The sequence below is a fragment of the Actinoallomurus sp. NPDC050550 genome (genome assembly GCF_040655075.1).
Lineage (GTDB): Bacteria > Actinomycetota > Actinomycetes > Streptosporangiales > Streptosporangiaceae > Actinoallomurus.
This window is the reverse complement of record NZ_JBFAJC010000052.1, coordinates 1-56,182: the sequence shown is the minus strand read 5'-3', so window position 1 is coordinate 56,182 and position 56,182 is coordinate 1. Positions and strand designations below refer to the sequence as shown.

The window sequence follows — 56,182 nt, the reverse complement described above, 5'->3', positions numbered from 1 at the left end:
CGGAGTAACCTGTTATCGACGATCAGAAGAGTTAACACCGTTTATTCGTTAACGCTGTTTACCGAAGCACACATCGTTAACAACTGTCAAGGGAGCAGCGTGACGACCCGCCGCGAACGCATGCGCGAGGCCACCGTGCGCGAGATCCAGGAGGCGGCGCGCCGGCACCTGCGGGCCCACGGCCCGTCGGGCATCTCCGTGCGGGCCATCGCCCGCGACATGGGCATGACCGCGCCCGCCCTCTACCGCTACTACGCGAGCCTGGACGACCTCATCGCGGCCATGATCGAGGGCTACAAGGGCGAGATCCGCGAGACGGTCGAGGCGGCCCGGGACACCGTGCCGGCCGAGGATCTCATCGGCCGACTCGCCGAGGCGTCGCGGGCCTTCCGGCGCTGGGCGCTCGACCACCGGCCGGAGTTCACGATGATCTTCGGGGCTCCGCCCCCGGGGTACGCGCCGCCGGCGAAGGACGCCGGCCCCTCCCCCATAGGCTTCGGCGCCGTCTTCTTCACCATGATGGCCGATCTGTGGGAACGCGAGCGGTTCCCCGTGCCCGCCGACGAGGACATCCCGCCCGCGCTGCGCGACCAGCTCCTGCACTTCGCCAAGTCGTGCGGCCTCGACCGGGCCGGTGTCCCGCTCGGCCTGATCCGCCTCTACGCCGGAGCCTGGGTGCGGCTGTACGGCCTCGTCGCGATGGAGGCGTTCGGGCACGTGAAGTTCATGCTGGACGACGGGGCGCCCCTGTTCGAGGCCGAACTCGCCGACATGTTCACGTCCCTCGGCCTCGAATCACCCGCCCCGGCGGGTCACAGGCCCTCGGCGAGCGCCGCCCAGAACGCCGACTCGTAGGCGTGCAGCATGCGGGCGGCGCGCAGCGCCTCCCGCGGGTCCTCCCCGGCCGCCAGCCCCTGCTCGATGACCGCCGTCGCCTGCTCGGCGAAGCCGGGCGGCGGCGCGGCGAAGTAGCGGAAGAAGGCGACGCCCTCCTCGGCGAGGTCGTACCGGGAGGCGAGGACGTCGGCCGTCCGGCCGCAGTACGTCCCCCACTCCTCGAGGTTGGCCAGCATCGCGAGCGCGAGGCCGCTGCGGGTGCCCGACAGGGCGCTCCACGCGAGGTACGCCGGATAGGCCTGCGCGAGCGGACGCGGCTCGTACGCTCGCAGGTCGTCCTCCGTCAGCCCGAGGGCGGCGGCGAAGCCGGCCAGCAGGCCCAGCGCGGTGCCCTCGCCCCCGGCCAGGGCGAGGAAGAGGTCACCTGCCGGCGGGTCCGGGAAGCGTGCGGCGAAGAGGGCGAAACTGCGGCGGTCGCTGCGCACGATGTGCCACTGCTCCCCCGCGAGCCAGGTCAGCCGCTCCCGTGGCACGGCCGAGGCCTCCAGCAGGTCGAGGAAGCGGTTGCCTCCCGGCGGGTTCTCCGCGCGGGCACGGCGGACGAGGTCCTCGGCGGCGGTCATGGTCTCAGCCGAACATCCGGGTGCCGCCCGCGTCAATCGGGACGCGCGGAGTCGTCCTCTTCGAGAGGCCGGACGGGATGGTGCCCGTCGAGGCCCAGTCGCTCGCGGATATCCCGCTGCACCGTCTCCGGGTCGTGCTGCGCGTCGACCCCGAAGACGAACTCCTTGCGCCGGAACAGCTCCAGCACCGGGTTCGTCTTCTCGTGGTAGTCGCGCAGGCGGGCCGCGAGCGCCTCGGGAGTGTCGTCCTCCCGGGTGACCAGTTCGCCGCCGCAGACGTCGCAGCGACCGGGCCGTTTCGGCCGGTCCTCGATGAGGTTGTAGTCCATGCCGCACACGGAGCAGAGCCGGCGGGCGAGGACCCGGCGGCGGACCTCGGAGTCCGGCAGGTCGAGGTAGATCACGCCGTCGATGTCGTAGCTCTCCAGGAAGAACTCGGCCTGACGGCGGTTGCGCGGGAACCCATCGATGATGAAGCCGTAGTTCCAGTCGTGCTGGTCGAGGCGGTCACGGACGATCCGCTCGACGAGGTCGTCACCGACCAGCTGCCCGTCCGCCATGATCCGGCGCACCTGAGCGCCGATCTTGGTGTGGTTCTTCACATGCCATCGGAAGACGTCGCCGACGCTGATCTGCACGAGGTCGTACTCGCGCGCCAGCATGGCGCCCTGGGTGCTCTTGCCGCTTCCCGGTACTCCCATGACCACGTACTTGCGCACCGTCCGCAGGATGGCACAACGCATGCTCCGCTGTCAGCCGACCGGGGACTTGACACGCCGACCCGGAGGAGCGTAGTAACAGTGTTATTGGCCAATAACGCTGTTTTTGAAGGGATCGTCGATGGACGCAACCCCTTATGCGCGGGCCCAGGTGCGCGGACAGTCCGCCCTGCGTACGACCCTGCTCGACATCGCCGGCGAACTCCTGGCGACCGAGGGGCCCGAGGCGCTGTCCATGCGGCGCATCGCGTCGGCCGCGGGCTGCTCGACGACGGTCCTGTACACCCTCTTCGGCGGGAAGGACGGGCTGGTCGAGGCGCTGTACGTCGAGGGGTTCTCCCGCTTCAGCCGGCGCTTCGAGGCCGTCCGGGAGGACGACCCGCTCTACCGCCTGTACGCGCTCGGCCACGCCTACCGCGCCACCGCGCTCGCCGCACGCAACTACTACGACCTCATGTTCGGCCGGCCGATCTCCGGATGGGAGCCGAGTCCCGAGGCGATGGACGTCGCTCAGGAGACCTTCGGCCACCTCGAGCGCGCCGTCGCCGCCTGCCTGGAGCAGGGCCGCATCCCCTCGGGCGATCCGAAGGTGATCGCCGAGTCGCTCTGGTCGGTGGCCCACGGCGTCGTGAGCCTGGAGCTCGCCGGCCACCTGTCCGATCCGGACGCCGTGTTCACGGCGGCCATCACCGCCATCGGATTCGGCTTCGCGCCAACAGAGGAGGAGGACCAGTGACCACGCGATTCCTGACCGGTGCGTTCGCGCCGGCCACCGACGAGGTGACCGCCTTCGACCTGCCCGTCACCGGGCGAATTCCCGTCGAACTGAACGGCCGCTACCTGCGCAACGGCCCCAACCCGCTCGGCCTGGAGGACCCGGAGGCCTACCACCTCTTCGTCGGTGAGGGCATGGTGCACGGCGTCCGGCTGCGCGACGGCCGCGCCGAGTGGTACCGCAACCGGTGGGTCCGGTCGCGCGAGGTCGCAAGCCGGCTCGGCGAGGAATGGCCCGGCGAGGAATGGCCGGGCGGCCCCGACGACGAGGACTTCGACTTCGCGGCCAACACACACGTCCTCGCCCACGCGGGCCGCACGCTCGCACTGGTCGAGGCGGGCCCGCGCCCGTACGAGCTGTCCTATGAGCTGGACACGGTCGGCCCGTTCGACTTCGGCGGCACGCTGCCGGGGGCCTACACCGCGCACACGAAGCACGACCCGCGCACCGGCGAGCTGCACGCCGTCGCGTACCACTTCGGCTGGGAGTACATCCAGTACCTCGTCGTGGACGCCCAGGGCGCCGTCACCCGGACGGTGAACGTCCCGGTGCAGGACGGCCCGATGATGCACGACTTCGCGCTCACCGAACGCCACGTGATCCTCTACGACCTGCCGGTGACCTTCAGCATGGACCTCGCGGCCGACGGCGCGCGGCTGCCCTACGCCTGGAACCCCGCGCATCCGGCACGCGTGGGGATCATGCCTCGTGACGGCGACGGCTCCTCCGTGCGCTGGATCGACATCGATCCCTGCTTCGTGTTCCACACCCTCAACGCGTACGAGGACGGGGACCGGCTCGTCGTCGACGTGGCGCGGTATCCGAAGATGCTGGTGAGCGGCCGGCTGGAGGAGACCCCCGCGCCCGCCCTGGACCGCTGGACGATCGACCCCGCGGCCGGGAGGCTCTCGTCCCAGCGCATCGACGACCGGCCACAGGAGTTCCCCCGGGTCGACGAGCGTCTCGTCTCCGAGCCGCACCGCTACGGCTACACGGTGAGCGCGGCGGAGCTGCTGCGCACGAAGGCCGGCGAGGCGCTGCTCAAGCACGACTACCTGACGGGCGTCGCCGAGGTCCGGGAATTCGCGGCGGGCGCCGCCGTCGGGGAGGCGGTCTTCGCCCCGCGCTCGCCCGACGCCGCCGAGGACGACGGCTACGTCATGGCCCTGGCGTTCGATCCCGAGCGTGGCGCCACCGACCTCATCATCCTCGCCGCACAGGATTTCACCGGCGAGCCGGTCGCCCGGATACACCTGCCGACCCGAGTTCCGGCTGGCTTTCATGGCAGTTGGGTGCCTGACCAAAACTGAGCGCTAATCCCGGAGAATCGTATGCGAGCGGCAATTCTCCAGGGTTTTGCCCTGCCTTGTGGTTTCCCACACTGACGCCTCACCAGCCCACCGGTAGAAATGGAGGCCGAACGGAGCCGAGAAGTTTGGGGGGACGTCATGGCCCGTTCCACACCGACATTCGATCCGAGGGGCCTCACCATCGAGCAATGCTGGGGTGAGGCGTGCGTGATCTGCCACAAGAGGTGGCCCCGACCCCGTGTACACGTCGGCCGGCTGCCGGACGACTCTCGCGTGTTCGCCTGCGATGACTGCGCCCCCGCGCTGCGCATTCCGGTCCAGCAGACCCGAGGCCGGCGCGCGAAGATCAGAGCCTAACCGGAAAAGGAGCGTCCTGGGTCCGGGGGGAGCCCAGGACGCCCGATGAGAGACGCGCGCTCGGCGGGGGCGGCCGAGCGCGCGTCTCCTCTTTTCGGTCATCCGATCCGGACGCGGCTAGGGCGTGTCCGGTGGATCTCGTTCGCGGCGAGCTCGCACTCTGGACGCCGCGCAGTAGGACAGCGGGACTTCGAGACAGGCCCTAGTGGCGTGCGGTCTGCCAGGCGCGGGTCCAGGCGGCGTAGTCGGCGCAGTCCTCGCCCGGTCCGCCGCAGTCCTTCGCGGGCGTACGGGCAAAGATGATCTTGTTGAGGTACGACCGGTCGCCGACGTGGTAGGCACTGCAGAACTGCGCGCGCAGCCGGTCGCGCCCACAGGCCTCCGGATTGGCCGGGGCGACGCCGTCCCACTCCGCCACCTGCTGCTGGACCTCCGGAGAACTCACCCAGTTGAGCCACTGGTACATGCAGTTGGGATGGCTCCCACGGGCCCCGACCATCCAGGCGTCCATCCAGCCGGTGACGCCCTCGCGCGGGGTCACCCCGGCGACGGACCGGCCGCTCCGGCTGAGCACGTCCACCTGGTAGGGCCAGACCTGGCCCAGGGCGGCCTGCCCGTCGGCGAACGGCGCGATGGCGTCGGACGGGTTGAGCCAGTACGTGCTGACGTACGGGTGCTGCTTGGCGATGACCGACTGCGCCGCGGCGAGCTGCTTGCCGGTCAGCGCGAACGGGTTCTTGATCTTCAGCTTCGGATCGTGCGCCTTGAGGTAGAGGGCGACGTCGCCGAACGTCAGCGGGCTGTCGCGGACCACGAGACGGCCGGCGTACTTCTTGGCCTCCGCCGGATCGAACAGCGCGCCCCAGCTGTCCGGGGCCGTGCGCACGACCTTCTGGTCGTACATCAGGAGGTTCGCCCCCCAGGTGAAGGGCACTCCGTAGGGCTTGCCGGCCTTGGTGAGCTGCGCGCGGAGGGCCGGTTCGAGGTCCTTGTACCCGTCGATCAGGTCGGGGTTGACCGGCACGACCTGCCGGTCTGCCACGAGCTGCCCGGCGATCTCCGGTGGCGCGGCGACGCCGTCGTAGCGGAGATTCGGCTTCGACATCAGCTGGAGCATCTCCTGCGCGTTGGCCGCGTATTTGACGTCCACCCGGCACCGGGTCTTCTTCTGGAACGGCGTGACCCAGTCGACCCGGGGGTCGTTGGAGCCGTCCTCGGCGTAGCCGCTCCACGTCAGGAGGGCGACCGAGCCCTCACCCGGTCCCATGGTGTCGGCCGCCCGGACCTCTCGCACGCGGTGGCCGCCGTCTCCGCTTCCACCGCCACCGCTGCAGCCGGCCAGGCCGAGCACGGCGGCCAGCACGGCCGACACGGCTGCCGTGCGCCGTCGTGAACCCCTCATCCCGCTCCCGTCTCATCGAACACGTCTCTCGCGAGCGTAACGACATGTGCGGGCGAGTGCGGACCGGACCCACGATCAGGAGAAGTGGAGGTCCGGGCAACCGTGCCGGGGGCTACACGGTTGCCCGGACTCCTGCGGCCTCAGGAGAGCGCCCCTCTGCGGTCACGCCTGTCACGGAGGTGTTGGAGGGGGAGGCGGCGTGACCGACAAATGCTCGCCTGAGACCGCGGCTTGGGTGCGGCCGTCTCGGGTCGCGTACAGCGGCGGGTCATCGGAACGACCCACCGGGTCGGGAGGCGGCGGGAAGCCTGCCTGGCGCAGTGCCCGGCGATGGGGCACCGGTCTGATAGGGGATTCGGGGACGCGCTTTGAGCGCCTCGATGGACTCGACGAGCTCCTTCACGGTCGGAGCCTCGATGAACTCGCCGGGCCCCCGGTCGTTGGGAGGGAGTGCCCACCAGTGGCCGGTGGCCTCGCCGAACCAGATCGTCCACTCCGGGTAGCGCGCCGCCAACACGGCGAGCAGTGAGAACGGCGTCTGGTCGGGCGAGTCGTCGGCAGACATGGGGTGCTCCCTGGCAACCGGGGAACTTCTGAAGTTTGCGCCAACAGCTATCGACAAACGCAGTGTGTCGTATGCCACAGAGCAGGTCAAGAGCTCCGGCTAGTATTTGTAGTTTTGGCTGTCAAGCTGCCAGGTGAGGGCAAACCAATACTCGCGAAAGCTGAGAGATTTTCAAGATGATCGGATGCTCGCGACGGACACGCGAAGATGATCTTGCTCAACCCCCTGTGGACGGGCCCCTCGCTCCATCGTGGACCAGCCCGCCGCCCGAGACCACCCTCCGCCACCCCGCTTTGACCTCCAGGTGACAATCACCCGATTTAACGCCGTCCGGAAATGCCTCGGAACGTGAATTGAAAACAGGCCGCCGATATCTAAATTCAGCGACCTGCGCAATGAAACGGGCATCAGGGCTCTTTAATGCCGAATGACGGCACGCGGGACGAGCGGCTTGGAACGCACCATGCCGCCCTTTCGCCGCCGGGGCCGGCGGGAAGCGCACCGCTCCCCCGCTCGGCCCGGACACCTGACCGCACCCGCCGCCTGATCACACGGGCCGGCCCGGACGTGCGTGATCGCACCCGCCGGCGCGGGTGCGATCACGCCGACGCCGGTCAGCCGTTCGTGGGGAACCCCAGGTTGACGCCGCCGTGGGACGGGTCGAGCCACCGGGAGGTGACGACCTTCCCACGCGTGTAGAAGTGCACGCCCTCGGTGCCGTGCACGTGGGTGTCGCCGAACAGCGAGGCCTTCCAGCCGCCGAAGGAGTAGTAGGCCATCGGCACCGGGATCGGAACGTTCACGCCGACCATCCCGACCTCGACCTCGTTGGTGAACCGCCGGGCGGCGCCCCCGTCGTTGGTGAAGACGGCGGTGCCGTTGCCGTACGGGTTGGCGGCGATCAGCTCCATGCCGGTCTCGTACGACGATGTCCGTACGACCGACAGGACGGGACCGAAGATCTCGTCCTGGTAGCAGGCCATCTCCGGCGTCACGTGGTCGAGGACCGTCGGGCCGAGCCAGAAGCCGTCACCGCCCGGCAGGGCGTGCTCACGCCCGTCCACGGCCAGCGTGGCGCCCTGGGCGACGCCGCCGTCGAGGTAGGACGTGACCTTGTCCCGGTGCGCCCCGGTGACCAGCGGGCCCATCTCGGAGCTGTCGCGGTCGCCGGGTCCGACGGTCAGCTTCGCGACCCGCTCCTTGATCTTGGCGATCAGCTCGTCGCCGACCGGGTCGACGGCGACGACCGCGGAGATCGCCATGCAGCGCTCCCCCGCCGAGCCGAACCCGGCGGAGACGGCCGCGTCGGCGGCCAGGTCCAGGTCGGCGTCGGGCAGCACCAGCATGTGGTTCTTCGCGCCGCCGAGGGCCTGCACCCGCTTGCCGTGCGCGGTGCCGGTCTCGTACACATAGCGTGCGATCGGCGTCGAGCCGACGAAGCTCACCGCGCTCACGTCCGGGTGCGTGAGCAGCCCGTCGACGGCCGCCTTGTCCCCGTGCACGACGTTGAAGACGCCTTCGGGGAGCCCGGCCTCCTTCCACAGCTCGGCGATGAGGACCGAGGCCGACGGGTCCTTCTCCGAGGGCTTGAGCACGAAGGTGTTCCCGCAGGCGATGGCCAGCGGGAACATCCACATCGGCACCATGGCCGGGAAGTTGAACGGCGTGATCCCGGCGACCACGCCCAGCGGCTGGCGGATGGAGTAGGAGTCGACGCGCGTGGAGACGTTCTCGGAGAAGCCGCCCTTGAGCAGGTGCGGGATCCCGCAGGCGAACTCCACCACCTCCAGGCCGCGGGCGACCTCGCCAGCCGCGTCGGCCCGTACCTTGCCGTGCTCGGACGTGATCGCGGCGGCGAGCTCGTCGCGGTGCCGGTTGATCAGCTCACGGAACGCGAACAGCACGTTCGCGCGCTTGGCGAGGGACGCGTCCCGCCAGGCGGGGAACGCCTCGCGCGCCGCCGCCACGGCGGCGTTCACCTCGTCGGCCGAGGCGAAGTCCACCCGCCCCGCGACCTGCCCGGTCGCCGGGTCGTACACGTCGCCCTGACGCTCGGCGGTCCCGGTCCAGGGCTTGCCACCGATCCAGTGCGTGATCTGCTTCATGACGAGATCGCCTCCAGCGCGTCGATGAGGATGCCGAGGCCCTCCCTGCCCTCGTCCTCGGTGAGCGTGAGCGGCGGGGCCATCCGGATGGTGTTGCCGTACAGGCCGCCCTTGCCGATGAGCAGCCCGCGGGCCTTGGTCTCCTCCAGCATCCGTACGGCGAGCGCCGGCTCGGTCAGCTCGATCGCGAACATCAGGCCCTTGCCGCGCACTTCGGTGACGATCGGCAGCCGGTCGCCGGCCTCCCGCAGGCCGTCGATGATCTGCTCGCCGACCTTGGCGGCGTTGGCCTGCAGGTCGTGGTCGAGGATGTAGTCGAGCGTCGCGTTGGCCGCAGCAGTGGAGATCGGGTTGCCGCCGAACGTCGACAGGCCGGTCGCGTGCAGCGAGTCCATCAGCTCGCCGCGGGCGACGAGGCCGCCGATGGCGAAGCCGTTCCCGAGCCCCTTGGCGAACGTCATCATGTCGGGCGTCACGCCGTGGTTCTGGATGCCCCAGAAGTTCTGGCCGGTCCGGCCCCAGCCCGTCTGCACCTCGTCGGCGATGAACAGGATGCCCTGCTCGGCGAGAACCTCCTGGTACGCCGCGTACAGCCCGTCCGGCGGAACGGTGTAGCCGCCGACGCCCTGGATCGGCTCGGCGATGATCGCGGCCACGTCGCCGGCCGTGACGGTGGCGAGGTTGTGCCGCAGGTCCGCCACGCAGACCTCGATGAAGTCGGCGTCCGAGAGCCCGCGGAACTGCGGCAGATGCCGGTCACCGCCGTGCAGGAAGTTCACGGTCAGCGGCGACAGCGCGTTGTTCTTCCAGGTGCGGTTGCTGGTGATCGCGGTCGCGCCGAAGGAGCGGCCGTGGTAGCTCTGCCGCATGGCGAAGACCTGGTTGCTCTTGCGCGCGTACGTCGCGAGCAGCAGGGCCGTCTCGTTCGCCTCGGTCCCGGAGTTGGTGAAGAACACCTTGGCGTCGTCGATGCCGGAGAGGCGGGCGATCTTCTCGGCGAGCTCGACCTGGCCGCGCATGAGATAGAGCGTCGAGGTGTGCACGACCCCGGTACGGAGCTGGCGCTCGACGGCCTCGCGCACCTCGGCAAGGTCGTAACCGAGCGTGTTCGTGACGATCCCGGCGAAGAAGTCGAGGTACGACCGGCCGTCCGCGTCGGTGACGCGGTTGCCCTTCCCGCTGACGATCTCGATGGGCTCGTCGTAGTAGAGGGCCATCCAGTTCGGCATGACCGCGCGATGACGTGCAAGCAAGTCCGACATAACACGAGTCTTCCCGCTGAACACCCCAAAGCGCCACCCGACAGACTGTCAATGTCCATACGCCGCATCTGTCAATGTGTCGGGCGCGAGCCCATGGCTCGCTCCTGCTCCTCACTCGCTTCGCGTCCGCTCGCCGCGTCGCGTTCGCCGCCGGCCATCAGAGTTCGTTGAGGCGGCGGGCGAGGCGGAAGTCGTACTCCGTCAGGCCTCCGGCGACGTGCGTGCTCTGCGTCAGGGTGACCTTGTTCCACCGGATCGCGATGTCCGGGTGGTGGTTCTGCTCCTCGGCGACCTCCGCCACCCGGTTGACGAACGCCATCGCCTCCTTGAAGTCCTTGAACGTCACGGTCTTGACGATCGCGTCCTCGGCGAGCTCCCAGCCCGGGGTCGTCGCCAGCTCGCGGTCGATGGCGTCGCTGTCCAGCCGGTCCATCTGGCTCCTCCTCGCTCCGGTTACATAGCATCACAGATGTGCTGCCCACTCTGGCCGACGTCTTGCGGCTCGACGCGGTCCGGCGGGGCGAGCCCCGGATCATCGCCGGCGCGGACCACCTCGACGCCCGCGTCCGCTGGGTGCACTCCGCCGAGGTCACCGACATCGCCCACCTGCTACGCGGCGGCGAGCTCGTGCTCACCACCGGCATCGCGCTGCCGGACGATCCCGCCCGCCTTCGCACGTACGTCGCCGAACTGGCCGACGTGGGCGTCAGCGGCCTCATCGTCGAGCTGGGCCGCAAGTACGCGCGCGAGCTGCCCGACGCGTTCGTCGCGGCGGCCGAGGAGCACGGCCTCCCGCTCATCGCCTGGGCACGGGAGACACCCTTCGTCGACGTCACCGAGGCCGTGCACGCCCAGATCATCGACGCCCAGCTCGCCGAGCTGCGCGCCTCGGAGAAGCTGCATGAGGTGTTCACCCAGCTGTCCGTCGACGGCGCACCGCCGGCCGAGGTGGTCCGCCAGGTGGCCGGCCTCGCGGGGCACCCCGTCGTGCTGGAGAACCTCGCCCACCAGGTGCTCGCCGCCGAGATGGCCGGCTCCGACCCCGCCGAGCTGCTGACCGGCTGGGAGATCCGCTCGCGCGCCGTGAGTCCCGAGGAGCGCACGGCGTACGACGAGTCCTCGCGCTGGCTGATCACGGTCGTCGGCGCGCGCGGCGAGGACTGGGGGCGGCTCATCATCACCTCGATGGATCCGCCGTCGCCCCGCGACGTCGTCCTCGTCGAACGCGCGGCGACCACCCTCGCCCTCGGCCGACTGCTCGACCGGCACGCCGAGAGCCTCGAACGCCAAGCCCACGGCTCGATCATCAACGGCATCCTCGCCCACGCGTACGCCGACCCGCAGGAGGCGGCCGCCCGCGCCCGCGCACTCGGCGTGCCGCTCACCGGACGCCGCCTGCTCGGAATCGTGGTCCTCCCCCGGGCCTCTGCCCGGCCCAGCCCTCCCCCGGCACTCGGCCTGAAGGACGACGACGCCACGTCGTCCACCGACTCGATCGCCGACCTGGCCGAGGCGACCGCAGCGGCCTGCCGGGAGGCGAACCTGCCCGCGCTCGTCGGCACCCTCGACGAGAGCTCCCCGCAGGCCCGGGTCGGCGTGCTCGCCTCACTCCCCTCCCGCGCCGTCGAGGACGACGTCCTGTGCGAGGTGGCGCGCCGCCTCCGCGCCCACCACTGCGGGACGGCCGCAGGCGGCCGCGCGACGGATCCCGGAGGCCGGACCGCACGCCCGCGCGGCGGCGCGGAGGCGTTCGTCATGGCCGTAGGCTCGACCGTGGAGTCCGTACGCGACGTCCGCCGGTCGTTCCTGGAGGCCGAACAGGTCGCCGACGTCGCCGCCGAACGCACCGACGGCCGGCTGTTCTACCGCCTGCCCGATCTACGGCTGCGCGGCCTGCTCCACCTGCTCCGCGACGACGCGCGCCTGCAGACGTTCACCGAGCGCGAGCTGAGCCCGCTGCTGACGTACGACGCCCAGCGCGGCAGCGACCTCGTCCACGTGCTCGACCTCTACCTCGGGAGCGGGCGCAACAAGGTCCTCACCGCCCAACGCGCCCACCTGTCCCGCCCGGCCCTGTACGAGCGGCTCCGCCGCATCGAACGCGTACTCGCCGTAGACCTGGAGGACGTCGAGTCCTGCGCCTCCCTCCACGTCGCCCTACTCGCCCTCGACGCCGTCCGCAAGGACCACACCTGAGCCGAGCGGTGAGGCGGAACCGACGCCGCACGCCGTGACGGCGCGTCGGCTCCGCCCCCTCGAACACGTCACTCGGACGGTCGGGCAGCCGCCTCCAAACCGGCCGGGAACGCTCCATCGATCCAGGTGACTTCAACGCAGCCACTCGAGGCGTTGCTCCGGATTGATTTGCGCCAAGGGGGGATGGACTTACCGGTCATCGCGACCTTCCTTATGTCTCTCCTGCCGCCAGTCGGCGGAGGAACGCGGCTGACTCGCCGATACCGAGCGCATCGGCGACAAGATGGTTGAAGACGAGTGAGTAGGCATGGACGTGCGCGTCATCCTCTACATAGAGGGCGGCGTTGAGCGCCTCTATGTAGCCGACGTCCGGCATGAAGCGCTCCGGGAACTCCAGGATTGAGAAGGTGCCCTCCACACCCGGATGCGCACCCATGTCGTGCGGGAGTACCTGGATGGTGACGTTGGAACGCTCGGCCAGCTCGGCGAGGTGGGTGTACTGCGCCCGCATCACGTCCGTGCCACCGATCATGCGGCGCAGGGTGTTCTCGTCGATCACACACCAGAGCTCCAACGGAGGGTCGCGGTCGGTGACCAGCGCCTGACGGTTGAGGCGCACTTCGACCCGCCGCTCGACCTCAGAGTCGGAGGCCAGTTGCATGAGTCCGGCCCGTATCACCTCCCGTGCGTAGTCCTCGGTCTGCAGCAGGCCGTGGACGACCAACGCGTCGTAGCACCGCAGTGAGCGGGCCTCGGTTTCCAGTGCGATGTAGGTGGCGTACGCGGCGGGCAGGGTGTCGGTGTAGCGATGCCACCAGCCGCGTTCTCGTGCGCCGCGGGCCAGCTCCACGAGGTCGGCGCGGCGCCGGCCGTCCACCTTGTAGGTGTTGAGGAGCCGTTGGAGCTCGACGGGTTTGATCCGTCGGACGGCGGTCTCCATCCGGCCGAGCGTGGCGCGGCTCCACTTGAGCCGCTCCGCCGCCTGGTCGAGGGTGAGACCGGTCTGTTCGCGAAGACGCCGTACCTCGATCGCGATTCGGCGTTCACGGATGGTCGGTGAGGGATCCGGCACGAGCCCAGTGTGGCGACGTCACTCTGAGCGAGCAATCGGTTTCAGATTGTTACCGAACAGTACATCCTGAGAATTCTCAGCGAACCGCTTGCGCGGATGAGCCGCGCGGAGCACTATGCGTAAGAACCCGAACACGCCATGTGATCGAAGGGGTCGCTCGAGTTGGGTACGGCAGGGAATCGCAGGCGCGCCGATACGTCACCGGCCGCTTGAGTCGCCACCGCTCCGGCAGAGCCGGCCCCCGACCCACCCCTCGGGTCCGTGTCGTGCTCGCGGGACCACTGGGAGATCGGCCATCTCCTCTGGCCCTCGGCACTCACCCCATCCGACGGGAGGGCGCACCACCGTGACCGCCACGCTCCACGAGACGACGTCGACCGCCACCACCGCCATGATGTGCTGGCGTCGCACGTTCCCCGGCCGCCCGGACCAGGCTCGGCTCGTCCGCCGGTTCGTGGCCTTCCTCCTCGACGACTGCCGCCGCGCCGACGACGCGGTCCAGGCGGTGGCCGAGCTCGCCGGCAACGCCCTCATCCACACGCGCTCCGGCCGGCCCGGCGGCACGTTCGTCGTCGAGGTGCGCCGCTGGGACGGCGGCCTCGCCGTCTCTGTCACCGATCAGGGCGGGTCGCTCGAGGACAGCGGCCCGCATCGAAGACCGCAGGACGACGACCTCGCCGAGAACGGCCGCGGCCTCCCCATCGTCGCCGACCTCGCCACCCGCGTCACCTGGACCGGAGACCCCGACCACGGCCACACGGTCACGGCCACCTTCGCCTGAGACACCGTCGGCCAGAGCCCTCCCGCGCAGGCGGCCCGCACGAAACGTCGACCAGAGCCCCCCTGTACAGACGGCCCGCACGGAACGTCGACCAGAGCCCTCCCCGTACAGGCAACGCCCGCCCGCCCCTTCAGGTGGCGCCCCGCCGAACCGTCCGTCACCGAGTGTCTCCGTTCACCCGCCCGAAACGATCAGGTCGAGCGGGTGCCGCGCCGTCAGGCCGATGACTCGGCGACGGGGACCAGTTCGGTGTCCGGGGCCAGGAGGCGGTCGGCGGACTTCGGCCGGCGCCGACTCCAGGGCATGGCGAGTACGAGCAACGGGATGATCGCGACCGAGCTCATCGCCCACCAGCTGTGGTTCTCCCACCATCCGGTGTCGTCGAACTGCGTCAGGTAGATGTACCCGATGCCCGCCCAGACGGCACCGACGGTCATGGCGGCCCGGCTCCAGCGGGTCGGCCGCGCACACAGGAACGGCACGAACCACAGCAGGTACTGCGCGCCCATCCGCGGCGTGACGACCATGAAGGCCAGGAGGACCGCAGAGGTCTGGTCGATGCGGTCCGCCCGCCACCACAGCCATATGACGAGGGCGATGGTGGAGTAGAGGATCAGCTGACCGACCTTCGCGGCCATCGGCGCGAGTGTCCAGTTGCCGTGCGTCATCAGGGCGGTCCAGCCCCATTCGCCGACGATGGGGCGTACCTCGCCGAGGTAGCGGGCGACGTTGAGCATGTCGGCCCAGGAGGAGCTGACGACCAGCGGAAGCGTCACCAGGAAGAAGACGGGGACGGCGCCGGCCGCGACCAGCCCGTACAGTCGCTGCCGCCAGTTCGGCAGCATCGCGAGGACCACCGGAAGCAGGATGATCGGCCAGCTCTTCGCCGACAGCGCGAATCCGAACAGGGCGCCCGCCCACGCGCCGTTCGGGCCGACCACGCCGTTCTCCGCGCCGTTCCGCGCAGAGCGCGCGAGCAGATAGGCGGCGACGAGGAAGACCAGAGAGATCGGCTCGACCTGGGCGTGGATGACGGCGATCATCAGGGCGATCGGGTTGCAGGCGTACTGGAACCGCGCCGCAGCCCCGTGCTTCCGCCCGGCGAGGCGACCGACCAGGACGATCAGCACGACGTCCGCGATGATGGTGCAGAGCCGGCCGGCGATCTCCCACGGCAGGCCCGTGGCCAGCGCGAGGGCGTAGAAGTACGGGATCATCGGCAGGAAGTGCCACGATCCCTGGCTCGCCAGGACGGGGTCCTGGTGGTGCAGGATCGCCTGACCGGCCGCCCTGAAGCCCTCGTTGAAGTCGACCGGCTGCCAGGAGTCGGTGGACGCCGAGATCAGCAGGATCAGCCGCAGTCCGATGCCCACCCCGAGGGCGGTGCGCAGCGACGGACGCCAGTCGCGCCACTGCGCCGCCGCGGCCAGAAGCAGGCCCGCGACCAGGACAAATGCTGTGAATTCCGGATGGTCCATTGCCAGCCAAGACTCTCACATACCGACGCCGTTACCACGCTCGGCCCAGGGACTCACAGCGAACTCTCAGGTTCCCTTGACCTTCACGGCCCCGGCCCTGACGCCGATGAGGGAACAGCCGCGTGGCGACGCGGCGCACGGAGGCCGCCTGGAAGGTCGCGCACCCCGACCGCGACAGGCGGTCCGAGGATGCCGACCTCGACCGTCGGCCGCGGGCGAGCGCATCGGACGGCTCGGCCACGGCCGCCTCAACGGTACCGCCGACAACGCGGTCGATGTGCCCGACCGGACGGACTGCGCGGCGCGCGGCTCCCGACGGGGTCCGCCGGAGAGAGAGGCCCGTTTCGCCGTCGCCGCAGCGGGCGGCCGGCCCGGTCCTCCGGCCGTCACGGCAGCGTCGTTGACGAGGGTCTTGACCAGGGTCTTGACTTCGCGGCCCCATCCGCGAACACCCAGCCCGGATACCGAGTAGTATGTGCCTGCTTATGGGGTGACCGATTCCGGACTAACGTTTGACCTTGCGGCCTTTGACTAGGTTTGTGAGGATCTGGCGCAGGCCAGGTAATCGGATCTCGACCCCGCCCGGGCGGTCCCCCGCCGCTCGTGAGCCGAGCGCCATTGCCCTGCCGTCCCTCGGACACGCCACCGGGGCGCGTCCGCCACCCCTGAGGGAGGCTCGTGTGAGATTCACTGCTCCCCGACGTGCTGGACTGATCGCAGCCGCCACCACCCTGATCGGCGGCTCGCTGCTCGCAGCATCGGCCCAGGCGTCCGTCTCGCAGCCGGATCCATCGCACACCGCCACGAAACTCGCCCAGCGGCTCGGTTCCCGCTCGGCGGGCTCGTACCTCGACCAATCCACGAAGAAGCTCGTGGTGACGGTCACCTCGAAGTCGGACGCCTCGGCCGTGCGCGACGCGGGCGCCGTCCCCAAGGTCGTCCCGTACAGCGGAGCCGTGCTCCAGTCGGCGATCAACGTCCTCGACCGTACGGCGAAGGTCCCGGGCACGGCCTGGGGCGTCGACCCCACGACCGACCAGGTCGTGCTCTCCGTCGACAACTCGGTGACCGGGTCCAAACTCGTCCAGGTCACCTCCGCGGCCCAGCAGCTCGGCGGCGCCGTCCGCATGGAGTACGTGCCCGGCGTGTTCAGCACCAAGATCTCCGGTGGTGACGCGATCTACGGTGGTCAGTACCGCTGCTCCCTGGGCTTCAACGTCGTCAGCGGCAGCACGTACTACTTCCTGACCGCCGGCCACTGCGGCAACATCGCGTCCAGCTGGTACAGCAACTCGAGCCACACCTCGCTGATCGGCACGACACGGTCCAGCACCTTCCCCGGCCACGACTACGCGATCGTCACGTACGCCAGCGGCGTCTCGCACCCGGGCCAGGTCGGCAGCCAGGACATCACCTCGGCCGGCAACGCGTACGTCGGCGAGTCGGTGTCCCGCCGGGGCAGCACCACCGGCATCCACAGCGGATCCGTCACCGCGCTCAACCAGACCGTGAACTACTCCGAGGGCACGGTCACCGGCATGATCAAGACGAACGTCTGCGCCGAGGGCGGCGACAGCGGCGGCCCGCTGTACTCCGGCAGCACGGCGGTCGGCCTGACCTCCGGCGGCAGCGGCGACTGCTCGTCGGGTGGGACGACCTTCTTCCAGCCGGTCACCGCAGCGCTCAGCGCGTACGGGGTGAGCGTCTACTGAGCCCCCCTCGCTGAGCCCCGCTCGCGGGCCCCCGGAAGTGCGGCATCTTCCGGGGGCCCGCCCCTTTTCCGGCTCGCCCACCGCTCGCTCCTGCCCGGCTGCTCGACGGCGCGACCGGCGACCGACCCGCCCGCGCCGCGCTCTCGGCGCGTCAGGCCAAGCTATTCATTCAATGAATACATTGAGTGTATAGTCGGCCTCATGTCGACCGGGCACATCCTGCTCGGGCTGCTGACCGAGCGGCCGAAGCACGGATACGAACTCAAACGCGAGCACGACGAGCGGCTTCCGGGCGCCCGGCCGCTCGCGTACGGACAGGTCTACGCGACCCTTCAGCGGCTGGAGCGCGACGGGCGGGTGACCGTCGCCGGGACGGTTCAGGAGGCCGGTCCCGAGCGCACCGTCTACGAGATCACCGAGGAGGGGGCGGCGGAGGTCCGCCGCTGGCTCGCCGAGATCGAGCCACCCGCGCCGTACGTGTCCAGCCCGCTGTTCAGCCGGGTGGTGATGGCGCTGGTCGCCGAGGGCGCGGCCGACTCCTACCTCCTGCAGCAGCGGGCCGCGCACCTGGAACGGATGCGGGAGCTGACGGCCCGCAAGCGCACGGCAGGGGTCTCGGTGGGCGAGCTCCTGGCCGCGGACTACGCCCTGCACCACCTCGACGCCGACCTGCGCTGGATGGAGACGGCCCGGCAGCGCATCGACGACCTCATTCAGGAGATCCGCTCATGACCCTGTTGGAAGCCCGACACATCGAGAAGGCCTTCGGCCGCACGCACGCTCTGCGCGGCGTCTCCCTGACCGTCGAACGCGGGGAGACGGTCGCGATCACGGGCCCCAGCGGCTCGGGCAAGTCGACGCTCCTGCACTGCCTGAGCGGGATCATGTCTCCCGAGGCCGGTGAAGTGCACTACGCCGGGCAGCGGATCGACGATCTCGACGACGCGGCCCGCACCCGGCTCCGGCGAGAGGACTTCGGAATCGTCTTCCAGTTCGACCGGCTCGTTCCCGAGCTGACCGCAGTGGAGAACGTCGCGCTGCCGCTGCTGTTCGCCGGGCGGGGCCGCGCCGAGGCGACGACGGTCGCGCACGGCCGGCTCGAGGAGGCGGGCGCCCTCGACGTCGCCGAGTCCCGTCCGGCGGAGCTGTCCGGGGGCCAGCTCCAGCGAGTGGCGATCGCCAGGGCGCTCGTCACGACACCGAAGGTCATCTTCGCCGACGAGCCGACCGGCGCGCTCGACTCGGTCGCCGGGGAGCGGGTGCTGTCGCTGCTGATGGGCGCCGCGCGGGCGAACGAGGCGACCGTCGTGATCGTGACGCATGACAACCAGGTCGCGGCGCACGCCGACCGGGAGGTCGTGCTGCGCGACGGTGCCCTGGTCAGTGGGGTGATGGCATGAGGGCGCTCCTGACCGTGGCGGGAATGCTCGGCCACGGCGGTTCGCCGCCGGAGCGCGCCCGCGTGCGGCTGATGGCGACCGGGGCGGGGCTGGCCACCTGGTTCCTGTTCGGCGCGGCCAACGTGCTCGCCCTGCACGGGCAGCTCGACGACCACTTCGGCCCGATCGCCAATCCGGGCACGCGGGGCGGCACCGCCTTCGGGATCGCGCTGCTGCTCCTGCCGGTCACGGCGTTCCTTTACCAGTCGGGGCGGCTGGCCGCCGCCGACCGGGAGCGCCGGCTGTCGGCACTGCGGCTGGCGGGAGCGACGCCGCGCGAGGTCCGGATCCTCGGGGCGGTCGAGGTCACCCGCACGGCCGTGCTCGGCACCGTCGTCGGGGCCGCGTCGTACCTCCTGCTCCAGCTGGGCGCCCGCAGCCTGCTGCCGCCGCGATCGCCCGCCGACGTCGACGTCCCGCCCCTGTGGGGGCTGGCCGCCATGGCGATCGTGATCGGCGCGGCGGCGGTCTCCGGCCTGCTCGCCGGCCGTCACGTCATCGCCACGCCGCTCGGCGTGACACGCCGCGCCAACGTGCGCCCGCCCCGCTGGTACGGCCTCCTGCTCCTCCTGCCGCCGTGCACGGTCGCGCTCGCCGTCTGGCTGCTCTACACCTTCGTGGATCCCGGCGGCTCCCCCGACACCGTGCGTACGGTGGACCTCCTGAGCCTGCTCCTCCTGCCGGTCGCGCTGATGTGGTCCGCCGGGTGGGTTGTCTGGTTCGCGGCACGGTGGGTCGGGCGCAGGGCCGGCTCGGCGGAGACCCTGCTGGCGTCACGCGCTCTGGAGGCAGACGCTCGTCCGTGGGGCCGGACACTCGCCGTCGTCGGCCTCACCGTCTCGATCGGAACGGGGGTCGGCCTGTTCGAGGCGGACTTCCTGGCCATGCGGGACCTCGATCCGTTCGCGGTGACGAGTTTCACGCTCCTCAGTCTCGCTCTGCTGGTCGCGATCGTCGTGACCGCCGCCGCCCTCCTCGTGCACCAGGCCGAGTCGCTTCTCGAACGCGGCCCGGTGATGGCCGCGCTCCGCGCGGGCGGCGCGTCCGAACGGGAGCTGCGCCGGGTGCTCACCCGTCAGGGCCTCATCGCCTCCGTGCCCGTCTGCGGCCTCGCCGTGGCCGCCAGCCTGGTGACGATGGCCGTGAACCTGTGGCTCCAGGGCGCCTGGTCCCTGTGGGCGATCGGGCACTCGCTGCTCCTGGGCGGCCTGAGCGTGCTCGCCACCGTCCTGGTCACAAGGGTCTCCCGGCGCCGGCTCCACCGTGTGATCGCGCCCGAGCGTCTCCGCACCGAGTGACTCCGGGGAGGGCCGCTCAGCGGTTCACCGGGTGGGGCGCAGGTCGGGGGTGGCGTCGGGGCGGTTCAGGACGACCCAGCCGTCCCGGCTCAGGACCACCCGGTAGCCGTTGTGCCGCAGGTACCGCACGCGGTCGCGCTGCGCGCCCACCCACGGGAAGGGGAACGTCGTGATGGCCGTGTCCGCCACGACCCAGGGCGCCCAGCGGACCTTGGTGTCCCACAGCAGCACGCGGTCCCTGCCGGACAGCTGGGGCCCGGCCACGTTGGCGGCCTCGACCAGCACGCCACGGGGTACGGCCGCGACCGCCGCGTCGGCGGCCTGCGCGTGCGCGTCGCGCCGGTAGAACGCCGCTTCGAAGAAGTGCTTGAACGAGAAGCGCGGAATGACGAGGGCGGCGGCCAGGAGCGCGGCCACGGGCCAGACGAGGTCCACCCGCAGCCGACCCCCTAGGCCGGGCGGACGGAGCCGGGACAGCCGGCAGGCTCCGTCCACGCCGGCCGCGATGAGCAGGGCGGTCAGCGCGACGTTGTAGTGGAACCTCGGCTCCCACCAGTTCCCGAAGCGGTTCGCGAGCATCCGCTCGGCCAGCAGGGGCAGCACCGCCAGGGTGATCGGTGAGGCCAGCGGGATGAGGAGCAGCGGCAGGATGAGCCAGCCCATCGTCGACGCCTTGACGCTCGGCGTCACGAGCAGCTTCAGCGCGGTCCACGGGTGCGTCAGGGCCCCCAGGGCGGCGTGCGGCAGGTCCTTGCCCAGCGCGTCGTAGGCCCAGTAGTAGTCCGCCGAGCCGCCGAACGCCGGAATCAGCACCCGGGAGGCCAGCCAGGTCCACGCCAGGCCGCCGCCCACGAAGGCGGCGGCGAGACGCCGCTGCCCCGGACGCGTCAGCAGGTAGAGCCCGAAGCCGGCGACGAGCAGGCCCATGTCCTCCTTGACCAGCAGTAGCGCGCCCGCGGCCAGCGCGCACTGCCATCGCCGCCCGGCGTCGTGGCGCTCGAGCATCAGCATGGACAGCACGGGCGTGAACGCCATCTCGTGGAAGTCGAACGCGACCGTCTCGGCCACCGGCCAGGCCAGCGCGTACGCGCCCGCGACGCAGTGCGCCGCCCACGCGCCGAACCGCCGCCGCGTGAACGCCCACAGCGGCACGATCGCCAGCGCCAGGAGCACCGCCTGCGCGACGAGGAGCGTCTGCGGCCCGTCGTGGATCCAGTACAGCGGCGCGAGCACGGCGAGGATCGGCGAGAAGTGGTCGCCGAGCACGCTGAAGTGCGGACCGAAGCCGTTGTGCACGCCCTTGACGATCGCGACCGGCAGATGGAAGCGGCTGTAGGACCGCACCGCCTGATCGAAGATCACCAGGTCGTACGTTGTGGTGCGGAAGGTCCAGTACCGGACCAGGGCGAACGCCGAGTACACCACCGTGGCGGCCACGACGAGGACCCCGACGGTCACGGCTTCGCGTCGGGGGTGCTCCGGCCGTACCTCCGGGCCGGCGGTCTCGGCCGACATCGTGATCATCCGAGCGCACCGCGGAGCCGGTCGGCGTACTCGCGGGCCTCGTCGTCGGAGTCGTACTTGGTCCGGGGCCAGAAGAAGCCGCGCAGGCCGTCCTTACGGTTCCTGGGCACGACGTGGACGTGCAGGTGGGGCACGCTCTGGCTGACCCGGTTGTTCAGCGCGACGAAGGACCCGGTCGCCGCGAGCGCCGTCTCCATGGCGACGGACAGCCGCTGCCCGGCGGCGAACAGCGGCTCGAGGAGGTCGGCCGGCAGGTCCGCGAGGGTCTCGTAGTGGGTTCGCGGCACCAGGAGCGTATGCCCCTTGAACAGCGGGCGGGTGTCCAGGAACGCGACGACGGGACCGTCGTCGAGCACCACGTGAGCGGGCCGCTCCCCCTTCACGATCTCGCAGAACAGGCAGTCCATGATGGGCATTCTTCCGCTTACGGTCGTCTTATTCGGCGCGAATAGGCTCCTGGCCTGTGCGATTCGATCAAGCCGCCTTCCGTTATGGCCGTCGTGCCCCGTGGGTGCTGCACGACGTGACGCTGACCGTACCCCGTGGCCGGATCGTCGAGGTGAACGGCCGCAATGGAGCGGGCAAATCAACGCTTCTCCGGCTCGTCGCCGGGATCGTGCCGCCGGTGCGGGGAAGGGTCACCGGCCGCCCGCCCGCCGTGGGGTACGCGCCGGAGCGGTTCCCGGCCGGTCAGCCGTTCACCGCACGTGCCTATCTCGGGTACATGGCCGCCGTTCGCGGCGTGCCACCGGCACGAATCGGCGACTGGGCGGAGCGGCTGGGCTTCACCGAACTCCTGGACGTCCGCCTGCCCGACCTGTCCAAGGGCAGCGCGCACAAGGCCGGGCTCATCCAGGCGCTGCTCGCCGCGCCCGGGCTGCTCGTCCTCGACGAGCCGTTCGCGGGCCTCGACGCGCGGACGCGCGCGGCGCTGCCGGCCCTGCTGGCCGAGCTCGCCTCCGCGGGCTCGTCCGTCGTGGTCAGTGATCACCAGGGTGACCTCCGGGAGGTGCCCGGCGTGATGCGCTGGCAGGTCGCCGGGCAGACGGTGACCGAGGGAGACCTCGCCGAGGAGCATGCCGTGGTCGAGGTGATCGTGCCCCGTTCCCAGGCCGAGGACCTGGTGACCCGCCTCAAGGCGGACGGCTACGAGGCGCGGTGCCGATGATCGCGGCGATGCGGTTCCAGCTCGAGGGGTACGCGCGGTCGGCGCGGATCCTGCACCCGGTGCTCGCCTTCATGCTGCTGCTGGCGATCGTCTTCTCCTCCCCGCTCGGCGGCACCCCGGCCCAGATACGGTCCGGCGCGCTGACCACGATCGGCGACCTGACCGCGCTGAGCTTCCCGATCTGCGCCTGGGCGGCGCGCGGGCTGCTCGACAACGAACCGGACGCCCAGCGGCACATCGGGGTGATCGCCCTCGGATGGTCGCGGGCGACGGCCTGCGGGCTGATCGCGGCCGCGGGGTTCACGGCCTGCCTGGCGCTGGTCGCCTCGGTGTACCCGCTCGCGGCGGCGGTCTTGTACGGGGTCCGGCCCTCCGTGCTGCTGCCGGCGATCGGGCTGATCCTGCTGTCGGCGCTGGCCGCGACGGCGCTCGGGGCGCTCACCAGCCGGGCGATCCTCCCCTCCCCCGGCTGGTCGGTCCTCGTACTGCTCGGCGTCTACGTGGCCGACCTGCTGCTGGGACTCGGTCCGCTGCGGATCCTCACCGTCCCGATGATCGAGTGGATGGGGGCGGCCGGTCGCGGCGCGTCCGCGTTCACGAGCGGCCTGCCGTGGTTCGCCCTGCGCACGCTCGCCTGGACGGCGCTCGCCACGGCGCTGTACGTCCGGCTCCGGCGCACCCGGGCCTGATGTGCCGTCCAGGGCGTGTCCTAGGCGAGGCGGTCGAGTTCGGCCGCCAGGTGCTCGAGGAAACCGTCGACGTCGGGCTGGCTGTATCCGGGCCGGAGCCGGGTCGTCGCGAAGCGCGCCGCCCGTACGTCCGCCGACCGTGCCGTACGGCCGCGCAACGCGACGAGCATCGTGTCGAGGAAGGCGTCGACCTCCCGCTCGTCGTAGCCCTCGGTCAGCCGGGTCGTGACGAACCGTACGTTGCGCACCAGCCCCGCGAGCCGGTCCGCCTCGGCGGCGGCCAGCCGGCGTCGCCTGACGTTCTCCTTCGCCTCGAACTCGCGCAGGTACTCCTCGAGCCGCTCGTCGACGGCGGTTCCCCGATAGCCGCGCAGGGTGACGGCGAAGCGCACCTGGCCGATCTCGGCGGCGGTGACCGGCGGCGCGAACAGCTGCGCACGGCCCAGAGTCCCCTCGACGCGGGCGATGAACGCGTCGACCTGGTGACGGTGATAACCGCGAAGGGCGGTCGGGAACTCCGGCATAGCCGCATTCTCACTCAAATCACGGTGACTGCGGCACCGCATGCCGGAAAAAGGGGTGTAGGGGCTGGACCTGGGGAAATCTGTCAAGGAGGTCGACACACGGACCAGGGGGACTGAGGATATGACGACGGAGAACGCAGCCGGGCCGCAGAAAGTGGTGCTCGGCGGCTACACGAGACACGAGGCCGCGCAACGCGCGGTGGACGTCCTGGCGGAACGCCACTTCCCGGTGGAGCACGTCTCGATCGTCGGTTCCGGACTGAGGCTCGAGGAGCGGATCCTCGGCCGGTGGACGCTCGGCAAGGCGCTCCTGGCGGGCGCGAGCTCCGGCGCCTGGATCGGCCTGCTCATCGGCGTGATCTTCTGGATCGTCAGCCCATGGGTGGTGGGCGCGGTGATCTCCGCGATCATCCTGGGCGCGATCTTCGGTGCGATCTTCGCCGCGGTGGCGCACATGGTGCGGCGGCAGACGTTCGCGTCGGCCAGCGCCGTGGTGGCCGAGCGGTACGACGTGCTCGTCGACTCGGAGTTCGCCGCCGAGGCCAGGCGTCTGCTGGCCGCCGTACCCACCGACCAGCCCCACTGACCCGGCGGGACGGTCCACTGGGGGCGGTTCGGTCCCGGACAGTGCGGGGTGGGGCGCGGGTCGTCTACTCGGCGGCGGGAAGCGGGCCGTTCCCGGACAGCGGTGGGATCGGGCGGTCCGGCAGGACGGGGAGCACCCGCTCCGGCAGAGCGGCGAGGGGCTGCTCCGGCACGGCGGCGAGGGGCTGCTCCACGCTCTTGGCCGCCAGCTGACCGCACGCTCCGTCGATCTCCTGACCCCGTGTGTCCCGTACGGTGACGGGGACGCCGTGGGCCTCCAGGTGCCGGACGAACTCCGTCTGGTCCGACGGCCGCGACGCGGTCCACTTCGAACCCGGCGTCGGGTTCAACGGGATCAGGTTGACGTGCACCGGGTGGCCCTTGATCAGCCGGCCGAGCAGGTCGGCGCGCCACGCCTGATCGTTGATGTCCCGGATCAGGGCGTACTCGATCGACACCCGGCGCCGGGTGCGGTCGGCGTACGCCCACGCGGCGTCGAGGACCTCCCGGACCTTCCAGCGGGTGTTGATCGGCACGAGCTCGTCGCGCAGCTCGTCGTCGGGCGCGTGCAGGGACACCGCCAGCCGCACCTTGAAGTCGAGGTCGGCGAGCTGGTTGATCTTCGGGACGAGGCCCACCGTGGAGACGGTGATGTTCCGCTGGGAGATGCCGAGCCCCTGCGGGCTCGGGTCGCTGAGCCGATGGATCGCCCGGACGATGGCGGAGAAGTTGGCGAGCGGCTCGCCCATGCCCATGAAGACGATGTTGCTGACCCGGCCCTTGCCGCCGGCGATCTCACCGCGGTCGAGCGCCCGGGCGCCCGCCATCACCTGCTCGACGATCTCGGCGGTCGACAGGTTGCGGGTGAGCCCCGCCTGGCCGGTGGCGCAGAACGGGCAGTTCATGCCGCAGCCGGCCTGGGAGGAGACGCACATCGTGACCCGGTCCGGATAGCGCATGAGGACCGACTCGACGAGCGTGCCGTCGAACGCCTTCCACAGCGTCTTGCGCGTGGCGCCGTTGTCGCAGGTCAGATCACTCACCGAAGTGAGCAGGGACGGCAGCAGCTCGGCGACGAGGCGGTCCCGGACGGCAGCCGGCAGGTCCGTCATGTCCGACGGATCGTCGGCGAGCCTGCCGAAGTAGTGGCGCGACAGCTGGTCGGCGCGGAACGGCTTCTCGCCGAGCGCGCCGACGGCCTCCCGCCGCTCGTCCCAGGACAGGTCGGCGAGGTGACGCGGAGGCTTCGCCCGGCGCGGAGCGGCGAAGGTGAGCTGAGCGGGCATGTCCGTTCCAGTGTGGCAGACGCCGGGGGGAGCTTCGTACGTCCGCGCGTCCGCGAGCGGACCTTACCGGGAGTGCATTTCATCGTGGAGGACGTCAATGCCGCGACGGGGACCGCGCACTCACTACAGTCCCCTCTATGCCGGTATTGCGCAGAACGCCGCAGGAGACGCGTGTCCTGATCAGTGACACCAGCCCCTACGGAAGCCGTGTCCTCGAAGTGGAGTCCGATCACGTCGCGACGGCGGCGTACCTCCGCAGGAGCGACGGGCATACCGTGGCCGCGGCCTGGGTCGCCAACCACCAGGACGCTTCGTCCCACCCCGACCTCGCGCGGCTGAACGCCGGGCTGGTCCCCGCCATGCCGTCGGGCCACACCAAGCACCCCAAGGGACGGTCAGCGCCCGACCCGCGGTCGCTGACGATCGTCTGGTTCGAGGAGGGCGATGGTGCGGCGCTGCTCGAGGACGGGCAGCCTCTGTGCGTGATCCCCGGTTGGTCGGACATGGACCGCGGACTGCCCGGGTACAGCCGGGAGGCCATCGGCCAGAGCCCGTTCGCGTTCGCGCTGGACGACGAGATCGAGGACCTGGGGCCGCGCATCCTGCAGGCGCAGGCGTTCTGGGACTGGCGGAAGGCGGACGGCTCCTGGGAGGGGTTCCAGCAGTCGGTGCTGGGGCATCTGCTGGGCCGGCTCGGGCCCGGTGGGTACTACTGGCATGACGTGGGCCGGCAGTGGCGGGCCCGTGCGGGGAAGGGACCGGGCTCCGGAGGCGAGCAGCCCGTCGTCGGGGTCTCCGAACGCCCCCCGATGGGCGACCGCTCCTACCGCGTGCTCAGCACGGTCGGCATGAGCTGCCAGCGGATGCCCACCGTCGAGCTGTACGAGGACGACGTGGCCGACCACGCCCGCATCGAGCTCGCCGTGGCCACCACCCTGCCCAGCCAGCGCGCCGGCAGCATCTTCCCCTGGCTGGCGCAGTACCCGTGGCGCGCGATCACGTCCTTCGCCCCGGGCGACAACGTCAAGTGGTACCACGAGGCGAAGACCTTCCCGCTCGGCCCGAGCTGGGAGGGCGTACTGCTGCTCGACGACCCCAGCCGGCTCAAAGGGCCGGCCGCGCCGGACATGAGCGGCTTCTCGTTCGGCGGCGACCCGGTGCACTGGCTGTGGCTCGTGCCGATCACCGAGGCGGAGCGGCAGTTCGGCAAGGACGAGGGCCCGGACGCGTTGATCGAACGGCTGTCCCGGAAGGGACGCAGCTGGGTCGTCGGCGAGGAGTGACCCCGCGGTAAGGACCGTGGGCGGCCGGAGCGTCGCGCCGCCCACAGTGCGGCCAGGCACACGGCGGAGCGCCGCCCACAGTGCGACCGAACACGCGGCGGAGCCCGGCCCACAGTGCCGCTACGCGCGCGGCAGAGCCGGCGAGCCCTGGGCCGTCCGCGGTTCGGCTACGCGGGGACGAACGCCTGGAAGAGCAGCCACACGACGGGGACGGTGGCCAGGAGGGAGTCGAGGCGGTCCATCACGCCGCCGTGCTCCGGCAGGAGGGTCCCCATGTCCTTGATGCCGAGATCCCGCTTGATCATCGACTCGATGAGGTCGCCGAGCGTGGCGGAGCACACGGCGGCGGCGCCGACGATGACCCCCTGCCACCAGGTGCCGTGCACCAGCCAGGGCATCAGCACCCCGCCGACCGCCATACCGGTGAGGAGCGATCCGCTGAACCCCTCCCAGGTCTTCTTCGGGCTGATGGCCGGCGCCATCTTGTGCGCGCCCAGGAAGGAGCCCGCGAAGAAGCCACCGGTGTCGCTGGCGACCGTCAACGCGATGAAGACGATGATGCGGTCCGGGCCATCGTCCGCGTGCAGCATGAGGACCACGAACCCGGCGAGGAACGGAACGTACGCCGTGGTGAACACGCTCGCCGTGGCGTCCCGGACGTAGCCCTCCTGGCCTCCGGTCAGCCGCCACAGCAGGGTCGCCAGCACCGTAAGGGCGAACGTCGCCACGAGGCCGGTGGTCCCCCAGACGTACGTGCAGACCAGCATGGCCAGGCCACCGGCCATGATGGGGACCCGTTCGACCCGGATGTCCCGCGTCCCGAACGCCCGGATGAGCTCCCAGACGGCGACGCCGAGGAAGACCACGACGACGCCGAGGAAGATCTCCTTGACGGTGTAGAGGGACACCAGCACGAGGGCGCCGAGCCCTAGGCCGACCCCGACGGCGATGGGGAGATTCCGGCCCGGCCGACGCTTCTTCTTGCCCGTTTCTTCCGCCTGTGCCTCCGGGATCTCCGGTGCGGGCGTAGGGGCCTGCTCGAGTCCCACTAGACCTCGAGCAACTCGGCTTTCTTGTGCTCGAGCAGCTCGTCGATCTTGGCGACGTGCTTGTGCGTGAAGTCGTCCAGCTCCTTCTCCGCGCGGCGCACGTCGTCCTCGCCCGCGTCGCCGCCCTTGGCGAGCTTGTCGAGGCCGTCCTTGGCGTGCCGGCGGATGTTGCGGATCGAGACCCGCGCGTCCTCCGCCTTGTGCCCGGCCACCTTGATGAACTCCTTGCGGCGCTCCTCGGACAGCTCCGGGAACACCACACGGATGATCTTCCCGTCGTTGCCCGGGTTGACACCGAGGTCGCTGTCGCGGATGGCCTTCTCGATCGCGCTCAGGGAGTTCGCGTCGTACGGCTGGACGATGACCATGCGGGGCTCGGGCAGCGTGAACGACGCCAACTGGTTGATCGGCGTCGGCGTGCCGTAGTACTCCGCCGCGATCTTGTTGAACATCGCGGGCGTCACCCGGCCGGTTCGGATGCCGTTGAAGTCATCCTTGGCGACCGTGACGGCCTTCTCCATCTTCTCCTCGGCTTCGAGGAGGATCTCGTCGATCACCTTCGGCTCCTTGTTCAGCTCTCCGCCGGACTTACCAATGTGCCGATCTTCTCACCGCGGACCGCCCGCACGATATTGCCTTGCCCCATCAGGTCGAAGACCACGATGGGCAGGCCGTTGTCCATGCAGAGGCTGATCGCGGTGGCGTCCATGACCTTCAGACCGCGCTGCAGCACCTCGCCGTACTCGAGCCGGTCGAACCGGAAGGCGTCCGGGTTCTTCTTCGGGTCGGCGTCGTACACGCCGTCGACCTGGGTGCCCTTCAGCACGGCGTCGGCGCCGATCTCCAGCGCCCGCTGCGCCGCGGCCGTGTCGGTGGAGAAGAACGGCTGGCCGAGGCCGGCGCCGAAGATCACCACACGGCCCTTCTCGAGGTGGCGGATGGCCCTGCGCGGGATGTACGGCTCGGCGACCTGGCCCATCGTGATCGCCGTCTGCACCCGCGTGTCCAGGCCGAGCTTCTCGAGGAAGTCCTGCAGCGCGAGGCAGTTGATCACGGTGCCGAGCATGCCCATGTAGTCGCTGCGCGAGCGGTCCATGCCCTGCGCGGACATCTGCGCGCCGCGGAACATGTTGCCGCCGCCGCAGACCACCGAGACCTGCACGCCCTCCCGCACCACCTCGGCGATCGCCTCGGCGATGTGCTGGACGACCGCGGGGTCGATGCCGAGCGCCTCGCCACCGGCGAACGCCTCGCCGGAGAGTTTGAGGAGCACCCGCTTCCAGCCATGGTGAGACGACGGAGCCGCCGTCGTGTCGGTCGTCTTACTTTCCTGCACGGCGGCGGCTCCTTCGTTTTACTCTCAGCGGCTGGGCGTCCTCGATGCGGGCCTAGACCTGCCCGACCCGGAACCGGGCGAACTGCTTGACGTTCACCCCGGCGTCCTGGAGGACCTTACCGACGGACTTCTTCGGGTCCTTCACGAAGGGCTGCTCCACGAGGACGAAGTCCTTGAAGTAGGCCCTCACGCGGCCCTCGACGATCTTCGGGATCGCCTGCTCGGGCTTGCCCTCGTCGCGGGTGATCTGCTCGGCGAGCGCCCGCTCCTTGGCGACGACGTCGGAGGGGACGTCGTCGTTGGTGAGGTACTTCGGAGACATCGCGGCGATCTGCTGCGCGATCTCCTTGGCCACCTCGGGCGCCTCGGTGTCGAGCTCGACCAGCACGCCGGTGGCCGGCGGCAGCGACGGGTCGGACTTGTGCAGGTAGCTGGCGACGTACGCGCCCTTGAAGTGGGCGAAGCGGCCGAGCTCGAGCTTCTCCCCGATCTTGGCGCTGTTCTCGTCGATCAGCTGCTGGACGGTCTTACCCGCCTCGATCTCGGCGGCCAGCAGGGCGTCGCGGTCGGCCACGTCGCTCTTCGCGGCGAACTCGACGATCTGATCGGCCAGCGCGATGAAGCCCTCGTTCTTGGCGACGAAGTCGGTCTCGCAGTTGAGCTCGAGGATCGCGCCGTCGCCGGAGCCGTTGAAGAACTCGGCGACCAGGCCGTTGGCGGCGGTGCGCTCGGCGCGCTTGCCGACGTCCTTGGCGCCCTTGAGACGGAGCAGCTCGACCGCCTTGTCGAAGTCGCCCTCGGCCTCCTCGAGGGCCTTCTTACAGGCCATCATCCCGGAGCCGGTGGTGTCCCGGAGCTTCTTGACGTCGGCGGCGGTGAAGTTCGCCATTGTGGTCTTGTCTCTCTCGTCGTCGGTCGTGGGCCGTCAGGAGTCCTGGCCGGTCTGCGGCTGCTCGGCCGGCGCGGCCTCCTCGGCCTCGGCGGCCTCCGTCTGCGGAGCCTCGGCGGCCTGCTCCTGCGGGGCCTCCTCGGCCTGGGCCTGCGGAGCCTCGGCCTGCGGAGCCTCGGCGGCCTGCTCCTGCGGAGTCTCCTCGGCCTGGGCCTGCGGAGCCTCGGCCTGCGGAGCGGCCTCGGCCGTCTCGCCGGACTCGTTCTTGCTCTGCAGGAGCTCGCGCTCCCACTCCGTGAGGGGCTCCTCGGCGCCAACGACGGCGGGCTTCTCGTCACCGGACGGCGCGGCGCCGGCGCGGGCCATCAGGCCGCCGGCCACGGCGTCCGCGACCACGCGGGTCAGCAGGCTGACGCTGCGGATGGCGTCGTCGTTACCCGGGATCGGGTAGTCGACCTCGTCCGGGTCGCAGTTGGTGTCGAGGATCGCCACCACCGGGATGCCCAGCTTGCGGGCCTCGTTGACGGCGATGTGCTCCTTCTTGGTGTCGCAGATCCACACCGCGCTGGGCACGCGCGCCATGTCGCGGATACCGCCGAGGGTGCGCTCGAGCTTGTCCTTCTCACGCTTGCGCATGAGAAGCTCCTTCTTCGTCATACCCGAGCCGGCGACGTCGTCGTAGTCGAGCTCCTCGAGCTCCTTCAGACGGGTGAGGCGCTTGTGCACCGTGGAGAAGTTGGTGAGCATGCCGCCCAGCCAGCGCTGGTTGACGTACGGCATGCCGACGCGCTGCGCCTGATCGGAGATCGACTCCTGCGCCTGCTTCTTCGTACCGACGAACAGGATCGTGCCGCCGTGGGCGACCGTCTCCTTGATGAAGTCGAAGGCGCGGTCGATGTAGGACAGCGACTGCTGCAGGTCGATGATGTAAATGCCGTTGCGCTCGGTGAAGATGAAACGCTTCATCTTCGGGTTCCACCGGCGGGTCTGGTGGCCGAAGTGGACGCCGCTCTCGAGCAGCTGCTTCATGGTGACGACGGGTGCCATGCCCGTGGTTCTCCTGTCCGGCCCGATGTCGGGCCACGTCCCGGTTGTTTGTCTGCGCCCGTGCGCCCCTGCCATGACGAGCGGTCATGGACCGAGAGGGCCGCCCCACCAATGCCCGGTGGCCGGCGGACGCGTGAATTCGGTCATGCGACCGTTGAGGCAAGTGTACCGGCGGCTCACCCCCTCGTGGACTCCACGTCTCCAACGCCGAGGTTTTCCCCAGTTTTCGTCGGGGTCCTGTCGCGGGGCGGCCGGAGGCACGCATGCTCGGTGCCATGGTGTGGTCCGGGATTCTCCTGGTCATGGCGGTTTCCGGCGGGGCGGACGCGGGCTGGCAGTGGCCGTTACGCCCGCCACCGCCGGTTCTGCGCCGTTTCGACCCGCCCGCCCATCCGTGGGAGGCCGGCCATCGGGGGGTCGATCTCGCCGCGCCTCCCGGCCGTCCGGTCTTCGCCGCCGGCGCGGGACGGGTGGCCTTCGCCCACGACCTGGCGGGCCGCGGTGTGGTGACGATCACCCATGGCGCGCTCCGCACGACCTACCTGCCCGTACGCCCCGCCGTGCGCCCCGGGCAGATCGTCGCGGCGGGCGCGCGGATCGGCGTCGTGGAGGGGGTTCTGGGCCACTGCGGGCAGGAGAGCTGCCTGCACTGGGGACTCCTGCGCGGCGGCTCCTACCTCGACCCGCTCTCCCTCCTCGGCCTCGGCCCCGTACGCCTCCTGCCCTGGTGGCACGCCCCTCCCTCGTCCGCCGCTCCCTGGCCGCGATCGTCGCCGCGAGCCAGAGCCGACCCCGGCGGGCGCGGGCCGGTGTCGGCGATCCACTCCCCCGCGACGGCCCGGCCGTCCGCGGCACCCGGGAGGACACGGCCGACCGCTCCTGGGCCGCCGACACGACGGGCGGTCACGGCTCCGGCGACGCGACCGGTCAGCGCCATCACGGGCATCGGCGCGTCGGTCGGTCCGATCGCGGTCTCCGGAGCGGCGGCCATCGCGCTGTCCCGGCTCCTCGCTCGCCGTCGCCGCCGACGCTCACCCGGACGGGACCACTGATCGCACGAGCCCGGGCGAGCGGTCCGCGGTGACACCCGCAGGCGCCGCCAGGGCATGACCCGCCGATTCCATGGAGGCGGATGCGACCGTCGGCCACATACCGAAGGACGGCCGGGAGATCCCGCTATGCCCGGGGGTGGGCCTGCCGGTAGGCCGCCCTGAGCCGCTCCGCAGTGACGTGTGTGTACATCTGGGTCGTCGCCAGGGAGGAGTGCCCGAGGATCTCCTGCACGCTGCGCAGATCCGCGCCCCCTTCCAGGAGATGGGTGGCCGCGCTGTGCCGGAGGCCGTGCGGCCCCATGTCGGGCAGGCCCAGCTCCGCGAGCCGCCGGTGCAGGTCGCGCCGGACGACGGTGGGGTGCAACCGGCCGCCGCGGGTGCCGAGGAACAGCGCGGGTCCGCTGCGGTCACGCACGAGGCCGGGGCGTCCCCGGCGCAGCCACGCGTCGACGGCCCGTGCCGCCGGCGCGCTCATCGGGACCGTACGTTCCTTGTCGCCCTTTCCGATCACCCGGATGGTGCGCCGGGCGAGGTCGACGTCGTCGACGTCCAGCCCGCACAGCTCCCCGATCCGGATGGCGGAGCCGTAGAGCAGTTCGAACACGGCCTGGTCCCGCAGCGCGACGGCGTCCGTGCCGTCGCCCGAAGCGGGCTCTTCGCGACTGTCCGTACGTTGCCCGGAGTCGTTCGTACGATCATCGGCCGCCGCCGTCCGGCCGCGGGACGGTCTGCGGTCGAGTAGTGCGGTGGCCTCGTCCTGGCGCAGCACTCGCGGCAGCGTCCGCCCCTGCTTGGGCGTGCCCAGAAGGACGCCGGGGTCGGTCGGCAGCAGCCCCCGGCGATGCGCGAACGCCGTGAACACGCGCGCCGAGGCGGTCCGGCGGGCGAGCGTGGCACGCGACCGGCCGAGCGCGTGCTGCGCGGCCAGCCACGTCCGCAGCACACGTACGTCCAGACCTGCCACATCGCGCAGTCCCATGCGGTGGGCGTGCGCGAGCAGATCGGTGACGTCTCCCAGGTAGGCGCGGACGGTGTGCGCGGACAGACCGCGTTCGGCGCGCAGGTGCCGTTCGAAATCGGACAGCACCAGGCCGAACGCCTCAGCGGACTCCGCGCCGATCTCCTCGTTCGCCGCCATCTGCTCCCTCGCGGACTCGCCTCCGGCCGGAACCCCGGCGCAGCGTCACGCCGACGCCGTGCATGCCCAACCGTGCGCGACCTTGCCCAGTGAATCAAGCGACCGCACCGGCCCGGCCCGGTTATCCACAGAATGCGATTCGCCTGACACGGATGGTGACCGATCCGGCAGCGTCGACATCGGAGGTGAGCGCATGAACGAGCGAATCATGAGCACAGCGCGCCCGGCCACTCCTCCGACGCCGGGAGGTCGGCCGGGGCGGGTTGGTCGGGCAAGACCGGGAGGTCGGCCGGGGCGGGTTGGTCGGGCGAGACCGGGAGGTCAGCCGGGGTCGGTTGGTCGGGCGAGGCAGGAGGCCGTATGAACGCGAAGGACTCACTCGGACGGCAGGGCGAGCAGGCGGCAGCCGATCACCTGGTCCGGCTCGGCTGGCAGATCCTCGATCGCAACTGGCGATGCGGCGAGGGCGAGCTGGACATCGTGGCCCGCGACGGCGGGGAGCTGGTCGTGTGCGAGGTGAAGACCCGTTCCAGCACCGTCTTCGGCACCCCCGTCGAGGCGATCACGCCGGCCAAGGCGGCGCGATTACGACGCCTCGCGGCCCGTTGGCTCGCCGCCCACGGCGTCGCTCACGCCACCGCACGCATCGATGTCATCGGTCTGCTCGCCGACGGGCCCGGCCGCTTCACCGTCGACCATCTGAAGGGAGTGTGCTGACGATGGCCCTGGCCCGTGCCCGTGCCGTCGCGCTCTTGGGCGTGGACGGCGCTCTCGTCGACGTCGAGGCGGCGATCACCAGCGGCGTTCCGGGCCTGCACCTCGTGGGCCTGCCCGACGCCGCGCTCAGCGAGGCCCGTGACCGCGTCCGCGCCGCGATCCTCAACAGCGGTGAGCAGTGGCCCAACCGGCATGTCACAGTGAGCCTTTTTCCCGCGAGCATGCCGAAGCGGGGCAGCGGCTTCGATTTGAGCATCGCCGTTGCCGTGTTGGGCGCGGAGGACGCGTTCCCGGCCGCGGCGTGTGCGGGCATGGTGCTGATCGGCGAGCTGGGGCTCGACGGCCGGGTCCGTCCCGTGGCCGGGGTGCTGCCCGCCGTGCTCGCGGCGGCCGACGCGGGCGCCGACACGGTGGTCGTGCCGAGGGTCAACCTCGCCGAGGCGTCGCTCGTGCCCGGCGTGCGGGTCATCGGGATCCGGACGCTGCGGGCCCTGGTGGCCCGGCTCCGCGACCTGCCGCCCCCGGATGACGAGGAGGAGGCGGGTGAGAAGGGGGCGCCCCCGCAGCCCAACGGCCTGGCCGCCCGCTCCCGGGCCCGGCGCGGCGATCTCGACCTGGCCGACGTGCGGGGCCAGGCCGACGCGCGCAAGGTGCTGGAGGTCAGCGCCGCGGGCGGCCACCATCTCCTGCTGACCGGCCCGCCCGGCTGCGGGAAGACCCTGCTGGCCGAGCGGCTGCCCACCCTCCTGCCGGAGCTCGACCATGACGCCGCCCTGGAGGTCACCGCCATCCACTCGGTCGCGGGCGGTCTCCCGACCGGCCAACCGCTGATCACCGATCCGCCGTTCTGCGCTCCGCACCACACGGCGTCCCGGGCCGCCCTGGTCGGCGGCGGGAGCAACCGGCTCATCCAGCCCGGAGCGGTGTCGCTGGCGCATCGAGGGGTTCTCTTCCTCGATGAGAGCCCCGAGTTCGCCGGCGGGGTGCTGGACGCCTTACGCCAGCCTCTGGAGGTGGGCGAGGTGGTCATCGCCCGATCGGGGGCCACGGCCCGGTTTCCGGCGCGGTTCACGCTGCTGCTGGCGGCCAACTTCTGCCCGTGCGCGGCGGCGAAGAACCGCGACTGCACCTGCCCGCCCTCCACCCGGCAGCGGTACCTCGCCCGGCTGTCGGGGCCGTTGCTCGACCGGATCGATCTGAAGTCGGAGCTGAAAGAGGTGTCCCGTGCGGACCTGCGGTACGACCTGCACGTCGCCGAGTCCAGCGCGACGGTCGCGGAGCGGGTGCTGGTCGCCCGCGACCGTGCCCGCGAACGCCTGGCGGACCTGCCCTGGCGCACCAATGCGGACGTGCCCGGCCGGGAGCTGCGGCGCCGCTTCGCGCCACCGCACGGGGCGCTGGCGGCACTCGACCAGCCGCTGGCCGACGGACGGCTCAGCGCTCGCGGCCTCGACCGCGTCGTCCGCGTCGCCTGGACCCTCGCCGATCTCGCCGGAAGGGACGCTCCGACCGCCAGTGAGGTCGACGAGGCGTTCGGTCTCTGGCAGGGACACTGACCGGGAGGAGACATGATGATCTCGGCCGAGGAACGCCGTGCCCGCGCGCTCCTGACACGCATCGCAGAGCCCGGCGATGAGCTGTTAGGCCGGATGATCGCGGCGGAGGGAGCGATCGGAGCGCTGGACGTCATCCGCTCGGACGCCGTGCCGGACTCCGGTCCGACGGATTCGGGCAGGGGCGACCCGGGTCGGCGGTTCGCCGCGTGGCGGGCCCGGCTTCCCGATGCCGATCCGGAGCGCCTCCTCGCCGAGTGTGATGCGCTCGGCGGACGACTCGTGTGCCCGGGAGACGCGGAATGGCCGTCCCAGCTCGACGATCTCGGAGGCCGGCGGCCGTACGCGCTGTGGGTGCGCGGCGATGAGGATCTGCGGTTCTCCTGCCTGCGGTCCGTGGCGATCGTGGGATCCCGGTCGGCCACGTCCTACGGCGTCAACGTCGCCGCCGAGATGGGCGCCGAGCTGGCCGACCGCAAATGGACGGTCGTCTCCGGGGGCGCCTTCGGCATCGACGCGGCGGCGCATCGAGGAGTGCTCGCCGCCGACGGCCTGACGGTCGCGGTGTTCGCCTGCGGGTTCGACGTGACCTATCCCGGCTCGCACGACGGGCTCTTCACCGAGATCGCGCGCTCCGGCCTGCTGGTCAGCGAGTTCCCGCCCGGCACTCCGCCCAACCGGAGCCGCTTTCTGGTGCGCAACCGGACGATCGCGGCGCTGACCCGCGGCACCGTGGTCGTGGAGGCGGCGCGCCGGAGCGGCGCGATCAGCACCGCCCGTCATGCCCGTGACCTTCGCCGCGCCGTGATGGTCGTCCCCGGGCCGGTGACCTCGGTGGCCTCCGTCGGCTGTCATGTCATGCTGCGGGAATGGGGTGAGGCCGTCTGCGTCACCGACACCGCCGAGATCCTCGACCTGGTCGGGCTCGTCGGCGACGACCTGGCGCCCGAGAAACGCGGGCCGGTCCTCGACCGTGACCGGCTGGCCCCCGTGACGAGGGACGTCCTGGAGGCGATTCCCGCACGCGGCGGAGCGGGTACGGCACGGATCGCGGTGACCGCCGGCGTCGATCTCGACACCGCGCTCGCCAGTCTGGGCGCCCTGTCGGCGGGCGGCTTCGTCGAGCGCTGCGCGAAGGGATGGAAGCTCCGCCGCCGACCGCCGGACGCCTGACCGGCGCCCACGACCCGCACATCACGGGTCCTGGTCGGCGACCGTGACCCGCAAGAGGGTGGCCCTCTGAGCCCGGCGACCGCGACCCGGAACGCAGCCCCCCTCCGAGCCCGACGACTCCGACCCGCACGCCACGGCTCCGAACTTCGGGAGCGGTCAACGCGAAGGGCGGGCGGCACTTCGGTGCCGCCCGCCCGAATCGCACTTGTCCGGGGGACGTGTCAGTTGTCGGGCAGTTCCAGGTCGCTCTTGGCGAGTTCCTCAACGTTGACGTCCTTGAACGTCACGACCCGAACGTTCTTCACGAAGCGCGCGGGGCGGTACATGTCCCACACCCACGCGTCCTGCATGGCCACCTCGAAGTAGGTCTCGCCATTGTCGGTACTGCGCACCTGCAGATCGACGGTGTTGGTGAGATAGAACCGGCGCTCGGTCTCGACGACGTACGTGAAGAGGCCGACGACATCGCGGTATTCGCGGTAGAGCTGGAGCTCCATCTCGGTCTCGTACTTCTCGAGGTCTTCTGCGCTCATGCTCGCGTTCCCTCCCCGTGCCGCGGCTCAGGCGACGTCCGCCTGGTCGGCGGTGTCCTCATAGTGTGACGCCTCCCAATCGATCTCCCCAGCCTCTGAGGCGCCGTTTTTCGGCCCGGCCTCCGTCGTGGCCACCCGGGCCACGTTGACGAAGGAGAGCCGATGTTCAGGACAAGGTCCATGCTCCTCCAACGCCGCGGCGTGCGCGCGGGTGACGTACCCCTTGTGAACGCCGAAGCCGTACATCGGATAACGCTCGTGCAGCCCGGTCATGATCCGGTCCCGGGTCACCTTCGCCACGATCGACGCGGCGGCGACGCAGGCCGCCACCCGATCGCCCTTCGGCACCGGCAGCGTCGGCGCGTTGATGCCCGGCACCGGGAATCCGTCCGTGAGTACATAACCGGGGAGCACGCCGAGGGCCGCCAGCGCTCGCCGCATCCCGGCGATGTTGCAGCGGTGCAGGCCGATCCGGTCGATCTCCTGGCACGGGATGACGAGAGCGTGCCAGGCCAGGGCCGTGGTCGTGATCTCCCCGTACAGCCGCTCCCGGCGGGCGGCGGTGAGCAGTTTCGAATCCGCCAGCCCCTCGATGCGGCGACGACGCTCCGGTCCGAGGATGACGGCCGCGACGACCAGCGGCCCGGCGCACGCGCCGCGACCCGCCTCGTCGACCCCGGCCACCGGGCCGAGACCGGCGCGTTCCAGCACCCGTTCGTACGCGTACATTCCGACGTCACGTCGAGGGGTGAGACCTCGCGGACGGTGAGCTCGGACATCGATGTACACATCAGGCAGGGTACGTCGCGTGAGGGCGCGGCCGGGCCGGAACCCCGCGTGCGGCGGGCCTATTCGCGTGAACGATCACTCCGGGGTGCGGCGGAACCGGCGGCGGCCGCGTCGGCGTGGCGCGGGCCCGGTGCGGAGGAGACGTCTGCGCAGCAGGGTGACCGGAATGGCGCCGGCGAAACCGAGTGCCAGCGGGACGGCGGGCAGCGTGGCGTTCGCGAGGGCCAGACCCGGTTGCCCGAACGTTTTGGGGATCGGCAGCGTCTTGACCCGGGTGACGGGCCAGACGACGACGAACGCGCGGCCGACGACCCGGCTCTCGGGGATCGTGCCGCCGCCGGGGTCGCCCAGGTGGCCGCGGGAGTCATAGGAGACCTCACGGTGGTCGCCCATCACCCAGAGCCGGCCCGGAGGCACGGTGATCTTGAACTTGGCGTCGGACGGCTTGTTCTGCTCGTGGGTCTCCGGGTCCGTGTAGAGGTACGCCGTCTCGTTGAGCGGGTGACCGTTGACGGTCACGCGGCCCTGGGCGTCACAACAGGCCACGTGGTCGCCGGGCACGCCGATGACCCGTTTGATGTAGTCCTTCTCGCCGGGGACGACGCCGAAGGCACTGCCGATGGCGCGCAGGACCTTGGAGACCGGGTTGCTCGGCGCGGAGTACTGGACCTCGGGGTCCCAGGAGTCGAGCCCGTTGAAGACGACGACGTCACCGCGCTTGATGTCCCGGGTGTGGTAGACGATCTTGTTCACCAGGACCCGGTCGCCGACCTTGAGGGTGTTCTCCATCGACTGCGACGGGATGTAGAACGCCTGGACGGCGAACGCCTTGATGACCATGGCCAGGGCGAGGGCGACGCCGATCAGGATCGGCAGCTCCTTCCAGAAGGAGCCCTGCTTCTTCTTCTTTCGCGAGCCCTTGCCGTCGGCGGCGTCGTCGCCGTCCGGTCCGGACGCTCCCGACGATCCCGACGCGGCGGCCTCGGTGGCCTCCGGCGTCTCCGCGATCTCCGATCGCTCGTCTCCCGGATCCGGGTCCGCGGAGCGCGCGCCATTCTGCGATGCCTCGTGGCGCGTGTCGCCGGCGGTGGCCGCGGGCTCGCGCAGGCCCTGCTCGTCGTCAGTCATCAGGGGAAGCCTAATGCCCTGAGGCCGTAGGGGTGGCCAACGTCAGCGTGTCGTCTGCGGTGTACCGGGAAATCCCCTTCCCCGGCAACGCAAAGACCCCGGCACGCCGATGAGCGTGCCGGGGTCGGAAGCGGAAATCACGCCGCTCAGTTGTCGCGCTTCTCCTTGATGCGGGCGGCCTTGCCGCGCAGCTCGCGGAGGTAGTAGAGCTTGGCGCGCCGGACGTCACCGCGGGTGACGACCTCGATCTTGTCGATGGACGGGCTGTTGAGCGGGAAGGTCCGCTCCACGCCGACGCCGTAGCTGACCTTGCGGACGGTGAACGTCTCGCGGGCACCGCCGCCCTGACGCCGGATCACCACGCCCTGAAAGACCTGGATGCGGCTCCGGTTGCCCTCGGTCACGCGCACGTGAACCTTGAGCGTGTCACCCGGGCGGAAGTCCGGTACGTCGGACCGCATCGCGGCCTTCTCGATCTCCTGGATCAGGGTGTGCATGACTGCGGTTCCTCGTGGTGAAAACGCGCACGACCATGAACGCCGGCGCGCGATGGGGTCTTCTGGAAAGTCTGGACACGCCCAGCGTGAAAGCCGGGGTGACGTCTCAGTGTGCCATACGTTCGGCGTCAACCGGAAAACCGACCTCGGTGAGGGCTTGACGGTCGGCCTCGTCCAGCCGGTTGCGGGCGATCAGCTCGGGCCGCCGTACGGCGGTGCGGCGCAGCGCCTGATCGCGCCGCCACCGGGCGATCGCGGCATGGTTGCCGGACATCAGCACCTCGGGCACGTCGCGCCCGCGCCAGGTGGCCGGCTTGGTGTAGACGGGGCCTTCGAGCAGGGCCTCCATGCGGCCCGGCGCGAACGAGTCGTCGCTCACGGACTCGGCGTTGCCGAGGACGCCGGGCAGCAGCCGGGAGACCGCCTCGACGATCACCAGGACGGCGACCTCGCCGCCGGCCAGAACGTAGTCGCCGATGCTGACCTCGTCGACCGGCATCCGTTCCCGGGCGTCCTCGATGACGCGGGCGTCGATCCCTTCGTACCGCCCGCACGCGAACACCAGCCAGGGCTCGGCGGCGTACTCGGCGGCGAGTTCCTGCGTGAAGGGACGGCCGCTCGGTGTCGGGACGATGAGACGGGCGCGGGAGGGCGGGGGCACGACGGTGTCCAGCGCCTCGCCCCACGGCTCCGGTTTCATCACCATGCCGGGGCCGCCGCCGTACGGGGTGTCGTCGACGGTGCGGTGGCGGTCGTACGCGCAATCCCGCAGATCGTGTACGTGCACGTCGACGTCGCCGCGCCGCCGTGCCTTGCCCAGCAGGGAGACGTCGAGGGGGGCGAAGTACTCGGGAAAGATCGTGACGATGTCGAGTCTCATGGGCGCTCCGTGGATCCTGTCTTCAGTGTGCGCGCCGCGCGCCGCCGTCGCGAGCCGGTCGCGGGCCCGCGGCGGCGTGGCTCACTCGAGCAGGCCGGGAGGAGGGTCGAGGACGATCCGCCCGCCGGGCACGTCGACCTCGGGGACGAGGGCGCGGACGAACGGCACGAGCGCGTCGCCGCCGGGGCGCCGGATGACCAGGAGGTCCTGGCCGAGGTGCTCGACGTCGATGACCTCCCCGACCTCGGTGCCGTCGGTGGTCACGGCGAGCAGGCCGATGAGCTCCTGGTCGTGGAACTCGTCCGGGTCGTCGCTGGGCGGGATGTCGGCGGAGTCGACCAGCAGGACGACGCCGCGCAGCGCCTCCGCCGCCGTACGGTCGTCGATGCCGGCGAATCGCACGAGGAGGCGCCCGGTGTGCGGTCGTACGGACTCCACGGTCAGCGGTCCGAGGCGGGCCGGGTCGGTGGCAAGCGATGACCCTGGCGCGAATCGCACGCCAGGGTCATCGGTGCTCGCCTCGACGCTCACCTCGCCGCGGACGCCATGGGCCCGTCCGATCCGGCCGACGGCGAGCAGCATCAAGCCGCTCCGCCGGTGGTCGGGCCGCTCCGGCGAAGAGTGACGACCGTGAGCACTATCTGGCCTCGTTGAGGTCGAGAAGGTCGACGCGGATGTACCGGCCGCCAGCGAGGGCACCGATGACGGTGCGCAGGGCTTTGGCCGTACGACCGTTGCGGCCGATGACCTTGCCGAGGTCGTCGGGGTGCACGCGCACCTCGAGGACCCTGCCGTTGCGGAGCCGACGGGCGCGCACCCGGACGTCGTCCGGGTGCTCGACTATTCCGCGCACCAAGTGCTCGAGCGCCTCCTCGAGCACCTTAGGCCTCGCTCTTGGCTTCGGAGGTCTCCTCGGCCGGGGCCGACTCCTCCGCCTCGCTCTTGGCCTTCTTGGGCTCGGCCTTCTTCTTGGACTTGGGCGTGGTCGCCTTGCCTTCGGCCTCGTCCAGGGTCTCCTTGACGGCGGCCTGGAAGACCTCCTGCTTGTCCGGCCTCGCCTCGGCGACCTTCAGCGTGCCCTCGGCGCCCGGCTCGCCCTTGAACTTCTGCCAGTCGCCGGTGACCTTGAGGATCGCCAGAACCGGCTCGGTCGGCTGAGCGCCGACACCCAGCCAGTACTGCACCCGCTCGGAGTTGACCTCGATGAGCGAGGGCTCCTCCTTCGGGTGGTACTTGCCGATCTCCTCGATCGCGCGCCCGTCACGCTTGGTGCGGGAGTCGGCGACGACGATCCGGTAGTACGGAGCCCGGATCTTCCCCAGACGCTTAAGCTTGATCTTGACTGCCACGGGTGTGGTGTTCTCCAGATTCGAAATGGATGAGCGATGGGCACCGGGTGGGGACCGGAGCCGCCGCTCGGATGGACACCGGTGAACAGGTGAGAGAGGGCCCTGCCCGGTCCGGTTTTCCAGCATGCCATTCTGCCAGATGATGGCGGTGAAGTGGCAATCGATCGCTCTCCGTCGTGTCCGCGCGCCGGTTCGGTGGCCTCCGCGTCGCTGAATCACCGGCGTTCAGGGGGAAGCGGCAGGTCTTCGCGGCGCAGGCGGGCGAGGAGAAGGCGCAGTGCCGGGTTGTCGTTGCTCCTCCGCCACGCCAGGCAGAGCTCCACGGGGGCGGCACCGGGCGGGTCCAGCGAGCGGAAGACCACGTCGTCCGGGTGCAGCCGCGTGGCCGCCGCCGGCACGAGCGCGACGCCCCACCCACCGCCGACCAGCCCGAGGATGCTGTGCACCTGGCTGAGGTACTGCGCGAACACCGGGGCCACCCCGGCCGCGCGGAAGACGCTGATCAGCAACTCGTGGAAGTACCGCGCCTCGATCGGCGAGTACATGATGAACCGCTGCCCGTCGAAGTCGGCGACGCGCAACGGGCGGTCCGGTTCGGCCAGCGGATGCCCCGCGGGCAGCGCGGCGACCAGCGGCTCGCGCGCCACCGGCCGCGAGTCGAGGTCCGGCCGGGTGACCGGGGGCCGGACCAGACCGAGGTCGAGCGTTCCTTCGGAGATCGCCTCCAGCTGGTCCATGGTCACCATCTCGCGCAGCACGACCTCGACGCGCGGCAGGACCTCCTGCGCGGCCTTGAGCAGGACGCCGAGGGCGGTGTACGCGCTCGCGGCGGTGAAGCCGACGGTGATGCTGCCCGCCTCACCGGCCGACACCTGACGGGCCGCCAGCGCCGCGTGCTCGGCCTGCCGGATGAGCCGGCGGGCCTCGACGAGGAAGGCCCGGCCGGCGTGCGTGAGCTCCACCGAACGGTTGGTGCGGTCGAACAGCCGGACGCCGAGGTCGTTCTCCAGCAGCTGGATCTGCCGGCTCAACGGAGGCTGGGTCATCCGGAGCCGGGCGGCGGCCCGGCCGAAGTGGAGCTCCTCGGCGACGGCGATGAACCCCGCCAGCTGGGACAGCGTGAACATCGATACCCAGGTTATATCAATGGATGCGATTTTTGAGTTGGACGTGGATCAGTCGCGCATCTTAGCTTCGTCCCTATACCGGAGACGGAATACGTCCTGCCGTACTGTGCGCTCCGTAATCGTCGTCCGGTTACGCGGTGAGCATCGTCAAGGCGGGCATGAAGGTCGTCGGCCGGCCCGGTGGCCCGGTCCGCCCCCGCCGACCGACGTCGACGACGACGACGGCGAGCCCACAGGGCTCGCGACCCTCGTGAAGAAGGTGAGCTGACGATGACCGTGCAGGATGTGACGCTTTCCGGACACCAGTTGATCGGCGCGCGGGACGTCCCCGGGACCGGTGAGGAGTTCCACGGCGTCGACCCCCACAGCGGCGAGCGCCTGGAGCCCGCGTACCGCTTCGGTACGGCGGCCGACGTCGAGCGCGCCGCCGCATTGGCATGGGAGGCGTTCGGCACCTACCGCCACACCGACCAGGAGACCCGGGCGGCGTTCCTCGAGACCGTCGCCGACCGCATCGACGGGTTGGGCACGACGCTGACCGACCGGGTGACGGCCGAGACGGGCATCCCGGAGGCCCGGGTCAAGGGAGAGCTGGCCCGCACCACCAACCAGCTTCGGCTGTTCGCCCGCGTCGTACGGGAGGGCAGCTGGCTCGGCGCCCGCATCGACCCGGCGATCCCCGACCGTACGCCGCTCCCCCGGCCCGACCTGCGGCAGCGGAAGATCCCGCTGGGGCCGGTCGCGGTGTTCGCGGCGAGCAACTTCCCGCTGGCCTTCTCGGTCGCGGGCGGGGACACCGCGTCCGCGCTCGCCGCCGGCGCCCCCGTGGTCGTCAAGGCGCACCCCTCCCACCCCGGCACCTCGGAGCTGGTCGGCCGGGCGATCCGGGCCGCGGTCGCCGAGCACGGGCTGCCCGAGGGCACCTTCTCGCTGCTGCACGGCGGCCGCGAGCCGGGGGTGGCCCTCGTGACCGACCCCCGGATCAGGGCCGTCGGGTTCACCGGGTCCCGGCAGGGCGGTCTCGCGCTCGTCGCGGCCGCCGCCGCCCGTCCCGTACCGATCCCGGTGTACGCCGAGATGTCCAGCGTCAACCCGGTGTTCCTGCTGCCCGGCGCGCTCCGCGAGAAGGCCAAGGACCTCGGCCCGGCGTACGTCGCCTCGCTGACCACCGGCGTCGGCCAGCTGTGCACCAGCCCCGGCCTGGTCCTCGCGGTCGAGGGCGACGGGCTGGACGCCTTCGTCGAGTCGGCGGGCGCGGCGCTCCAGGAGACCGCGGTGGCGCCCATGCTGAACCCCGGGATCCAGCAGGCGTACGACGCGGGCGTCCGGCGGCTCGAGACGCTCGACGAGGTCGCCGAGGTGGCGCGCGGCGGCGAGGATCAGACGATCGCCTGCGGCGGACGGGCCGCACTGTTCGTCACCGACGGGGACGCCTTCCTGGCGAATCCGGCGCTGCAGGAGGAGGTCTTCGGCGCGGCGTCGATCGTCGTACGGGTCCGGGATCAGGCCCAGCTCCTGGAGATCGCCGAGTCACTGGAAGGCCAGCTCACGGCCACCGTCCACGCCACGCCGGACGACCACGGGCAGGCCGCCGGGCTGCTGCCGAAGCTGGAGCTGATCGCCGGGCGCGTCGTGTTCAACGGCTGGCCCACCGGCGTCGAGGTCGGGAACGCCGTGGTGCACGGCGGTCCCTTCCCCGCCACGTCCGCCCCGGCCACCACGTCGGTCGGCACCAGGGCGATCGAGCGGTTCCTGCGGCCGGTCGCCTACCAGGACGCTCCGGCCGACCTGCTGCCCTCCGAGCTGCGCGACGGCAACCCGCTGGGCATCTGGCGGCGCGTCGACGGCGACCTCGGCCGCGACTGACCGACACCGGCTCCGTCCCGGGGCGGCCTTGCCCGAATGACGCGGGGCCGCCCCGTTCGCCCCTGCCATCACCCGAAGGAGTTCACGTGCCCACCTCATCGGCAGACGCGATCCCCGCCGCCTTCCAGGCCGGCGAGGCGACGCTCGATCGGATCTCGTGGATCGGGCTGTCCTCGGTCACCCTGCCGCTCGCGACGCCGATCAGCGACGCCAAGGTCCTGACCGGCAGGCAGCGGCCGATGACGGAGGTCGCCTTCCTGTTCGCCGAGATCCGCACCGAGGGCGGGCACGAGGGCATCGGGTTCGGCTATTCGAAGCGGGCGGGGGGACCAGGCCAGTTGGCGCACGCGAAGGAGATCGCCCCGGTCCTCATCGGCGAGGACCCCAGCGACATCGGCAAGATCTGGACCAAGCTGGTCTGGGCGGGCGCGTCGGTCGGCCGCAGCGGCCTGTCCACCCAGGCCATCGCCGCGATCGACGTGGCGCTGTGGGACCTGAAGGCCAAACGAGCGAACCTCCCCCTCGCGAAGCTGCTCGGCGCGCACCGCGACTCCGTACGCTGCTACAACACCTCCGGCGGGTTCCTGCACACGCCCATCGAGCAGGTGCTGGAGAACGCCGACGCCTCGCTGGCGAGCGGCATCGGCGGCATCAAGATCAAGGTCGGCCAGCCCGACAGTTCCCTGGACCTGAGGCGCCTCGAGGCCGTCCGCGAGCACGTCGGGGACGATGTGCCGCTGATGGTCGACGCGAACCAGCAGTGGGACCGGCCGACCGCCCAGCGGATCGGCCGGGCGCTGGAGAGGTTCGACCTGGTCTGGATCGAGGAGCCGCTCGACGCCTACGACGCGGAGGGGCACGCGGCACTCGCGAGGTCGCTCGACACGCCGATCGCCACCGGGGAGATGCTCACCAGCGTCGCCGAGCACTGGGAGCTGATCCGGCTCGACGCCGCCGACGTCATCCAGCCGGACGCGCCGCGGATCGGCGGCATCACCCAGTTCCTGAAGCTCGCCGCGCTGGCGGACCATCGGCACCTGCAGCTCGCGCCGCACTTCGCGATGGAGATCCACCTTCATCTGGCGGCGGCGTACCCGCACGAGCCGTGGGTGGAGCACTTCGAGTGGCTGGAGCCCCTGTTCAACGAGCGGCTGGAGATCCGCGACGGCCGGATGCACCTGTCCGGCAGGCCGGGGCTCGGCTTCACGCTGAGCGACCAGGCCCGCGCCTGGACGGTCGACCAGGCGGAGTTCGGCGACCGCCCCTGACGAGGGGATCGCACATCGCGTCACACGCCCGGCGACCACCGCTGACGAACACCGCGTCACACCTCCGGCGACCACCACTGGCGAACACCGCGTCATACGTACGACGGCCGCCCCTTCGCCTGGATTCCTCCGGGGAAGGGGCGGCCGTCGTTTTCCTGCTACTTCTTCTTGCCCTGCAGCTTGTTCAGGTCCGGCATCTGGAAGCCGGGCGGAAGCTGGCCCGGCATCCCTCCGCCGAGGCCCGGCGGGAGGCCCTGCGGCGCGCCGTCCGTGCGCTGTGTCTTGCCGGCCGTCTGCTGGGCGGCGCGCTTGCGGGGGTCGCCGCTGCGCTGCTTGCCCTTGCCCTTGCCCTTCTTGGCGGCTGCCTTGACCTGCTTGCGCCGGGTGCCCGGCATGCCGGGGATGCCCATGCCACCGGCTACCTGACGCATCATCTTCTGCGCGTCGAAGAACCGGGTGACGAGGTTGTTGACCTCGGTGACGGTGACGCCGGAGCCGCGCGCGATGCGGGCTCGCCGCGAACCATTGATGATCTTGGGGTTCTGCCGCTCGTCGGGCGTCATCGAGTTGATGATGCCGCCGATCCGGTCGAGGTCGCGGTCGTCGATCTGGTCGATCTGCTGCCGCATCTGCCCCATGCCCGGCATCATGCCCAGAAGGTTCTTGATCGGGCCGAGCTTGCGGATCATCTGCATCTGCTCGAGGAAGTCCTCGAGGCTGAAGTCCTCACCCGAGGCGAACTTCGACGCGAACTTCTCGGTCTGCTCGGCGTCGAACTTCTTCTGGGTCTCCTCGATCAGGGTGAGGATGTCACCCATGTCGAGGATCCGGCCCGCCATCCGGTCCGGGTGGAAGACGCCGAAGTCCTCGAGCTTCTCACCGGTGGACGCGAACATGATCGGCCGGCCGGTGATGTGGCGGACGGACAGGGCCGCGCCGCCGCGGGCGTCGCCGTCGAGCTTGGTCAGCACCACACCGTCGAAGCCGACACCGTCCATGAACGCCTGGGCGGTGGTGACGGCGTCCTGACCGATCATCGCGTCGACGACGAAGAGGATCTCGTCGGGGCGGACCGCGTCGCGGATGTCCGCCGCCTGGCGCATCATCTCCTCGTCGATGCCGAGACGGCCGGCGGTGTCGATGATGACGACGTCGTGCTGGGCGCGCTTGGCGTGCTCGATCGACTGCCGGGAGACCTCGATGGGGTCGCCCACGCCGTTGCCGGGCTCGGGGGCGTACACCGCGGTGCCGGCCCGCTCGCCGAGGACCTGCAGCTGCTGCACGGCGTTGGGCCGCTGGAGGTCGGCGGCGACGAGCAGCGGCGCGTGCCCCTCGCTCTTGAGCCAGCGCGCCAGCTTGCCCGCGAGGGTGGTCTTACCGGAGCCCTGCAGACCCGCGAGCATGATCACGGTCGGCGGGGTCTTGGCGAACCGCACATGGCGCGTCTCGCCGCCGAGGATGTTGACGAGCTCCTCGTTGACGATCTGGACGACCTGCTGGGCGGGGTTCAGCGCCCGGGAGACCTCCGCGCCGGCAGCCCGCTCTTTGATCTGCGCGATGAAGTCCTTGACGACGGGCAGCGCCACGTCGGCCTCGAGCAGGGCGACGCGGATCTCGCGCGCGGTCGCGTTGATGTCGGCTTCGGACAGCTTGCCCTTGCTGCGCAGCGAGGAGAAGACCGTAGTCAGGCGGTCGGAAAGCGTCTCGAACACGTGTCTGGACCAGTCCTAGGGTGCTTCGGGGATCGACCATCAACACTATCCGCTCAGCGGCCGTCGCATGCCGACCACCACAGATCACTGTGACACGGCGTTCGCGGTATCACCAGAGACGCCGGCCCGGTGTCATAGACGGACGCGCACCCGCCGAACGTGTGATCGGCCACATCGCGGAATGCCGCTGCGCTCTCGACACTTCCCCAAATCAGGTGAACAAGCCCGTTTAAGGGGGAGGAAGTCCGCATGGACCCGCAGGTGGAGGCCGCACGGCTCCTGGTCCGCTGCCTGGAGGCGGAAGGCGTCGAGTACGTCTTCGGCATCCCGGGCGAGGAGAACATCCACTTCGTCGACGCTCTCAACGAATCCTCCATCCGCTACGTCCTCGTGCGCCACGAGCAGGGCGCGGCGTTCATGGCCGAGATCTACGGACGGCTGACCGGCCGGGCCGGCGTCGCCTCGGCGACGCTCGGACCGGGCGCGATCAACCTGCAGCTCGGGGTCGCCGACGCGACGACCAACAGCACGCCGGTCGTCGCCATCTCGGCACAGGTGGGCCTGGACCGCATCTACAAGGAGTCGCACCAGATCATCGACCTCGTGTCGCTGTTCCGGCCGATCACGAAGTGGTCCGACATGGCGCCGACGCCGGAGGCGCTGCCGGAGATGGTCCGCAAGGCGTTCAAGACGGCGCAGACCGAACGGCCCGGCGCGGTCTACCTGGCGATCCCCGAGGACGTCGAGTCGGCGAAGGTCGACGCGTCCCTGAAACCACTCCCGATCAACGTCGTCCGCCCGAACGAGCCCTCCCCCTCCCAGATCGCGCGCGCCGCCGACATCATCGCGCTGGCCCGCCAGCCGATCGTGCTGGCCGGCCACGGCGCCACGCGCGACCACGCGAGCCACGAGCTGATCCGCCTCTCCGAACGGCTCGGGCTCCCCGTGGCGACGACGTTCAACGGCAAGGGCGTCTTCCCCGACGATCACGACCACGCGCTCGGCGCGGTCGGCTTCATGCGCCACGACTACGTCAACTTCGGCTTCGACGAGGCGGACGTCCTGATCTGCGTCGGGTACGAGCTCCAGGAGTTCGACCCGGTCAAAATCAACCCGCACGGCGACAAGAAGATCATCCACATTCACCGGTTCCCGGCCGAGGTGGACGACCACTACCCCGTCGAGGTGGGCATCCAGGGCGACATCCGGTCGAGCGTCCGCGTGCTCACCGACGCCGTACACCGCCGCTTCGACACCCGCGGCACCGGCGAGAAGATCCGGCGGATGCTGCACGAGGAGCTGGACCGCGGCCGGGTGGAGGACCGGTTCCCCATGTCCCCGCGCCGCATCGTCACCGACATCCGGGAGGCGATGGGCCGGCACGACATCGTCCTGGCCGACACCGGCGCGGTGAAGATGTGGATGGCGCGGATGTACCCGACGTACGAGCCGAACACGCTGCTGGTGTCGAACGGCCTGTCGTCGATGGGTTTCTCGGTGCCGGGCGCGATCGCCGCCAAGCTCGCGTACCCCAAGCGGAAGGTGCTGGCCGCCACCGGTGACGGCGCCTTCCTGATGAACTCCCAGGAACTGGAGACGGCCGTCCGGGAGAACGTCCCGATCACCGTGCTGATCTGGGAGGACAACGCGTACGGCCTCATCGAGTGGAAGATGGACCTGGAGATGGGCCGCGACTCGAACGTCCAGTTCGGCAACCCGGACTTCGTGAAGTACGCCGAGAGCTTCGGCGCCAAGGGGTACCGGGTCGAGTCGGCGGACGCGCTCCTGCCGACGCTGCGCGAGGCCCTCGAGCAGGACACCGTGTCGGTGATCACCGTTCCGGTCGACTATTCGGAGAACCTCCGGCTCACCTCGAAGCTCGGCGAGCTCACCGACCCGTTCTGACGGCCGCCGGGCGTTCTCCGGAGGTCGTCCGGAGAACGCCCGTGCGGGTGACTCAGCCGGCGGAAGCGCGAGCCGTGTAGAGGACGGCGGTGGGGTTCTGCGGGGTCAGGGTCGCGGGCGTGGGGCCGGCGATGAACGACGTGCCGGGCTCGTCGTTGCGGCCGAGGAAGAACGCCCGGTTGATCGCCTGCACCTTGATCGTCGCGCCGGTGTCCTTGCTCGTGGCGGGCACGCGGATGCCGGTGACCTCGGCGATGTCGGACGGCTTCGTCCCCGGCGGGAGCTGGACGGTCGTGGCCGCGGGCAGGTCCCGGTTGATGGACCGGTCCGGGAACAGGTGGTCCGAGCGGTACAGCGTCGGGTCGCCCTTGAGCTTGACGCCGATCGACAGGCCCACCCAGTCGGTGCCGTTGGGCGGGTCGACGGTCTGCTTGCGCACGACCAGGTAGAGGTAGTCACGCGGGTCGGCGATGAGGGTCTGGGAGGTCGTCGGCGGGTCCGCCGCGACGCGTCCCTCCCGGCGCGCCTCCGCCGCCACCACCCAGTACGTCCACGGGTTGCGGTCCATGACCTGCTCGCGGGCCTCGGTGGCCGCGTCCAGGCTCTGCGCGGTGGACAGCGAGAACCGCATCGGGTCGTCGACCTTGTCGCAGATGTTGTTGTTCAGCGTGCAGGTCTGCAGGAGCGGGTGGTCGCCCTCGTACGTGCCCGCGAACGGCTGCGTGACGTGGTTCGGCGCCTGGAAGACGGCGGTGCCGGGGACCCGCTTGCCCTGCGCGTCGACCTCGACCTGGTAGATCCACTCGATGTCGGACGTCCGGCCCCAGCGCGCCATGAGCTGCGGCGTGGACGTGCCGCCGTCCTCGTTGCTCCAGACGTACGAGTACGTGAGCAGCCGGTGCCCCGGCGTCTTGGCCGGGACGTCCTCGTGCCAGGCGACCAGCGGGGTGTCGGTGGCGTTGTTCTGGAACGGCCCGGTGGAGGTGCCGCCGGTGCCGTTGCGGCCGTACAGGACGGGTGCGTGCGCCATCTCGGTGTACGACGCCGAGCCGACCGCGACCGTACGGAACGCCAGGCCGGACACCCGTACGGTCTTGCCCGGTGAGCGGTCGGCGGCCACGCTGAGCCGCAGCGTGTGACGGCCCGCGGGCAGCTGTCCGAGGGCGAACTCCCGCTTGATCGGGAAGGCGGCGGGAACGACGTCGTCGGTGGCGTACCGGCCGTCGACGAACAGCGACAGGACGGCCGACTCGTGTCCCTTGACGGCCCAGGACACTCCCGGGGCCGCGGCGGTGACGGTGACGAACGCCTCTCCGGCGTGGCCGGTACGGAAGGTCACCGTCCGGTCGTGGCCGCGCTGGACGGTGGGGACGCCGGTGGCAAGGGCGGGTGTCGCCGCGGCGCCGGACAGGGCGAGGACGAGAGCGGGCACGACCGCGCGGGTGACGGCCGATCTGCCCTTGGTGACATGGACGTTGGACACAAGACCTCCTGAGGATCTCCAACGTCCAGCAGCCTCATGGTCATCACGGGCACCGTCAATGCGCTACACGATCATTTCCGGCGGTCTTCACCCTGCGGTCAGGAGTTCGCAGGTCAGCGCACGACGTCGAGAACGCTGCGGCGGATGGTCTCGCGCAGGGCGAGGTCGGCGAGCGGATGCCCGTCCTCGTCGACGATGTAGAAGACGTCGACGGCCTCCGCGCCGAGCGTCTCCACCCGGGCCCCGCGCACCTGGACGCCGCAGGAGCCGAGGGCGTGCCCGATCCGCCACAGCAGGCCCGGCCGGTCGTGGGCGCGCACCTCCATGACCGTCGCGGTGCTCGAGGCGTCGTCGAGGAGGGTGACGCGCGGCGGCGGCACCGGGACCCCCTTGCGGGGCTTGTACGACCGGGCGCGGCGTTCCAGCCGGGCCGCGACGTCGAGGCGCCCGGCGAGGACGCGGCGCAGGTCGGCCTCCAGGGCCGCCGGATCAGGCCCCGAGCCGTACTCGGGGACGGCGATGAACTCCAGTACGGCCGTGTCCGCCTGGTGCGGACGCCCGTCGCCGTTCGGCCCGTGCGCGACCGCCGCCCAGGACACCGTACGGGCGCCGCGGACGGCGAGGCGGTGCAGCGCGAGCACGCCCGCCGCCTGCCAGAGCAGGCCGGAACGGTCGGGGGCCACCATCGTGATCCGCGAGCCGGTGACGCGGACGGCGCCGCCGCCGTGGCGGGCGAGGGCCAGCTGTTCGGGGGTGGGGTCGGGTGCCACGGGCGGCGGCGCGCCGGCGAGCACCGCGGCGACCCGGCGGGCCAGTTCGGCGACGAGGCGGGCCTTCCACGCGCCCCACGCGGCCGGTCCGGTCGCCTGCCCGTCGGCGATGGCGAGGGCGGCCAGGGTCTCCAGCACGACGGGGTCGCCGACGGCCTCGGCGACCGTCTCGATCGTGACGGGGTCGTCGAGGTCGCGCCGGGTCGCGGTCTCCGGCAGCAGGAGGTGGTGCCGGACGATCGCCTCCAGCGCGCGCACGTCGGCGGCGTCGAAGCCGAGGCGCTGCCCGAGGTCGCGGGCCATGACCGCGCCCGTACGGGAGTGGTCGCCGGGCCAGCCCTTGCCGATGTCGTGCAGGAGGGCGCCGACGAGCAGGAGGTCCGGCCGGGCGACGTCGCGGGTGTGCGCGGCGGCACGGGCGGCGGTCTCCACGAGGTGCCGGTCGACGGTGAAGGTGTGGACGGGGTTGCGCTGGGGGCGGTTGCGGACGCGTTCCCAGTCGGGCAGGAGGTGGACGATCAGGCCGGCCTGGTCGAGCGCCTCCCACACGCCGATGGCGGCGGGGCCGGCGCCGAGCAGGGTGACCAGCGCATCGCGGGCCTGCGGCGGCCAGGGGACGGGAAGCGGCGCGGCCTCCTTCGCCAGCTTCTCGACGGTCGCGATGGAAAGGGGCAGGCCCGCCTGCGCGGCCGCCGCGGCGGCGCGGAGCACGAGCACCGGGTCCTTGCCGGGGTCGGCGCCGAGCGCGAGCACGACCTCCCCGTCCTGCTCGACGACCCCGTCGGCGAGCGGCCGACGGACGGGGCGTCCCGGCGGGGAGCAGAAGCGGCTCACCGTGCGCCATGCGTGGTCGGCGGCGTACGTGACGGTACGGGCGGCCTCGGCGACCGCGCGCAGCAGGGCGTGCGCGTCCAGGAGGCCGACCGCGCCGGCCACGGCGTCCTGTTCCTGGAGCACGAGGCGGTCGCCCGCGCGCCCGGTGTGCTCGTGCAGCGCGTGCCGGACGTCGAGGAGCAGGTCGTACGCCTCCCGCACCCGGGCCGTCGGAGCGGGCGCCACCCAGGCCGCCGCGATCGCCTGCATCGCGTGGACGTCGCGCAGCCCGCCGCGCGACTCCTTCAGGTCGGGTTCGAGCAGGAACGCCAGTTCGCCGTAGCGGCTCCAGCGGGACCGGGACATCTCCCGCAGCTCCGGCAGGCGCCGGCGGGCGTCGGCCCGCCAGTCGGTCAGGACGGTCTCGCGGAGCTCCCGCGTCAGCGCCGGATCACCGGCGACGTGCCGGGCCGAGATCAGGCCGAGGGCGGCCTTCATGTCCTCGCGGGCGACGGCGCGTCCCTCCTCGGGGGTGCGCACCGAGTGGTCGAGGCGCTGCCCCGAGTCCCAGATCGGGTACCAGACGCGGTCGGCGAGGGCGGAGATGTCCGGCCGGCCCCGGTGCAGGAGGACCAGGTCGAGGTCGCCGCCCGGGGTGAGCTCCTCGCGCCCGTGGCTGCCCACGGCGACCAGCGCCACGTCGGCCTCGGCACCGAGCAGCCGGGCGAGTTCGCGGTCCAGCTCTCCGGTGCGCGCGGCCCGTGCCGCCCCGAGCGCGGCACGGGCCTCGGCCGTCGCGGAGGCCCTGGAGACCTCACGGCCCGGCGGGGCGACCTCGCCCGCCGGGCCGTGTGCTCCCCCGATCACGTCCGCCACGCTTACAGCGCCTCCGGCCCGGTCTCCCCGGTACGGACCCGGACGACGGTGTCGACCGGGACCGACCAGACCTTGCCGTCGCCGATCTTGCCGGTCTGGGCCGCCTTGACGATGACGTCGACGATGTCGTCGGCGTCCTCATCGTCGACGAGGACCTCGACGCGGAGCTTGGGAACGAGGTCGACCTTGTACTCCGCGCCCCGGTAGACCTCGGTGTGGCCGCGCTGGCGGCCGTACCCGCTGGCCTCGCTGACCGTCATGCCGTGCACGCCGAACGTCTCCAGCGCCGCCTTGACGTCGTCCAGCTTGAAGGGCTTGATCACCGCGGTGACGAGCTTCATGCCTCCGCCTCCACCTTCTTGTCGCCCGGCTCCACGGACGCCGTGCCGCCGTTGGATGCCGCCTCATCGCCGGCGGTCGGCTTGCCGACGGTGAGCGTCGCCAGGATGCCCGATCCGGGCGTCCCGCCGTGGGAGGGGCTGATCTCGTACGCGGTCTCGGCGTGGGCGGCGAGGTCGATACCGGAGATCTCGTCCTCCTCGCTGACGCGCAGGCCCATGATCTTGTCGAGGATCTTGGCGATGATCCAGGTGACGACGAAGGAGTACACGGCGACCATGACCACGCCGATCGCCTGCTTGCCGAGCTGGCTGAAGCCGCCGCCGTACAGCAGGCCCGCGGGTCCGTCGCCCTTGGCCGGGGTGAGGATGCCGGTCACCGTGGGGGTGGCGAGGAAGCCGATGAGCAGGGCGCCCGCCGCACCGCCGACCGCGTGCACGCCGACGACGTCGAGCGAGTCGTCGAAGCCGAACTTGTTCTTCAGGCCGACGGCCACCGAGCACAGCGCGCCGGCGATGACGCCGACGATGATCGCGCCGACCGGGTTCACCGCGGCACACGCCGGGGTGATGGCGACGAGACCGGCGACGGCGCCGGAGGCCATGCCGAGCGCGGTGGGCTTGCCGTAGCGGATCTTCTCCGTGATGATCCAGCCGAGCGCCGCCGCGGCGGTCGCGACCTGGGTGTTGACGAACGCCACGGACGCCTGGGCGTTGGCCGCCAGCGCGGAGCCCGCGTTGAACCCGAACCACCCGAACCACAGCAGCCCGGCGCCGAGCAGCACGAAGGGGACGTTGTGCGGCCGCATCGGCTCCTTGGGCCAGCCGACGCGCTTGCCGACGACCAGTGCCAGGGCGAGGCCGGCCATACCGGCGTTGATGTGGACCGCGGTACCGCCCGCGAAGTCGAGGGTGCCGATGTGGTCGGCGAGGAAGCCGCCGTCCTTGGTCGTCGACGTGTCACCGAAGAAGAACACCCAGTGGGCCACCGGGAAGTACACGACCGTCGCCCAGATCGCGACGAACACGCACCAGGCGCCGAACTTGATCCGGTCGGCGATGGCGCCGCTGATGAGCGCCGGGGTGATGATGGCGAACATCAGCTGGAACGCCACGAACGCCAGCTCGGGCGACGTGCCGGAGGCGGAGATCAGGGTGTCCTTGAGGCCGATCTTGCCCAGACCACCGATGAACCCGTAGTTCCCCACGTCCTTGGCGAACGCGAGCGAGTAGCCGTAGAAGACCCACAGGACACTCACGATGCCGATGGTGGCGAAGTTCATCATCAGCATGTTGAGGACGCTCTTCTGCCGGACCATGCCGCCGTAGAAGAATGCGAGGCCGGGGGTCATCAGCAGGACGAGTGCTGCACTCGCGAGCAGCCAGGCGGTGTCGCCCGAATTCATGAGTTTGAGAACGTCCGGCGGCATGCGGGCCGTCCCTTCGGTGAGGTGGAGATACTGCTCAGGAGCTTCGAGCAGCGCGGTTTCACCAGCGGGGCATGAGTGTTTCGGCAGTGTGAAACCCTTCGGCCCGATGTTTCAGGTGTGTTTCGGTTTTCTCACCACGTATGGCCGTAAATGACCAAAAAAGAGATCACAGCTGTCACAGCGACCTCACCGACCCCAGAGGCCGCTTCGGTCACCGTCGCGGAGGGATGACGGGTCGCCGCGGGCCGACCGCCGCGCATACGCTGTGACCTGGACCGTAAGCCGGAGCGGATCGCTCCGGGTGGGGCCTGAGGCGAGGTCATGGCGGGGGTATCCAACACCGTACGGCCCGGACAGATACACGGACTGCCGGCCGAGGTGACGAGTTTCGTGGGGCGTCGGCATGAGGTGGCCGAGGTCAAGCGGTTGTTGTCGGCGTCGCGGTTGGTGACGTTGACGGGTGTGGGCGGTGTG

The 56,182-nt window shown here is 70.9% G+C and carries 52 protein-coding genes and 1 pseudogene; 20 read left to right on the top strand and 33 right to left on the bottom strand.

All coding sequences use genetic code 11. The features are described 5' to 3' along the window. Positions 1-99: 99 nt before the first annotated feature. Positions 100-855 (top strand): TetR/AcrR family transcriptional regulator, encoded by a 756-nt coding sequence (locus AB0I04_RS43585; RefSeq protein ID WP_360898624.1) that lies wholly within the window; start codon positions 100-102, stop codon positions 853-855. On the opposite strand, the gene AB0I04_RS43580 is transcribed toward AB0I04_RS43585, so the two are convergent. Both AB0I04_RS43580 and AB0I04_RS43575 read right to left on the bottom strand, forming a co-directional pair. Then, entirely contained in the window at positions 813-1,460 is a 648-nt protein-coding gene (locus AB0I04_RS43580) for a hypothetical protein (RefSeq protein ID WP_360898622.1), read from the bottom strand. The genes AB0I04_RS43585 and AB0I04_RS43580 overlap by 43 nt on opposite strands. A gap of 32 nt (positions 1,461-1,492) precedes the next feature. After that, positions 1,493-2,179, bottom strand: a complete 687-nt coding sequence (locus AB0I04_RS43575; protein ID WP_360898620.1) for a nucleoside monophosphate kinase — start codon at positions 2,177-2,179, stop codon at positions 1,493-1,495. Positions 2,180-2,300: 121 nt separating this feature from the next. Between AB0I04_RS43575 and AB0I04_RS43570 the strand changes: the two genes are divergently transcribed. After that, positions 2,301-2,915 (top strand): TetR/AcrR family transcriptional regulator, encoded by a 615-nt coding sequence (locus AB0I04_RS43570; protein WP_360898618.1) that lies wholly within the window; start codon positions 2,301-2,303, stop codon positions 2,913-2,915. Continuing rightward, positions 2,912-4,264, top strand: coding sequence for a carotenoid oxygenase family protein (locus tag AB0I04_RS43565; protein ID WP_360898616.1), 1,353 nt, complete (start codon positions 2,912-2,914; stop codon positions 4,262-4,264). Before AB0I04_RS43570 ends, AB0I04_RS43565 begins: the two co-directional genes overlap by 4 nt. Positions 4,265-4,823: 559 nt before the next feature. Here AB0I04_RS43565 and AB0I04_RS43560 read toward each other — a convergent pair. From AB0I04_RS43560 to AB0I04_RS43540, 5 genes are all read right to left on the bottom strand, one after another. Then, positions 4,824-6,023, bottom strand: coding sequence for an extracellular solute-binding protein (locus AB0I04_RS43560; protein WP_360898614.1), 1,200 nt, complete (start codon positions 6,021-6,023; stop codon positions 4,824-4,826). 268 nt (positions 6,024-6,291) lie between these two features. Further along, complete coding sequence (locus AB0I04_RS43555) at positions 6,292-6,588, bottom strand: hypothetical protein (protein ID WP_360898612.1); 297 nt, start codon at positions 6,586-6,588, stop codon at positions 6,292-6,294. A 614-nt stretch (positions 6,589-7,202) separates the two neighbouring features. Continuing rightward, positions 7,203-8,693, bottom strand: coding sequence for a CoA-acylating methylmalonate-semialdehyde dehydrogenase (locus AB0I04_RS43550; RefSeq protein WP_360898610.1), 1,491 nt, complete (start codon positions 8,691-8,693; stop codon positions 7,203-7,205). Next, positions 8,690-9,955, bottom strand: coding sequence for an aspartate aminotransferase family protein (locus AB0I04_RS43545; protein ID WP_360898608.1), 1,266 nt, complete (start codon positions 9,953-9,955; stop codon positions 8,690-8,692). The genes AB0I04_RS43550 and AB0I04_RS43545 overlap by 4 nt, the downstream gene beginning before the upstream one ends. Before the next feature lie 157 nt (positions 9,956-10,112). Next, on the bottom strand, positions 10,113-10,388 hold the full coding sequence (locus AB0I04_RS43540; RefSeq protein WP_360898606.1) for a 4a-hydroxytetrahydrobiopterin dehydratase: 276 nt from the start codon (positions 10,386-10,388) through the stop codon (positions 10,113-10,115). 38 nt (positions 10,389-10,426) lie between these two features. Between AB0I04_RS43540 and AB0I04_RS43535 the strand changes: the two genes are divergently transcribed. Beyond that, on the top strand, positions 10,427-12,151 hold the full coding sequence (locus AB0I04_RS43535; RefSeq protein WP_360898604.1) for a PucR family transcriptional regulator: 1,725 nt from the start codon (positions 10,427-10,429) through the stop codon (positions 12,149-12,151). A gap of 211 nt (positions 12,152-12,362) precedes the next feature. Here AB0I04_RS43535 and AB0I04_RS43530 read toward each other — a convergent pair whose 3' ends face one another. Next, positions 12,363-13,223, bottom strand: coding sequence for a helix-turn-helix transcriptional regulator (locus tag AB0I04_RS43530; protein ID WP_360898602.1), 861 nt, complete (start codon positions 13,221-13,223; stop codon positions 12,363-12,365). Positions 13,224-13,569: 346 nt separating this feature from the next. On the opposite strand from AB0I04_RS43530, the gene AB0I04_RS43525 reads away from it, so the two are divergent. Next, entirely contained in the window at positions 13,570-14,004 is a 435-nt protein-coding gene (locus AB0I04_RS43525; RefSeq protein WP_360898600.1) for an ATP-binding protein, read from the top strand. 215 nt (positions 14,005-14,219) lie between these two features. Here the strand turns inward: AB0I04_RS43525 and AB0I04_RS43520 are convergent, their stop codons facing one another. Further along, positions 14,220-15,482, bottom strand: coding sequence for a glycosyltransferase 87 family protein (locus AB0I04_RS43520; RefSeq protein WP_360898598.1), 1,263 nt, complete (start codon positions 15,480-15,482; stop codon positions 14,220-14,222). A gap of 680 nt (positions 15,483-16,162) precedes the next feature. On the opposite strand from AB0I04_RS43520, the gene AB0I04_RS43515 reads away from it, so the two are divergent. From AB0I04_RS43515 to AB0I04_RS43500, 4 genes are all read left to right on the top strand, one after another. Then, entirely contained in the window at positions 16,163-17,194 is a 1,032-nt protein-coding gene (locus AB0I04_RS43515) for a S1 family peptidase (RefSeq protein ID WP_360898596.1), read from the top strand. A 201-nt stretch (positions 17,195-17,395) separates the two neighbouring features. Next, positions 17,396-17,926: a PadR family transcriptional regulator gene (locus AB0I04_RS43510; RefSeq protein ID WP_360898594.1), complete on the top strand. Its 531-nt coding sequence runs from the start codon at positions 17,396-17,398 to the stop codon at positions 17,924-17,926. Next, on the top strand, positions 17,923-18,594 hold the full coding sequence (locus tag AB0I04_RS43505) for an ABC transporter ATP-binding protein (RefSeq protein WP_360898592.1): 672 nt from the start codon (positions 17,923-17,925) through the stop codon (positions 18,592-18,594). The genes AB0I04_RS43510 and AB0I04_RS43505 overlap by 4 nt, the downstream gene beginning before the upstream one ends. Continuing rightward, entirely contained in the window at positions 18,591-19,931 is a 1,341-nt protein-coding gene (locus AB0I04_RS43500) for an FtsX-like permease family protein (protein WP_360898590.1), read from the top strand. Before AB0I04_RS43505 ends, AB0I04_RS43500 begins: the two co-directional genes overlap by 4 nt. Before the next feature lie 24 nt (positions 19,932-19,955). On the opposite strand, the gene AB0I04_RS43495 is transcribed toward AB0I04_RS43500, so the two are convergent. Next, positions 19,956-21,455, bottom strand: coding sequence for a DUF2079 domain-containing protein (locus AB0I04_RS43495; protein WP_360898588.1), 1,500 nt, complete (start codon positions 21,453-21,455; stop codon positions 19,956-19,958). Continuing rightward, positions 21,452-21,862 (bottom strand): HIT family protein, encoded by a 411-nt coding sequence (locus AB0I04_RS43490; RefSeq protein ID WP_360898586.1) that lies wholly within the window; start codon positions 21,860-21,862, stop codon positions 21,452-21,454. The genes AB0I04_RS43495 and AB0I04_RS43490 overlap by 4 nt, the downstream gene beginning before the upstream one ends. A gap of 56 nt (positions 21,863-21,918) precedes the next feature. Here AB0I04_RS43490 and AB0I04_RS43485 point away from each other — a divergent pair, with 56 nt between their 5' ends. Continuing rightward, on the top strand, positions 21,919-22,623 hold the full coding sequence (locus tag AB0I04_RS43485) for an ATP-binding cassette domain-containing protein (RefSeq protein ID WP_360898584.1): 705 nt from the start codon (positions 21,919-21,921) through the stop codon (positions 22,621-22,623). 8 nt (positions 22,624-22,631) lie between these two features. Continuing rightward, the gene (locus tag AB0I04_RS43480; RefSeq protein WP_360898582.1) at positions 22,632-23,312 is read left to right on the top strand and encodes a hypothetical protein; all 681 of its coding nucleotides are present in this window, start codon (positions 22,632-22,634) and stop codon (positions 23,310-23,312) included. A gap of 20 nt (positions 23,313-23,332) precedes the next feature. Here AB0I04_RS43480 and AB0I04_RS43475 read toward each other — a convergent pair whose 3' ends face one another. Then, complete coding sequence (locus tag AB0I04_RS43475; protein WP_360898580.1) at positions 23,333-23,836, bottom strand: DivIVA domain-containing protein; 504 nt, start codon at positions 23,834-23,836, stop codon at positions 23,333-23,335. A 121-nt stretch (positions 23,837-23,957) separates the two neighbouring features. On the opposite strand from AB0I04_RS43475, the gene AB0I04_RS43470 reads away from it, so the two are divergent. After that, positions 23,958-24,422, top strand: coding sequence for a general stress protein (locus AB0I04_RS43470; RefSeq protein WP_360898578.1), 465 nt, complete (start codon positions 23,958-23,960; stop codon positions 24,420-24,422). A gap of 196 nt (positions 24,423-24,618) precedes the next feature. Here AB0I04_RS43470 and rlmN read toward each other — a convergent pair. Then, a pseudogene (gene rlmN / locus AB0I04_RS43465) lies at positions 24,619-25,707 on the bottom strand (23S rRNA (adenine(2503)-C(2))-methyltransferase RlmN); the annotation flags it as partial. A 137-nt stretch (positions 25,708-25,844) separates the two neighbouring features. On the opposite strand from rlmN, the gene AB0I04_RS43460 reads away from it, so the two are divergent. After that, on the top strand, positions 25,845-26,990 hold the full coding sequence (locus AB0I04_RS43460) for a suppressor of fused domain protein (protein WP_360898576.1): 1,146 nt from the start codon (positions 25,845-25,847) through the stop codon (positions 26,988-26,990). 167 nt (positions 26,991-27,157) lie between these two features. On the opposite strand, the gene AB0I04_RS43455 is transcribed toward AB0I04_RS43460, so the two are convergent. Genes AB0I04_RS43455 through rpsB form a run of 5 tightly spaced genes read right to left on the bottom strand, consistent with a single transcriptional unit; the run spans position 27,158 to position 31,311 of the window. After that, complete coding sequence (locus tag AB0I04_RS43455; RefSeq protein ID WP_360898574.1) at positions 27,158-28,039, bottom strand: phosphatidate cytidylyltransferase; 882 nt, start codon at positions 28,037-28,039, stop codon at positions 27,158-27,160. After that, entirely contained in the window at positions 28,039-28,596 is a 558-nt protein-coding gene (gene frr, locus AB0I04_RS43450; protein ID WP_360898572.1) for a ribosome recycling factor, read from the bottom strand. The genes AB0I04_RS43455 and frr overlap by 1 nt, the downstream gene beginning before the upstream one ends. Before the next feature lie 14 nt (positions 28,597-28,610). Further along, positions 28,611-29,375, bottom strand: a complete 765-nt coding sequence (pyrH, locus tag AB0I04_RS43445; RefSeq protein WP_360898570.1) for a UMP kinase — start codon at positions 29,373-29,375, stop codon at positions 28,611-28,613. Positions 29,376-29,427: 52 nt separating this feature from the next. Next, entirely contained in the window at positions 29,428-30,264 is an 837-nt protein-coding gene (tsf, locus tag AB0I04_RS43440) for a translation elongation factor Ts (protein ID WP_360898568.1), read from the bottom strand. Positions 30,265-30,300: 36 nt separating this feature from the next. Continuing rightward, complete coding sequence (gene rpsB / locus AB0I04_RS43435) at positions 30,301-31,311, bottom strand: 30S ribosomal protein S2 (protein ID WP_360898566.1); 1,011 nt, start codon at positions 31,309-31,311, stop codon at positions 30,301-30,303. Between the two features lie 263 nt (positions 31,312-31,574). Between rpsB and AB0I04_RS43430 the strand changes: the two genes are divergently transcribed. Then, positions 31,575-32,363: a peptidoglycan DD-metalloendopeptidase family protein gene (locus tag AB0I04_RS43430; protein WP_360898564.1), complete on the top strand. Its 789-nt coding sequence runs from the start codon at positions 31,575-31,577 to the stop codon at positions 32,361-32,363. 124 nt (positions 32,364-32,487) lie between these two features. Here the strand turns inward: AB0I04_RS43430 and AB0I04_RS43425 are convergent, their stop codons facing one another. Next, positions 32,488-33,501, bottom strand: a complete 1,014-nt coding sequence (locus AB0I04_RS43425) for a tyrosine recombinase XerC (protein WP_360898562.1) — start codon at positions 33,499-33,501, stop codon at positions 32,488-32,490. Between the two features lie 360 nt (positions 33,502-33,861). On the opposite strand from AB0I04_RS43425, the gene AB0I04_RS43420 reads away from it, so the two are divergent. The 3 genes from AB0I04_RS43420 to dprA are packed head-to-tail and all read left to right on the top strand — an operon-like array spanning position 33,862 to position 36,944. Then, positions 33,862-34,218: a YraN family protein gene (locus AB0I04_RS43420; RefSeq protein WP_360898560.1), complete on the top strand. Its 357-nt coding sequence runs from the start codon at positions 33,862-33,864 to the stop codon at positions 34,216-34,218. 2 nt (positions 34,219-34,220) lie between these two features. Beyond that, positions 34,221-35,774, top strand: coding sequence for a YifB family Mg chelatase-like AAA ATPase (locus AB0I04_RS43415; RefSeq protein ID WP_360898558.1), 1,554 nt, complete (start codon positions 34,221-34,223; stop codon positions 35,772-35,774). A 12-nt stretch (positions 35,775-35,786) separates the two neighbouring features. Next, on the top strand, positions 35,787-36,944 hold the full coding sequence (gene dprA, locus AB0I04_RS43410) for a DNA-processing protein DprA (protein WP_360898556.1): 1,158 nt from the start codon (positions 35,787-35,789) through the stop codon (positions 36,942-36,944). Between the two features lie 221 nt (positions 36,945-37,165). On the opposite strand, the gene AB0I04_RS43405 is transcribed toward dprA, so the two are convergent. From AB0I04_RS43405 to AB0I04_RS43365, 9 genes are all read right to left on the bottom strand, one after another. Continuing rightward, positions 37,166-37,477 (bottom strand): DUF2469 domain-containing protein, encoded by a 312-nt coding sequence (locus AB0I04_RS43405; RefSeq protein WP_360898554.1) that lies wholly within the window; start codon positions 37,475-37,477, stop codon positions 37,166-37,168. 27 nt (positions 37,478-37,504) lie between these two features. Further along, positions 37,505-38,266 (bottom strand): ribonuclease HII, encoded by a 762-nt coding sequence (locus tag AB0I04_RS43400; RefSeq protein WP_360898552.1) that lies wholly within the window; start codon positions 38,264-38,266, stop codon positions 37,505-37,507. 75 nt (positions 38,267-38,341) lie between these two features. Further along, a complete protein-coding gene (lepB, locus tag AB0I04_RS43395) occupies positions 38,342-39,394 on the bottom strand; it encodes a signal peptidase I (protein ID WP_360898550.1) in 1,053 nt (350 codons plus the stop codon). Between the two features lie 146 nt (positions 39,395-39,540). Then, complete coding sequence (rplS, locus tag AB0I04_RS43390; protein WP_252807910.1) at positions 39,541-39,891, bottom strand: 50S ribosomal protein L19; 351 nt, start codon at positions 39,889-39,891, stop codon at positions 39,541-39,543. 106 nt (positions 39,892-39,997) lie between these two features. Beyond that, positions 39,998-40,771, bottom strand: coding sequence for a tRNA (guanosine(37)-N1)-methyltransferase TrmD (gene trmD / locus AB0I04_RS43385; protein ID WP_360898547.1), 774 nt, complete (start codon positions 40,769-40,771; stop codon positions 39,998-40,000). 81 nt (positions 40,772-40,852) lie between these two features. Beyond that, the gene (rimM, locus tag AB0I04_RS43380; RefSeq protein ID WP_360898545.1) at positions 40,853-41,353 is read right to left on the bottom strand and encodes a ribosome maturation factor RimM; all 501 of its coding nucleotides are present in this window, start codon (positions 41,351-41,353) and stop codon (positions 40,853-40,855) included. Between the two features lie 55 nt (positions 41,354-41,408). Then, entirely contained in the window at positions 41,409-41,651 is a 243-nt protein-coding gene (locus AB0I04_RS43375) for an RNA-binding protein (RefSeq protein ID WP_252776333.1), read from the bottom strand. Position 41,652: 1 nt separating this feature from the next. Then, a complete protein-coding gene (gene rpsP / locus AB0I04_RS43370) occupies positions 41,653-42,120 on the bottom strand; it encodes a 30S ribosomal protein S16 (protein ID WP_360898542.1) in 468 nt (155 codons plus the stop codon). A gap of 215 nt (positions 42,121-42,335) precedes the next feature. Continuing rightward, positions 42,336-43,247, bottom strand: coding sequence for a LysR substrate-binding domain-containing protein (locus AB0I04_RS43365; RefSeq protein ID WP_360898540.1), 912 nt, complete (start codon positions 43,245-43,247; stop codon positions 42,336-42,338). A gap of 270 nt (positions 43,248-43,517) precedes the next feature. Between AB0I04_RS43365 and AB0I04_RS43360 the strand changes: the two genes are divergently transcribed. After that, complete coding sequence (locus AB0I04_RS43360; RefSeq protein ID WP_360898538.1) at positions 43,518-45,113, top strand: aldehyde dehydrogenase (NADP(+)); 1,596 nt, start codon at positions 43,518-43,520, stop codon at positions 45,111-45,113. An 86-nt stretch (positions 45,114-45,199) separates the two neighbouring features. Further along, positions 45,200-46,381, top strand: coding sequence for a mandelate racemase/muconate lactonizing enzyme family protein (locus AB0I04_RS43355; protein WP_360898536.1), 1,182 nt, complete (start codon positions 45,200-45,202; stop codon positions 46,379-46,381). Between the two features lie 158 nt (positions 46,382-46,539). Here AB0I04_RS43355 and ffh read toward each other — a convergent pair whose 3' ends face one another. Then, positions 46,540-48,093, bottom strand: coding sequence for a signal recognition particle protein (gene ffh / locus AB0I04_RS43350; RefSeq protein ID WP_360898534.1), 1,554 nt, complete (start codon positions 48,091-48,093; stop codon positions 46,540-46,542). Between the two features lie 249 nt (positions 48,094-48,342). On the opposite strand from ffh, the gene AB0I04_RS43345 reads away from it, so the two are divergent. Next, positions 48,343-49,998, top strand: a complete 1,656-nt coding sequence (locus AB0I04_RS43345; RefSeq protein ID WP_360898532.1) for an acetolactate synthase large subunit — start codon at positions 48,343-48,345, stop codon at positions 49,996-49,998. 52 nt (positions 49,999-50,050) lie between these two features. Here AB0I04_RS43345 and AB0I04_RS43340 read toward each other — a convergent pair whose 3' ends face one another. The 4 genes from AB0I04_RS43340 to AB0I04_RS43325 all read right to left on the bottom strand — a co-directional run bounded on the left by AB0I04_RS43340 (position 50,051) and on the right by AB0I04_RS43325 (position 55,708). Beyond that, a complete protein-coding gene (locus AB0I04_RS43340; protein WP_360898530.1) occupies positions 50,051-51,481 on the bottom strand; it encodes a hypothetical protein in 1,431 nt (476 codons plus the stop codon). A gap of 113 nt (positions 51,482-51,594) precedes the next feature. Then, positions 51,595-53,940: a [protein-PII] uridylyltransferase gene (locus AB0I04_RS43335; protein ID WP_360898528.1), complete on the bottom strand. Its 2,346-nt coding sequence runs from the start codon at positions 53,938-53,940 to the stop codon at positions 51,595-51,597. A 2-nt stretch (positions 53,941-53,942) separates the two neighbouring features. Then, complete coding sequence (locus AB0I04_RS43330; protein WP_360898526.1) at positions 53,943-54,281, bottom strand: P-II family nitrogen regulator; 339 nt, start codon at positions 54,279-54,281, stop codon at positions 53,943-53,945. After that, complete coding sequence (locus AB0I04_RS43325) at positions 54,278-55,708, bottom strand: ammonium transporter (RefSeq protein WP_360898524.1); 1,431 nt, start codon at positions 55,706-55,708, stop codon at positions 54,278-54,280. The genes AB0I04_RS43330 and AB0I04_RS43325 overlap by 4 nt, the downstream gene beginning before the upstream one ends. Positions 55,709-56,182 lie beyond the last annotated feature (474 nt).

Coding starts and splice junctions, on each gene's coding strand:
- AB0I04_RS43560 (WP_360898614.1), bottom strand. CDS start 6,023: ATGAGGGGTTCACGACGGCGCACGGCAGCCGTGTCGGCCGTGCTGGCC.
- AB0I04_RS43550 (WP_360898610.1), bottom strand. CDS start 8,693: ATGAAGCAGATCACGCACTGGATCGGTGGCAAGCCCTGGACCGGGACC.
- AB0I04_RS43475 (WP_360898580.1), bottom strand. CDS start 23,836: ATGCCGGAGTTCCCGACCGCCCTTCGCGGTTATCACCGTCACCAGGTC.
- AB0I04_RS43490 (WP_360898586.1), bottom strand. CDS start 21,862: ATGGACTGCCTGTTCTGCGAGATCGTGAAGGGGGAGCGGCCCGCTCAC.
- AB0I04_RS43415 (WP_360898558.1), top strand. CDS start 34,221: ATGGCCCTGGCCCGTGCCCGTGCCGTCGCGCTCTTGGGCGTGGACGGC.
- AB0I04_RS43545 (WP_360898608.1), bottom strand. CDS start 9,955: ATGTCGGACTTGCTTGCACGTCATCGCGCGGTCATGCCGAACTGGATG.
- AB0I04_RS43330 (WP_360898526.1), bottom strand. CDS start 54,281: ATGAAGCTCGTCACCGCGGTGATCAAGCCCTTCAAGCTGGACGACGTC.
- AB0I04_RS43520 (WP_360898598.1), bottom strand. CDS start 15,482: ATGGACCATCCGGAATTCACAGCATTTGTCCTGGTCGCGGGCCTGCTT.
- dprA (WP_360898556.1), top strand. CDS start 35,787: ATGATGATCTCGGCCGAGGAACGCCGTGCCCGCGCGCTCCTGACACGC.
- AB0I04_RS43430 (WP_360898564.1), top strand. CDS start 31,575: ATGCTCGGTGCCATGGTGTGGTCCGGGATTCTCCTGGTCATGGCGGTT.
- AB0I04_RS43460 (WP_360898576.1), top strand. CDS start 25,845: ATGCCGGTATTGCGCAGAACGCCGCAGGAGACGCGTGTCCTGATCAGT.
- AB0I04_RS43425 (WP_360898562.1), bottom strand. CDS start 33,501: ATGGCGGCGAACGAGGAGATCGGCGCGGAGTCCGCTGAGGCGTTCGGC.
- AB0I04_RS43480 (WP_360898582.1), top strand. CDS start 22,632: ATGCGGTTCCAGCTCGAGGGGTACGCGCGGTCGGCGCGGATCCTGCAC.
- AB0I04_RS43555 (WP_360898612.1), bottom strand. CDS start 6,588: ATGTCTGCCGACGACTCGCCCGACCAGACGCCGTTCTCACTGCTCGCC.
- rpsB (WP_360898566.1), bottom strand. CDS start 31,311: ATGGCACCCGTCGTCACCATGAAGCAGCTGCTCGAGAGCGGCGTCCAC.
- AB0I04_RS43505 (WP_360898592.1), top strand. CDS start 17,923: ATGACCCTGTTGGAAGCCCGACACATCGAGAAGGCCTTCGGCCGCACG.
- AB0I04_RS43540 (WP_360898606.1), bottom strand. CDS start 10,388: ATGGACCGGCTGGACAGCGACGCCATCGACCGCGAGCTGGCGACGACC.
- AB0I04_RS43570 (WP_360898618.1), top strand. CDS start 2,301: ATGGACGCAACCCCTTATGCGCGGGCCCAGGTGCGCGGACAGTCCGCC.
- AB0I04_RS43360 (WP_360898538.1), top strand. CDS start 43,518: ATGACCGTGCAGGATGTGACGCTTTCCGGACACCAGTTGATCGGCGCG.
- AB0I04_RS43500 (WP_360898590.1), top strand. CDS start 18,591: ATGAGGGCGCTCCTGACCGTGGCGGGAATGCTCGGCCACGGCGGTTCG.
- AB0I04_RS43365 (WP_360898540.1), bottom strand. CDS start 43,247: ATGTTCACGCTGTCCCAGCTGGCGGGGTTCATCGCCGTCGCCGAGGAG.
- AB0I04_RS43345 (WP_360898532.1), top strand. CDS start 48,343: ATGGACCCGCAGGTGGAGGCCGCACGGCTCCTGGTCCGCTGCCTGGAG.
- rplS (WP_252807910.1), bottom strand. CDS start 39,891: ATGCACACCCTGATCCAGGAGATCGAGAAGGCCGCGATGCGGTCCGAC.
- AB0I04_RS43325 (WP_360898524.1), bottom strand. CDS start 55,708: ATGCCGCCGGACGTTCTCAAACTCATGAATTCGGGCGACACCGCCTGG.
- trmD (WP_360898547.1), bottom strand. CDS start 40,771: ATGAGACTCGACATCGTCACGATCTTTCCCGAGTACTTCGCCCCCCTC.
- AB0I04_RS43420 (WP_360898560.1), top strand. CDS start 33,862: ATGAACGCGAAGGACTCACTCGGACGGCAGGGCGAGCAGGCGGCAGCC.
- rimM (WP_360898545.1), bottom strand. CDS start 41,353: ATGCTGCTCGCCGTCGGCCGGATCGGACGGGCCCATGGCGTCCGCGGC.
- tsf (WP_360898568.1), bottom strand. CDS start 30,264: ATGGCGAACTTCACCGCCGCCGACGTCAAGAAGCTCCGGGACACCACC.
- AB0I04_RS43405 (WP_360898554.1), bottom strand. CDS start 37,477: ATGAGCGCAGAAGACCTCGAGAAGTACGAGACCGAGATGGAGCTCCAG.
- AB0I04_RS43470 (WP_360898578.1), top strand. CDS start 23,958: ATGACGACGGAGAACGCAGCCGGGCCGCAGAAAGTGGTGCTCGGCGGC.
- AB0I04_RS43495 (WP_360898588.1), bottom strand. CDS start 21,455: ATGATCACGATGTCGGCCGAGACCGCCGGCCCGGAGGTACGGCCGGAG.
- lepB (WP_360898550.1), bottom strand. CDS start 39,394: ATGACTGACGACGAGCAGGGCCTGCGCGAGCCCGCGGCCACCGCCGGC.
- AB0I04_RS43580 (WP_360898622.1), bottom strand. CDS start 1,460: ATGACCGCCGCCGAGGACCTCGTCCGCCGTGCCCGCGCGGAGAACCCG.
- AB0I04_RS43510 (WP_360898594.1), top strand. CDS start 17,396: ATGTCGACCGGGCACATCCTGCTCGGGCTGCTGACCGAGCGGCCGAAG.